Source organism: Paenibacillus sp. ATY16 (assembly GCF_003399985.2).
GTDB classification, from domain to species: Bacteria; Bacillota; Bacilli; order Paenibacillales; family Paenibacillaceae; genus Pristimantibacillus; species Pristimantibacillus glycanilyticus.
Genome location: NZ_NMOK02000014.1, coordinates 1 through 57,671, shown reverse-complemented (window position 1 = coordinate 57,671; position 57,671 = coordinate 1). Strand labels below are relative to the sequence as shown.

Genomic DNA, 57,671 nt, shown 5'->3' with positions numbered 1-57,671 from the left:
GAGAACCTCCGGAGAACCGTAGGCCTTATAGACCAGCGCTTTCATCTTGCGAACACTCATGTCCATCCTCCTTCAAATAGGAGATATATTAGCTACAGCTTATCGATCGCTCTGCTAATCTGCTTGATTAACAGCGGATTATCCTTGTTGTAAGACCAATAGTTAACGATCAGATTCTTCTTGCGTATGACATTCGGGTACAAATCATTCATCTTGATCGGAGTAGGCATTCCGTCTAAACTCTCCACACGAATACGTTCCTTCTCCGAAGTAAATACATAGACAAACACAAACTCGCGATGGGCCATATCTGCAGCAGGCAGCGTTAATTCAAAGGTTACGGGTTCAACTCCGTTGATATTAACCGGAGTGGATGCCAGCTGTTTAACCTCATCGGACGATAACTCGCGTACTTCAAGGCCTTGCTTCTGAAGAGCTTTGCTCACGCCATCGGCATTTAAGGCTCCCTTGCCCGAGCAACCAGACAGCATTAGGACAAGCGCAATCAACAAGATACCAGTTAATTTTCTCATTTCATTTACCTCTCTATATCCATCTAAAAAACAAACCGTAATCGACGTTTACGTCATTCCGCTTCGCCCAGTCGGCGATATTCGCGAAGCCTTGTTCCTCTTCGTTCACATATCTGAAGCACATACGAACAGGAACAACTCTCGCGCCATAAGGCTTAATCCCGATAATCGGATGAACCGAGTCCCGCCTGATCATGATGACCTTAATCTGCTCAGGCGTAATCGCAGCTCCGTTAAGCAAAAGCGCATCCCCCTGCAGGCAGAGATCAATCGGTTTCTGTAATGCCCGGTACAGGGACCAGAGCAATAAGGCAGCGCAGAAGCAAAAAACCGCTATGGCCGAAACGTACAGGACCGCATCATCGTCTTTTCCCCGCAGCGTACTAACAAGAAAGAGTGAACACAGAACCGTCATCGCAAAAATGTTCTTCAGGCCCGAAGGGTTTCTGACCGCATGCTTGCATGGCTGATTGTCCAATTCATCCAACCTCCCCTGATAAAGTAAGAGATTGTATATTACTATTCAATAAACGGTCAAATCATCCTGCCTATCAGCCCTAAAATGAAAGATTCCGCTTGAACGGCAGCTTGACAGCTTCCTTTTTCGAGTGTACTCTTTTGACAAGGAATTCCACTAGGGGCGCCCGCAAGGGCTGAGATAAGGCTTAGCCTTGGTCCCTTTGAACCTGATCTGGGTTATGCCAGCGTAGGAAAGTGGTCTTGTGCGCGTCAGCCATATGCGATAGAAACGGATGCTATTGTCATTCGTCCGTTTCGATTTGCACGGATTTCGACACCTCAAGCCGCTCCCGACGGGGCGGCTTTTTTTGTTGCCGGCGAATCGTCCGGCCGCATCGAAAGCTGCCTTTGGGGAGCGACCCGGGGTTGCGGGCTTTGCCCTTCCGGGGTCAGCTCTGCCTATTCGCCCGTGTCTAATTAACGGGCTGCTGAAGCTATGCCGCGTATAGTCTCATTACCCTAAACAACGGCCTCCTAGCGGACATTCCGAACCTATCGAATGCTCTTAGGAGGTTTTTTAATGCCGATTTTATCGACGCCGCTGCCTGGCAGCCGCAAAACGTATGTGAGAGGATCGAGGGAAGATATTCGTGTTCCCATGCGCGAAATCGTATTATCCGAAAGTCGGGGAAAAGACGGACTGCCGCAGCCAAACGAGCCCGTACGGGTGTATGACTCAAGCGGCCCGTACACGGATGAGTCCTACGAGGCCGATGTACGCAAAGGTCTCCCTATCTTGCGCAGCAAGTGGATCAGCGATCGCGGTCACGCCGAAGCTTACGACGGCCGGGTAATTAAGCCGGAAGATAACGGATTTTCAAACGAGGAACGTGCAAAGAAGAATGGCGCGGAAATTTTCTCGGGCCTGAATCTCCGGCCTCTACGGGCAAAGCCGGGAAGAAACGTCACGCAGCTTCACTATGCCCGCAAAGGCATCGTTACTCCGGAAATGGAGTTTATCGCGATCCGTGAAGGGGTCGATCCGGAGCTGGTCCGTTCGGAGGTGGCCCGCGGGCGTGCGGTTATACCGGCAAACATCAACCATCCCGAACTCGAACCGATGATTATCGGGAGCCGTTTCCATGTAAAGATTAACGCGAACATCGGCAATTCGGCCGTTGCCTCCTCTATCGAAGAGGAAGTCGAGAAAATGACGTGGGCAACCCGCTGGGGAGCGGATACGATCATGGACTTGTCCACGGGCAAAAACATCCATACCACACGCGAATGGATTATCCGTAACTCCCCCGTTCCCGTTGGTACCGTTCCGATCTACCAGGCGCTTGAAAAAGTGAACGGAAAAGCGGAGGACCTGAGCTGGGAAGTGTTTCGCGATACGTTAATCGAACAGGCTGAACAAGGCGTCGATTATTTCACTATTCATGCCGGCGTGCTGCTGCGTTACATCCCGCTTACGGCCAAACGCGTAACTGGCATCGTTTCCAGAGGCGGCTCCATCATGGCTGCCTGGTGTCTTGCTCACCATAAGGAAAACTTCCTCTACACCCATTTTGAAGAAATATGCGAGATTATGAAAGCCTACGACGTGTCGTTTTCGCTTGGAGACGGCCTGCGTCCAGGCTCCATTGCAGACGCCAACGATGAAGCTCAGTTTGCGGAGCTGAGGACACTTGGAGAGTTGACGGATATCGCTTGGAAGCATGATGTCCAGGTCATGATTGAAGGGCCGGGCCATGTCCCCATGCATCTGATCAAAGAAAACGTCGACCTTCAAATGGAGATCTGCAAGGAAGCGCCGTTTTATACCCTAGGGCCGCTTACCACGGACATTGCACCGGGTTACGACCATATCACATCGGCGATAGGAGCAGCGATGATCGGTTGGTTCGGAACGGCGATGTTATGCTATGTAACGCCTAAAGAGCATCTAGGCCTTCCAAATAAAGAAGACGTTAAAGACGGTGTCATCGCCTACAAAATAGCAGCGCACGCCGCCGACCTTGCCAAAGGACATCCCATGGCGAAACTCCGGGACGACGCCTTGTCGAAGGCAAGGTTCGAATTCCGATGGCGAGACCAGTTCCATTTGTCCCTTGATCCTGAACGAGCGATCGCCTACCATGACGAGACGCTGCCCGCCGAGGCGGCGAAAACGGCTCACTTCTGCTCGATGTGCGGACCAAAGTTCTGCAGCATGCGGATAACGCAGGACATTCGGGAATACGCAGAAGCGCGAGGACTGAATAACGAAGAGGCTTTCGAGGCCGGAATGAAGGAACAGGCGGATTCGTTCAAAATATCCGGAAGCAAGCTATACGGCTGAACTAGGACGGTGCGTTTCGAGAGCCAGTCGAAGCGATAGGATAACAGTAGGGCTGCGTTAGATTTCGTACAGCGTATCGGGCTATTTTTGACCGATTACTCGGCCCTGTATACTGGAGCGAATCCAACGCAGCCTCCGTGTTCTTCCTTTCCCCCTGATTTCATTGGAGTAATTCCAACGTATTGAGGCTGTACCAAGGTCATTAAAAATGACGATGGCACAGCCTCGTTTGAATTATTTAATTACCCTTTAACCGAGCCGGCCGCGATCCCTTCTACGATCCGGTCGCTGAGGAACAGGAACGTGATAAGGATAGGCAGGATGCTGATCATCAGCGTGGCGCCGATTGCGCCCCAGTCGGTGGTGTATTGGCCGATAAAGTTCTGAACGCCAACGGTCAGCGTTTTGAACTTGTCCGAGCTGATAAACGTGTTGACGAATATAAATTCGTTCCAGTTATAGATCATGTTGATAATGCCCGTTGTAGCCAGCACGGAGCTGGTCATCGGGAACACGATGCTGAAGAATACCTTATGAATGCTGGCCCCGTCAATGATGGCCGCCTCCTCGACTTCCTTCGGCAGAGCGACATAAAAGCCAAGCAGAATCATAATCGTGATCGGCATGTTAAACGCGACATAAGACAGAATGAGTGACAAAGGATTATCAATCAGATGCGCCTTGTTGAACATGCTGAACAGCGGAATCAGCGTCGAGTGAACCGGAATCATCATCGCGACCATAAAGAGGCCTAGGACAAGCGAGCTGAGCTTCCATTTCATGCGGGTAATCGCAAACGTCACCAGGCTGCCAAGCACAATCGTCGCGGCCGTTGCCGCTACCGTAATCCATACGCTGTTCAGGAAATACGTATCGATATTGCCCGCATTCCACACTTTGCTGTAGTTATTCCAATGCGGAGGCGACGGCAAAGCAAACGGCGATAGATTAAAAACTTCCTGGTTGTTTTTCAAAGAGAAGAACAAAAGCCAGATGAGCGGGTAAACCTGGAACACCGCTACGGCGATGAGAACAATGTACAGTACAGCGTAGCCGACCTTCATTCCTATTCTCGAACCGGATTTCGCTTCTCCGCCCAGTTTCATAGTTGTCGATGACATGAAGCGTACCTCCCGAAAAGAATTATCACCCAAACAGCCTTTATAGGGCTGTTTGTGATGATTCTTACCTCGTAAGCATTAGCTTAAAGAATGATCACCCCCAGCAGCCTAAGTAAGGCTGCTTGTGATGATTCTTACCTCGTAAGCATGAGCTTAAAGAATTTATTTTACTTAGGAATACTGGATCGTGTCTTTGCTGGCTGTTGCCTTGCGGATGATCCATGTTGCTACCAGACAGATAATAAGCAGGAAGAAGCCAACCGCGCTGCCGTAACCGAAGTCGTAAGCTTTAAAAGCTTTATGGTACATGTACGACGCCATTACCTCACTGGAGCCGTTCGGCCCGCCGTCCGTCATGACATAGATCAAGTCGAAGTATTTCAGGGAACCTACAACCGCCAGGACAACCGTTACTTTCACAACTTCCATAACAAGAGGGAATTTGATTCTCCAAGCGATTTGGAACGAATTCGCCCCGTCAATCTTAGCCGCTTCTTCCAAGGAAGAAGGGATGTTCTTCAATGCCGCATAGTAGATCAGAATATAGAAGCCCGCGTATTGCCACAGAATCGGAATAAACAAAGCGAACAAAACAAGATCCGTCTCTGCCAGCCAAGCGGGAGGATTTGCAACGCCAAGGGATTCCAGCAAGCTATTCATAATGCCGTTAGTAGGATGATAGATTTTGAGCCACAGCTGAGCGATGGCCACCGAGGACAGCAGCATCGGGATTAAGTAAATTTTGCGGAACAGGTTTGCTCCTTTGATTTTTGCCGCAAGCACCATGGCTACGACGAGATAAACGATAAGACTCAACATCGAAAATACGGCTAGCAGAAGCGAATGTCCCGCACTGCTCCAGAAAGCATGATCCTTAACCAGCGTTGCGTAATTGTCGAGGCCCACCCACTTCATTGCGCCAATGCCATTCCATTCGTTCAATCCATAGTAGCCCGTCAGAACGATTGGGATATACACGACGGCCAGAATGAGCAGAAGGGATGGCAGAACGTATAAAGCGATGACTTTCTTGTTAGATAGCACCTTATCCAATTTGGCCGACTCCTTTCTCTGTCAAAAATAAGGAGAGCCGCCTACCCGGTATTTCCGAACCCGTTCGTCCGGATAGGCCTCTCTTTATTTTTGGATGTCTGAACTAGTTGCCTTTCGCGATGGCCGCATCTTGCTCGGATGCAAATTTCTCTGGGTTAACGGCTTTGCCGAAGAGCGATTGGATCATGTTCAGATGAGTCTCAGCCGCGTTAGCCGGCAATTGAACGTCCGCGAACAAGGTAATGCTGCTTGCTTTGTTCAGTTCGTTGAACAGATCGATGTACAGCTGCGGCAGCTGGATCGAGGAAGTATCGATCTTCGTAGCCGGAATAACGCCTGCGCCGGTTACCGATTGCTCGCCCCACTTCGTTACGAAGTATTGCACAAATGCTTTCGCTTCTTCTTTTACTTTGGAGTTTTCCCCTACGAACAAGCCTACGCCAGGACCGCCAACCCAGCTGTCCGCGTTGCCTTTGCCGCCTTCAACCGTCGGGAATTTAAAGAATCCAACGCTGTCGCGGAACGATTGCGGAATGTCTTCGTTGGTGGTGAAGTTCGGCAGCTCCCAAGTACCCATCAGGTACATTGCGGCATTGCCGTTCAGGAATTCGGATTTCGCTTCTTCGTTCGACAGGCCGTTAAAGCCTTTGACGAATGCGTTTGCGTCAACCAGGGATTGCACTTCGGAAGCGGCTTGCTGCAAGCCCGGATCCGTAAATTTCGCCGTGCCTTTAATAGCGTTAGCTACCGTTTCTTGACCCGCAATACGGTCAGCCAGGTACATGTACCACAGGGAACCCGTCCAGCGGTCTTTGTTGCCAAGCGCGATTGGAGCTACGCCGTTATCGGACAGCGTTTTCACGACTTGCTTGAATTGCTCGTATGTCGTTGGAACTTCAAGATTGTACTTCTTGAAAATTTCTTTGTTGTAGTAGATTGGAGCGATGTTGAACTCCAGCGGAAGCGCATACGTTTTGCCGTCGATCGCGTAAGCTTCCGTTGTACCCGCTACGAATTTGCCGTTCAGCTCACCGCTGAGCAGATCGTCAACCGGCGTGAACAGCTTGCCGTCTACGTACGGCTTCAAGAAGCCGGCCGCCCAAGTTACGCCCACATCAGGAAGCTGATTCGATGCAGAGAGGACTTTTAATTTGTTTTTGTATTGCTCGTTATCCAGTACCTCTTGCTTAATCGTTACGTTAGGGTGTTCTTTTTGGTAATCGTTGATGATTTGGTTAACGATTTTGTTCTGGCCCGCGGATACGCCTTCCGGCCACAGGTGCATGAAGTTGATCGTTACCTTCTTGTCGGAACCGCTTTCAGACGAGCCCCCGTTAGAAGCCGTATTACCATTATTTGAGCTGCTGCCGCTGTTGTTGCCGCATGCTGCCGTTACGATGGCGAGACAGAGAATAAGTCCGAGTGTCATCCACTTCGATTTTTTGAACACGTTTACAACCCCTTTTTGACTGATGTGTTTGTGTTGCTAAACAAATTGTAACAGCGCTTTCACAGCAGCATAAGGTATGGCGAGTTGGGAAAAATACTACTTTTATTGGATTGTCTCCTCCGCGTGCGAGACGTTTTTCCGATATTGCCCAGGACTTACTCCTTCATGCGAACGGAACACTTTGACGAAATATTTGGCCGTCTGATAGCCCGCTTTTTCGGCAATTTCGTTGATCGACAGACGCGTATTGGTCAGCAATTCCTTGGCTCTTTGCACCCGTCGTCTTGTCAAATAATCGCTGAAGGTCAGCCCGGTCTGCTCCTTGAACAGGACGCTGAAATAGCTTGCGTTCATATGCAGATGATCGGCAATATCCCGCATCGTAACCGGCTCATGCATACGCTCGTCCAGATACTGAATCGCTTCCTTCACCGGCGCGCTGTATTGGGTCTCCTGTTCGCTCGTCTCCAGCAGCTTCGTATCGACAAGCCGCTCCATGCGTTCAATCCGGTTGAGCTCTTCCTCTTTGCGGAACGCAAGCTCCACGGCTTCCACCAGCTTCTTCTTGTCCAGCGGCTTGAGCAAATACTCGATAACGCCAAATTGCAGAGCCTTATGGGCATAGTCGAACTGCGGATGGCCGGAAATGACGATGACGACTGGCGGATGCTGCCTGTCCCTCAGCTTCTCCACAAGCTCCAACCCGTTAATCTCCGGCATCCGGATATCGGTAATAACCAGATTGGCTTCATTGGCCTCCAGCCATTCCAATGCTTCCACGGCACTGGACGATGTTGTGATCTCGTAGCGGCCTGCCGACCACGATTCCAGCACCTTCCGCACGCCCTCTCTTGTTCTTGGCTCATCGTCTACGATCAGAATCGTCTTCATTTGCTTCGCCCCCATGTTCAATCGGTATTTCAAAGGACATCCTTGTGCCCGCTCCCTGCTCGCTCTGAATCTGCAGGCCTTGCGTCTCTTCCCCGTAGTAAAGCCTGAGTCTTCGGTCGACGTTGGAGATGCCAACCCCATTTCCCTTCGCGTCATGGACATGTCCCAGCTTCATCGCCGCATAAAGCGACTGCACCTTGTCGAAGCTCATGCCCGGGCCGTTATCCGTAACGGAAATCCGGATATATCCCGGCCGTTCGGTTTTCTCTATGCCGATCACAACCGAGCCTTGTCCGATCCGCTGCTCTACCCCATGAGAGATGGCATTCTCGACAAGCGGCTGGATCAGCAGCTTCGGAATCGGAACGCCCCGAAGGCTCTCATCGCCTTCGATCGACCACTTCAGCCGGTCGATCAAGCGCATCTCCATGATTTTCAGATAACGCTCCGCATGCTCCAGTTCATCGGCTACCGTTACCCATTCGTCATCGTCCGCCCGGTTAATTACATACCGGAACAGCCCGGACATCGCCACGACGACCTGGGACAGCTCTTCTTCATCCTTGTCCTCAAGCGCCCAATATAAAGCCTCCAGCGTGTTGAAAAGAAAATGCGGATTGATCTGCGCCTGCAGCGCCTTCAGCTCCGTTCGGCTCTGAATAATCTCCTTCTCGTACACCACTTCGATCAGCTCGTTCAAATAAGCGACCATCTGGTTGTACGTATTGTTCAGCTCGTTAATCTCCAGCGTGGAGGACGTTACCGGAATAGGCTTCAGCGAACCGTATTTTGCGCCTCTCATCGCCTTGATCAGATTAAGAATCGGGCTCGTAATCATGGTCGACAGGATAAAGGTTAAGATCAGGAACAACAGGACCCCAACCATAACCGATACGAGTATGGCCGTACGCAGAACCGATACTCCTTCAGCGGCATATTCGGCCGGCGTCAGGATTAACACCTTCCAGCCTGTCGCTGCCTCAAGCTGCTTCTGAATGGGAATATACAATCGGCCATGCATGCTGATGGTCTTCCCGTCCGTCTTCTGAAGAACGTCCTGCGGAATGTCCGCCGAGAAGTTCGCCGCGATAATCTGGCCGGAGCCGTCGATCAGCCCCATTTCTTCTTTGCCGTCCGAGGATGTATTCGCATCGATTAGCTCAAAATATTTTTTGTCGATTCGGACCAATAAATACCCGGCATTGGAAAAAGACTGGTCAATCAGGCGTACGCGGCGGATCGCCGTAATCTGATTCGGATTGTTCTTATCGATGCCGAACCATACGAGCTGACCTGCGGCACGGTCCGCCTCCCGGATCCATTCATTGGGTACCCGGTTGTACAGGCTGATATCCGTCAGCGGGAACAATACCCGGAAGCCATTCGAATACAATTCAATGGACTGTACGCCGCTTACATACGCCTGCTGCTTCCGGATTTCATGCTGAAGCACCTGACGCTCCTCGAAAGTTAGGTTGGTGCCGCCCGCTTCCTTGGCCATCAGGCTCTGAATCGATGCGTTGGTGGCTACCTGCATCGTAAACGTCTCCATCTGATGGAGCAGAACGTCCATCTTGCCGGTCGCCTGCACCGCTGTCTGTTGAATATGATTTTCGGCATTATTGCGCAGCAGCTCCGAGACTTGTCCGTAAGTAAAAAAGCCTACCGAAGCAAGAACGAGCAGCATAACGAGCACGAATCCGAGAAAAATCTGATTCCGCAATGTGTTCATGCGATTAAACTGGAACAACCCGGACACCCCCGCCTAATATCTGTCGCCATTACTATACACAATATAAATAAAAAAAAGAAAGCCCCTTCATCGGGGCCTCGCTATTCGGTAGTCAAGATTATTCCAGCTTCAATTGGGGGCATCGAGATTGCCGAGAACGCCAGGATGCCTACCGTAACCCAGATCGTAACCGACAGCCATAAATCCCTTTTTGGAGCAAAACTCACGGCATTACCTCCCTGTCCAAAAGCTTCTCCAAACGTTCCTTCACCGGAAGCCATTCTTCCGAAATAATGCTAAATATAACATAATCCATGCCATTATATTTCTTGCGGAGCACGCCTTCGCGTGTTGCTCCAAGCCGTTGTATCGCCCGCTGGGAGCGATGATGCGAGGTTGTTGTGATAAGCTCGACCCGGACGGCCTCCCACTGCTCGAAAGCATGCTTCAGGAGCAAATATTTGCTTTCGGTATTAACGGCTGTCCGCCAAACTTCGGGCGAATACCAGGTCCAGCCGATATTCAGGTTGCGGTGGGACGGAGCGATACGGAGGTATCTCGTTGTCCCGACAATCCGGTTCAGCTGCTTATCAAAGACCGCGAACGGATACTCTTCACCCCGTTTTCTTCCCTGTATCGCCGTTTGTACAAAACGCTCCATCTCTTGCAGGGTATGGACTTTGACGGGCAGCTGTTCCCATAATTCGTCCGAGCGCGAGCAGGCAAATAACGGCTCGGCATGCTCCTCCGCTAGGGGAAGCAGCTTAATCCGCTTGCCTTCCAGCGCTGTAATATTCATCGCAGCAGCCCCTTTCCATAGCCAAATTATTTTATCCATTTTTTACTATTATTTTCATGGTCATCCTTGCTTGTCAAGACAAGAAAAACCGCAGGATAAGCATCCTGCGATGCCATAACCTGCGGTTACATTACTGTTGATTCCGAATACGTTCCATTGCGGAAGCGGCCCTAGGCCATCCCGCATAAAAAGCCAAGTGCGTGACCGCTTCATTCAGCTCTTCTTTCGATAAACCATTCTCCCTGGCAAGCTGCAGATGATAAGGGAGCTGCTCCATATGCCCGCCGGCCACCAAGGCCGCTACGGTAATCAAACTCCGCTCGCGCAGCGAAAGTTCTTCCCTCCGCCACAAGTCTCCGAACAGGATATCTTCTGTATAACGGGCAAACGAGGTATCCCCATAGGCAGGCGCGATATGAGCCGTATCGATTTTTCTATGCATCGCGTTGCACCTCCTCCCTCTTCCGTTCAAGCATCTGGGCTATTCCGTTCCCAAACGTCCAGTCCTCAAATTCCGTGCCAACAAGCATAACAAAGAGATCCTCCGCCCTCACTCCGCAAGCTGGCAACAGTTCTGCAAGTCTGGCATAAAAGCTCCTCTTCTGTTCCTCCGTCCGTCCGGACTTCAAGGTAATCTGGATATAGAGCAGCCGGTCCGTACGTGAGACCTTCAGATAGGCCGGATCATAGTAGAACTCCCCTGGTTTATGGCCATGAAACACCTGAAAATAATCATCCGCCGGCACGCGAAAATGCTCGGTTAGCGCCTGATGAATCGCATGGCTGATCGCCGGCAGCTCCTCTTGCTTATATTGATCTTCCCTATAACTGACCCGGATAAAAGGCATCTGTCATCACTCCCTGAATGAGATGACTTTATTGTATATCCAATGTTTTCATCTATATAATTGAATTAACCAAACAACTCATTCAAATTTGTAGATGGAGATGCTTCGAAATGGATCTGAAGGAACTAACCGCTTTTCAAACGATATTGCAGGAAGGCAGCTTCGCGAAGGCGGCAGCCAAGCTGAATTATGCCCAGTCCACCATAACGAACCAGATTCAGCGCCTGGAAAAAGAGCTCGGGTTCCAGCTGTTTGACCGGGGCTGGGAAGCCGAGCTGACTCCCGCCGGGCAGATCTACGCGTCGGAGGTAGAACGGCTTATTCAGCACTGGCATTATGCGTCGGATCAAGCAAAAGCGATTCTGCGGGAGGAGACCGGCACCCTTCGGATTGGCCTGCTGGAGATGCTTGCCCGGCAGATCATGCCGGAAGCGTTATGGCGGTTCCGGGAAGAAAAGCCGCAAATCGCCTGCCATTTCGTGATTGGTAACACCGACCTGGTGGCCGGCGAGCTTCGCCATAAACAGCTGGACTTTGCGATATGCGGCGAGCCTCCCGACCTCTCGGGGCTGCGCTTCGAACCTCTGCATGAGGAGAGGATTGTTTTTGCGGCGGCCAAGGACCATCCTCTTCACCAGCGCGGCGTAGGGCTTCTTCCTTTTCATGAGCTGCTGCCCTATCCGATGGTCGTTGGCGGGCCAACCTGTCTGTACTATCTGCACTTATCTAGGCAGCTCGCCAGATTCGACAGCATGCCGATGCTCCATTCGGTCAGCCAGATCTCTGCCATTCCGGGCTTTGCGGCACGTTCGCCGTTTATCGGCGTTGTCCTTGCTTCCACCCCTCTGCCAGATGGAGTATTGCCGCTTGCCGTTGACTGGGAGGAGCATAAAATCCCTATTGGCCTGCTTGAACGGCGGAACACCGCATATCCATCAGCTGCGCGCAAGCGGCTTATCGGGATCATCAAAGAGGTCTGGTTCAATGAGGCTTGACGAAAAAGACCGTTGACAGAACGAGCAATCCCCTATATTTTTCTTAATAAACAAATCGTAAAAAGAGGTGTATCCGCCATGCCAGTTGAATACCGCATTGGAGCTCCCGTTACAGCCGTGCAAGTCGCCGAAGTATTCCGAAGCTCCGGCATCAGACGACCCGTCGATGATCTAGCCCGCATTCAGAAAATGATCGACAACGCCGATCTCATTCTCTCGGCTTGGGATGGCGAAGAGCTTGTCGGCATTGCCCGGGCGGTTACCGACTTCTCCTATTGCTGCTATCTCTCCGATCTGGCTGTAAGCAAGACGCATCAACGGCTGGGCATCGGCACGGAGCTGGTAAACCGGCTGCGGGAGCACATAGGCGAAGAGGTTGCCCTTCTTCTGCTGTCCGCGCCATCCGCCATGGACTATTACCCTCAGATCGGCTTTAACAAAGCCGACAACGCGTTCCTGATTAAGCGGGTAAGATAATTCTCCGATCCTTTAGAATGAAAAAGTACAGCTCATCCGCGGCAAGATGCTCAATTGAGCATTGTTTCATCGGAATGAACTGTACTTTTTCTTTTTCCTTCTATTTGCAGACTTCAACCAGCCAATGAACCTGTACGATTGCAGGCCAAGCAGCCTTCTAATCGAGCCATCCGTTTTTCTCCGCGATTCCGATCGCATCAATCCGGTTCTTGGCGTCAAGCTTCTGAATGGCTTCGGACAAGTAATTGCGCACGGTACCCGCGGACAGAAACAGCCGGGACGCAATCTCGCCGGCAGGCAGACCTTCCCGCGCCAGTCGCAGCACCTCCCGCTCCCGCTCGGTAAGCGGATTCTCCGCTTCCCAGAACGACAAGGCAAGCTCCGGACTAACCGCCCGCTTCCCTCCATTGACGTTGCGAAGCGCCGCGGACAGCTCATCGATCGGGGAATCCTTGAGCAGGAAGCCCTTCACTCCTGCCTTCATCGCCCGCTGGAAGTACCCGGAGCGCGAAAATGTTGTCAGAATAACAACGAGGCAAGGATGTTTTTCCGCACGAAGGCGTTCCGCAACATCAAGTCCGGTCAGCTTGGGCATCTCGATATCCATCACGCAAATATCCGGTTTCAGGCTGCGAATCATCTCAAGTGCCTGTTCACCGTCTTCCGCTTGTCCAACGACCTCGATATCCTCTTCCAAATCCAATAGGGCGCTGAGCGCGCCTCGCAGCATTCCCTGATCCTCGGCTACAAGCACTCTCATTATGTGGAGTCTCCCTTCTTCGATGACGAGTGTACTCTAGGCACGGTAATCGTAATAACGCTGCCGCTGCCTTTCGTGGACTTGAATTCAAACTTGCCGTCCACCAGATTAAGTCGTTCCTGCATCCCTCTAAGTCCGTTATGCGCCGGTCCTTTATCCGCTAGATCACAGCCAACCCCGTTATCCCGGATAACCAAACGATACTGATCGGGTGTCATTGCCCAATCAATCACGCATTGCCTGGCTTCGCTATGCTTCACGACGTTGGTTACCGCTTCGCGCAGGCACATGCCCAGCATATTATCGATAAGCGGGCTTAAGGAAGCGGAAACGGGATCGCCCTGCACCTTGATGGTTATAAAAGCCGCTGCCAGTATCCGCTTCGCATTCGACAGCTCATCCTGCAGCGTTACCGTATTCATCCCCGTAACCAGCTCCCGGACCTGCTTCAGCGCAGCGCGGGAGGTAAGCTGAACATCCCGGATTTCCTGCTTCGCCCGGTCCGGATGATGGGCAATAAGCTTCTCGGCCAATTCGCTCTTGAGCGTAATCATCGTAAGGGTATGGCCAAGCGTATCATGAAGCTCGCGGGAAATCCGCTGCCGCTCTTCCTGAATGGATAAGCGCGAAATTTCATCATTGGCAAGCTCAAGCTGCGCACGAAGCACTCTGGACCGTCGCCCGATAAACATGACAAAAGGAACCAGCAGCACCGCAAGCATAGCAGGCAATAAATTATAGAGCCCTTCCAGGCCGTTCGTTTCTTCATAGTGCCAGACCTCCATCCCGTACAACAGCAGCACGCCGGACATGGCAATTCCGATCTGACGAAGGTTTGGCAGCATGCCGACAAGCGATGCCGTAAAAAAGCCCATATACATGAAGCTTTCATCATACCGCCAACTGAAATACCCGATCACGAGCAATTGAATAATAACCGCCCAAATGCGCCAGGCTTTGCTCAAATGCCCCGCGATGTAACTTGCGATAAACAAAACAATAAGCGGGAAGCCTATCCACTGCTCTTCGGGCGGCCGTTCGGCGAGTGCCATGACCGGAAATAAAATATAGATAAGCCATAACAGCATAAAGAAAATGGGCGGCCCTCCTTCGGGGGGCCGCTTCATTATAAATCGACGTAAATCATGCAAGTATTTTTGCATTACACCGCTTCCTGTTTTTTCATGATATAAGACGAAATCGCGAGAAATACCACGACATAAGCAACCAGGATTCCTACGCCGGTCCAGTTAATCGACACACCGGCAACCGCGTCCCAAGCCCCTTGGCCAAGACGATAGGTCGGCGTCAGGTGAGCAATGGTCTTCATCGTGCTGGACATCGTGTCCGTCGGGAACCACAGACCGCCCAGAATGGACAGTCCCATATAGCATATCATGGAAAGGACTTGAACAAAATCCGCATTTTTGATCGAGCCGATCAAGGTTCCAAGACCCATAAACGAGAAGCCGCCGATAAAGATAAACAGTCCGCAAGCGATCCAGGTGGAAGCGCTCAGGTTAACGTCTTTGAAGACTCCGCCAACTACGAACATAACGATAATGATGGCCAGGTTAATAACCGCTTGCGACAATACTTTGGACAATACGTAAGACCAGGAAGGAAGCGGCGTGATTTTGAGCAGGGACAGCCAGCCTTGGCTCCGTTCTCTCGACAGCCGCTGCGCATAGGAGGTCAAGCTCGCTCCAACCACGCCATACACCGTCATCGACATCAGGTAATAGGCTTTCCAATCGACATTGCCAACTTGCACATTATCACCAACGGTATTGGTAAAGATAAAGTAGAACACAACCGGCATAATAAACGAGAAAATAACGAATCGGCGGTTACGGACAGTACGCAGCAGCTCCGCTTTGCATTGCGCCAGCGTTGCCTTCATGCTTGTGGATTGACTCATTGATAATAGATCCCCCTTAGTTCGTAGAGTGGACAATCGCCTGGAATGCATCCTCAAGGCCGCCACTTTGAATTTCGATATCTTTCATCTCAAAACGCTGTTCGATCAACGTTATAATCAACCGGTCGGTATCCCGGCTATGAAGCTTCACGCGTCTTCCGTTCCATTCCACGTCGATAACTCCCGGCAGCGCCTGCAGCTGGTCGTTCGTTACGGAAGCACCCGCCGTAAAGGAAATGACGCGGCCCGTTGTTTCGGCTTTGATCTGGCTTGGCGAGCCGTCCGCCACGACCTTGCCCTGATTAATAACGACGATGCGGTCTGCGAGGCTATCCGCTTCTTCCAGGTAGTGCGTCGTCAGAACAACCGTGCGGCCTTTGTCCGCCATCGAACGGATCGTATCCCAGAACATTTGGCGGGAAGTGACGTCCATGCCTACCGTTGGCTCGTCGAGGAAAATAATTTCGGGATCGCCCGCCGCAGCAAGCGCGAAGCCTAGACGGCGCTGTTGTCCGCCGGAGAGGGAGGCGGCCATTTTATCCTTTTCCTTCTCCAAGCCGGAGATCCGGAGCAGCTCCTGCAAGGAGAGCGGATTGCTGTAGTAATTGCGGAACAGCTCAATGGTCTCCGCTACCTTCAAGTTATCGATGACGCTGACATCCTGAAGCATCGCGCCTATCCGGTTGCGAACCTTAATGTCCTTCGGGCTTCCGCCCAGCAGCTTGATCGTTCCGGAGGTTGGCTGCTTCAGCCCCAGTATCATGGAGATCGTTGTTGTTTTGCCGGCGCCGTTTGGCCCAAGCAACGCGATCACCGTGCCCTTTTCCACCTTCAGCGATAATTGGTCTACGGCTTTTTTCCCTTGGTAGATCTTCGAGACCCGATCCAATTCGATTGCGTAACTCATTGTCTGCTTCACTCCCGCTATCTATGATTTGTTGTGCTGTTTATTCTCTCAAGTTGTTGTCTTCCTTGTATACATATCTTACCTTTTCGAGCAACTTACTCCCACGCATGAACGTAATCTCTTTTGGATGACAAATGTCATATCATCGGCATGATAAGTTACAATAGGACAAACAGGCATTTCTTAAAGGAGTTTACCGACATGATTGATTCCATCTTCGAAACCCATTTACAGGTGACGGATTTAGACCGTTCCATCAAGTTCTATAAGAAGCTGGGGCTAACCCTTGCGCTGCATAAGCCCGAGCGGAGGTCTGCTTTTTTCTATGTAGGAGAACGCAGGGATCTGCTTGCGTTAAAGGAGCTGCCAAAAGGACAGAAGCTGCAGCCGCGTCATTTCGCTTTTGGCGTTCAGCTTGATCAGCTGCTTACCGCTTCGGACTGGCTGGTCGAACGGGGAATCCACCCGCTTCCGGGCTTTGGCAAAAAAGAGGCTCCTCAAGAGCCTTTCGTTCACGCGTGGATGCCGGCTGCAAGCGTCTATTTCAACGACCATGACGGCAATGAGCTCGAATTCATGGCTTGGCTGGACGACGAGCCGCAGAATCTTAACCATGTTCCTTACTTAAGCGAGTGGAATGAAATCAAGGCGAAAAAATAAGACCTTCAGGGGTCTTATTTTTTCTATATCGCGTGAGGGTCAGTTGAATAGATCCCACTGCACGAAATGCAGGATATGGACTGTGAGTGAGGACCTTTGGAGAGTTATGCTGTACAGAATGCAGCATAATTGATGAAATGTGGTTGAATGGAGCGGTTTAGCTGCCCATATCCTGCACTTCGTGCAGGATATTTCTATGTATAAGGCTTAATTAGGGGAATATACTGCAATTCGTGCAATGACGTCATTCGGCCACTACCTGCTCTACCGGTTCCCGTCCCATTCCTCGTAGAAGCGTTCTACGAATTGCTCCATATAGCGGTGACGTTCCTCGGCTATCCGTCTGGCAGCATCCGTATTAACCAGGTCTTTGAGCTTCAGAAGCTTCTCGTGAAAATGATTGATCGCCGAACTCTTCCCGTTCCGGTACTCCTCCGCGGTCATCTCGCCTCGGGGCGGAATAGCCGGATCATGGATCGGCGTGCCCTTCCAGCCCGCGTATACAAAAGCTCTCGCGATCGAGATAGCTCCAATGGCGTCAAGCCGGTCGGCATCCTGCACAACCTTCCCTTCCAGGGTGCGCATCGGGGGATTATTCCCGCCGTTGTAGGACATGTTCGAGATAATATCCATCACGTGTGCGCGATGTTCTTCTTCCGGCAGATTGGCTTCCAGCCAGTCCTGAACCTTCCGCAGTCCCGCTTCCTTCGAAGGATTCAGCTTCTCGTCCGCCACATCATGCAGCAGCGCCGCAATCGTGCAGACGAACGGATCCGCTCCTTCCTCTCCGGCGATCCGCTTCGCCATCTGCACGACCCGGTGAATATGCCACCAGTCGTGGCCGCTTGCATCGTTCTCCAATACGGATCGGCTGAACTTTTCCGCTTCGCGGATCATCTTCTCTTTATCGTCATGCGTGATTGTCATGGTTGTTTCACCTCAAGCGTTTAATAGATGTACGTTTTTCTTTATGTAGTTGTAACCGGATAATACGGTTAGAATGAATGCCGCGAACATGAGTAACTGATCAATCGGAATAAGAAAACCTACTGACCTGAAGTCTAACAGAACGACGGTAATCGCGATGACCTGAGCTACCATTTTTAGTTTGCCATAACGGTCTGCCTGCAAGGCGATTTGTTGGGCGGAAGCAACCAATCGGATGCCTGTCACTACCATTTCCCGTGCAATGATGCCAACTGCAATCCATGCGGGAATCATATGCTGGCTTACCATCAGAACCAATGCTGCCGAGATAAGCAGCTTATCAGCCAGAGGGTCAAGCAGCTTGCCCAGGTTAGAAATCTGGTTATACTTTCTGGCGATATGTCCATCAAGCTTGTCAGTCGCGGACGCCAATGCAAAGACAAGTGCCGCGTAATAAATGCCGTAATGATTCAAATGCTGGAGCAAACCGGAATGCGCTACTAGCCAGTCGGGATAAATCGGGAATAACAAAATAAATAGCGGAATCAGCCCGATTCGGGCGAGCGTAATTTGATTGGCCGTATTCATGCGTCTCGCGTCTCCTCCTTGCCTTTATGGAAGGCTTGAGCTGCATTTCTATCATTGGCAACCCTGCATAGCTTAGCGAACAGAACCCCGATTACGCTAAAAAGTAGGGTAACTCCAAACGTAAATGCGCCCGTATGACTTGTAGCCGTATACCACAGCGGCGTCGAGCCCGGGTTCCATGCATCGCTGGTGAATCGGTCATATCCGCCTTCTATGAACATCATCGCCCAGATCAGATAAATCTTCGCCATGGCGTAACCGGCGATACAGCCAACAAATCCGCCTAAATAGTAGTAAGGATTAACCTTCTCCAACGCTCCGCCAAACAGACCGTCATTCATATCCTCTGCAGCTCCCTTTTTAAAGGTCCGGGTTCCATTTGTCATTTTCTACCGATAATGTTAATCGAGAACCATCACTAGCCGCAAGCTAAAGCCGACAAAATAAAACTCCGCCTATAAGGACGGAGTTCATCTTCCATAAGTTACAGCACCTTCTCATAACAGAGGCTGGATTCGCAATCCGTATACTCGCCGAAGCGGTCGATCTCGTAATAGCCTTTGCTTGCGTAAAAACGAAGGGCCTCCGGCTGCGGCGCTCCCGCTTCCAGCCGCATAATCCGGCGGTTCATCGCGATTGCCCGATCCTCCAGAGCGGATAAAACGGCGCCCGCAATCCCCTGTCTCCGGCAGCTCGGGTCTACATAGAAGCGCTTCAGCTCAACGGTCGACTCGTCCAGCGGACGAATAGCGCCGCAGCCGACAGGCGTTCCATGGATATACGCAACCATAAAGATCATATCCTTCACCTTCGGATCCGAGAAATCCACCGCAAACACTTCGTCCGGATTGGAATAGCGCTCTGCCAAATCCTCGTCCAGCTTCCGGATTAATTCATGCAAATCTTTGTTGTCATGGGCAACCTGGACAATCTCTCTATCCATTGTCAGCTCCTCTTTCCCGGCATCCCAGCCTATACGTTATATTTTCTAACATTATAGCTTGCTAGACTCGAAGGAACAACTAAAAACAGGAGTCCCGAAAGAGACCCCTGTACAAAACCATGCTTACTTTTTGCCGTTCAAATTAAGCGTAGGCGTCTGGTCGAAGAAGTTCCACGGCTTCAGCATCGTATACACCCATTCCGTCGGCATAATCGGCCATTCCTCGGCGCGCGCCACATGGGTGGTGCCCGTCGTCATCCAGACCACGTTGTCCGTATTGACGATTGATTCATTATCCGAGGTAAACAATCCAAGCCCCGTATCCGACTTCGCCCTGTTCGGGTATTTGCCCTCCGGATAACGCTCGTTCTCGTAATAGCGCGTAACCCAAAGCTGCTTATCCATAAAGTTAACGCGGTTGAACAGCCATTCGTCCTTGCTGAAGTTGGCTCCTTTGGCAATCGGATGCGTGCCTCCGGCATACGGGATAATCTGATAGGAGACCGGATTTCCTACCTTGTTCTCTTTATTCGTGTTTGTGATTAGGCGAATAGTCGAAGCATCGAACTTTTGAGCCGCCTCCTGCTCCGTCCCCACAATACGCGTCTCGGTCTGCATCGTGCTCTCGCGCGGGCCGCCGGCCGTATTGTCCGCCACGACGGGATTAACCTCCATCAGGGAATTTTGCTCTCCGTCCACGTCCATATCGAGACGGAAATTATAAATATGCTGATGCGTTGTACCTACGATGTTATGGTCAATCAGCGTGCCGTATTTCGTATCGCCGGCAGCGGTCTCGTCATGCATAGTGCTGGACTCTACGCCTTTTACGGCTTCAATGCCGGTAGCGCCCGCGTTAATGCCGATCGTGCCGTTTTGCGCGAATACCCAGTCGAAAATATAATCGTAATTGCCAACCGTGCTGATCCAGCGGACCACAAGCTCGCGTCTTTCCGCGCTGACATTGTCCTGCCCCATCTCCTGATGCTTATATTCCGGACCCGCGTAACGTTCGAAGATCGCCATCGCGTTTGGAATGTTCATCGCCGCGCCCGTATAATCGGCAATCGTCGCATCCAGCAATACGGCGTTATCCGGCACATCCTTGCCGCGGGCAAGAGATGACGTCAGAGTCCCCATGCCATATTCGCCCGAATCGAGATAAGCCTTGAAGTACCAGCCTACATCCGGATCGCCATAAGGAACGATCATTCCGCCAAGCGAGCCCTCGTACATGATTTTGCGCTTTTTTCCTTGGTCGTTATAAGTGACCGTCGATAGAATCGGACCTACGCGGGAGTCCAGGCGAAGGTGGAAGTCCCAATTCTGCCAATGAATCGTATTGCCGGTAATCGTGTAGTTCTTGCCTTCCGGCTCCGTAATTTCAAGCGGCTTCGAAGGTATTGCGGCTGTCATATTGCTGCCGTCGTATGGGGTTGCCTTCATCGGAATCGGCACGACGCCGGCATCCTCAATCTTAATCACCTTCTTCTGCTCGAGATCGACCACGGCGACCAGATTCTCGATCGGATGCGCCCAGTAGTTGCCGTCCCCTGTATTCAAATAAGCGACTACCTTAAGCAGCCTCTTGTCCTGCTGCAGCTCGTCCTTGCCGTCGAAATAACCAACCGTCAGCGGCGTGGATACGACTTGCTTCACATCGTTAATGCCGCGTTTCTTCAGTGCAGCCGCATATTCCTCGCTTTCCTCGATGGCGGTCTGCACCGTGCCGAAATCATCGAGCAGCACCATGCCATGCGCGCCTTCGACCGGCTGCCATGCGGTTACTTTTTTTGTTGCCAGATCGACCGTCCCCTCAATGACATGCTTGCCGTCCAGAATAACGACCGCAGCCGAGCGGTGAGCCGATACATCCGTGCCGTCAAGCGCAAACTTCCACACCTGCTCCTTTGGCGGAGCCTTGAGCGTAATTTCGGTAAAGTGGTAGTTGTCCCCGAATTTCCCTTCCGCCTTCAAAATATTAACCGTCTCCGCAATCTCGGCGGAAGTAAGCGGGTTTAGCGGATTAGCCTTTTTCTCTACCTGGAACGTCTGGTCCAGACCAGATTGGAATACTTCGCTAATAAAATGATGGGATACGTACGCCAGGCTTTTCTTCATAATGACCGGGGCTTCCATCTCCAGGCGTTGGCCGTTCACCAAGGCGATATTCGAATTCGGTTTTACCTTGACCAGCGTGCTGTTCTTTGTAATTGTAATGGTACCCGCGAAGCTGTCCCATTTCACCTCAGCCCCAAACTCCTCCAAGGTTGTGCGAAGCGGAACAAAATCCTCCGAGCCTCCATGCGCTTCAGCTGTTGGTGTAGATAGCGGAGCGACTACCCCGCTGCCAAGCGCAACCGTTAAAGCCGTGCCTAGTACCGCCGATTTTTTAGCAAGCGAACCCTTTAATTTCTTCATCTTTGTGTGCCTCCCCATTCTCTTGCGTCTTTCCTTGACGTTAATTTACCTGACACAATAGAGCGAGTAATTGTAAAAAACGGAACTATCTCAAAAATTGTGTCAGAAAATATAACTTAAACTGATTGACGAAAGAACGATGCCTTTGTTATTGTTGTACGCATATTAAGGTTGCGAGAGATTAAGGTTGCGGGAGGAACGAACACAGATGATGGAGGAACTCGTTAGCGGCATCCAGTACGGTTTTGAATGGGAAACGACGGGTTATATCGAACGAAAAATCCATTATGGCGGCCAGCCCGTTATCTATTATCAGTTCAAGACGGATGCGTCCGGGCGGATGATCCATGTCGTGCCGGACGGCTGTGTCGACCTCCTCTTCTGCTGCCATCCCGGAAAGCCTTCCGCCAGGGTTTGCGGCACCGTGCTGCAGGGAAAAGCGCTTTATTTCGAGTCTGATACGACCTATTTCGGGGTTCGTCTGTCCGCGAGGCTAAGTCTTCTGCTGCCTAATCTGCCGTTGAAGGAAGTCATCGAGATCCAGGTCCCATTCGAGGATTCTTTATCTAAATACAAGAATACAGGCGCTATTATTGCGGAGCTTCAAGGTTTCACCGAGCGGATAACAGGCTTTGAAAAGCTATGTATGCCCATTCTTTCCGGCGATGTCCGTTCCATCCGGATGATTGATTACTGTCTGACCTCCATGCAGCGATCAAACGGCAGCGTTACGATCCGCGAGCTGGCAGAGGATACCGGCTACTCCGAACGTTATATCCGCACGAAATTCGAGCAGTCCCTCGGCATCTCCCCCAAGCTGTACAATCGGATTATCCGTTTCCAGCGTTCGCTCGGCAGCATCGTAAGAGGGGCATCCTCCTTGACGGATGTCGCGATGGAAGGCGGTTATTTTGACCAATCCCATTTCATGAAGGAATTTAAATCTTTCAGCCAGCACACTCCCATTCAGCTTCGGAAGCACCCGAAACCTTCCTCATCCTTCCTCTAGTAAATTCGACACAAATCTACAAATGTTCATCCCAATTCCAGAATAATCCGATATAATATTCATAGCTTTACACTTCTCCCAAGAGAGGAGACCGTCTATGAATACGGATATTCTCACGCGCAATAACGTAAAAGTGCTAGGCCAAGGTAAACAGGCTATCGTATTCGCCCACGGCTTTGGCTGTGACCAGAATATGTGGCGGCATATGGTCCCCCTTTTCGAACAGGACTACCGGATTGTTCTATTCGATTACGTCGGCTCCGGCGCATCCCAAATCAACGATTACAGCCCAGACAAATACAACAGCTTAAACGGCTATGCCGAAGATGTGCTTGATGTGATGGATACGCTTCGTTTGGAGGATGCCATATTCGTTGGCCACTCCGTTAGCGGTATGATTGGCATGCTTGCTTCCATTCGGGAAAAGAAATATTTTCGGCGGATTGTTATGCTTGGCGCATCTCCGAGGTACGTCAACGATCTCCCAAGCTATTATGGGGGCTTTGACCGCAACGAAATTGACGAGCTGCTGCAGATGATGCAGATGAATTTTATCGGCTGGGCAAGCTACCTCGCCCCTATCGTCATGCAGAATCAGGAGCGCCAGGAGCTGTCGACAGAGCTGGAGAAAAGCTTCTGCTCCAGAGATCCGCATATCGCGAGGCAGTTCGCGGAAGTAACCTTCTTATCCGATTGCCGGTCGGAGCTGGACTCCGCTTCAATTCCGACGCTTATTTTGCAATGCACGGATGACAGCATCTCGCCTCCGGAGGTCGGAGAGTACATGCATACGCGGCTGAAGGACAGCACGTTAAGGCATATGAAAGCAACAGGCCATTATCCGCATCTCAGTCATCCATTGGAGACAACGCAGTATATTAAGGATTATTTGGCTATCTCTTAAAAGAAAGGCAGTATTTGAATGGATACCCTGTTAAATGAGGCACCCTGCGGTTATTTCGCGATTACCGACAAGGGGCTAATTCAATCGGTCAATCAGACACTGTTAACGATGCTGGGTTACGACCGCGAGGAATTGCTGGAACGGCATATCGAGTCCACGATGTCGGTGGCGAATAAAATGTTTTTCCATACGTACTTCTACCCCTACATTCAGCTTTACGGCCAGGTGGACGAGATGTATTTCTCGTTTCGGACGAAGGACGGCAAGGATCTTCCCGTTCTTCTGAACGGCATCAAGAGGAACCGGGACGGCAACTCCGTGATCGACTGCGTGGCACTCGAGATGCGGAAACGGATTGAGCATGAGAAGGATATCATGAAGACCAAGCAGCAGCTGGAGGTCTTGTACCAGCAGACGAATGAAGCGAATCACAGGCTGGAGCTGCTGCATGCCCAATACGAGAAAAAGCAGCAAGAGCTACTGGAGCTCAATGAACGGCTCGAAGCCCTGGCGTCGACAGACCCGTTAACCGGATTAAAGAACCGACGGTATTTCCAAGAGAAGCTGCAGAAGTATACGGAGCTGTCCGAGCAGACGGAAGCCGCGCTCTCGCTTTGTATCGTAGATATCGACCGATTCAAAAGCATCAACGATACGTATGGCCATCCTGTTGGCGACCTTGTTCTTACACGGCTGGCCCAGCTGCTGCAGGAGCAGTCGCCGGCTGAGGCGGTCGTCGCCCGGTTCGGCGGAGAAGAGTTTGTCATTCTGCTGCCGGGACTGGATCAGGAGCAGGCACTTGCTGCCGCGGAGCGGTACCGTGCGGCCACGGAGACGACTCCGCTTGGCGATCTGCGTATTACCATCAGCATCGGCGCGGCAACCTTTGCTGCCGCGGACACCGAGCTTTCCCTGCTCCAGCAGGCCGATCAAGCGCTCTATCTCTCGAAAAACAACGGGCGCAACCGGGTTACGCATTACCGCGATTAATGATAAAGGCAGTCCATACCAGTGGTATGGACTGCCTCTATTCGCTTTCTCATTTACCCAGCCTCTGCATCCGTACGCTTTTGGGCGATATGCACCCAGTATCCACCCAAAACGGGCCGCCTTAACGATGCGCGGCATCGTTAAGGCGGCTAACTAGCTGCTTTTCCACGGCCTTAACGATACGGCGTATCGTTAAGCAATGCGTGGATGCACACTTTCGACCACATCCGCCCAAAACGGGCTGTCTTAACGATGCGCGACATCGTTAAGGCCGCTAACTTGCTGCTTTTCCACGGCCTTAACGAAACGTCTGGACCTCTGTCAAGAAAGTGGACACTGCTTAAGAGCAATTAGCCGATCTGTTGGTAGTACTGTGCTTCGAAACGTTCCGGAGACAGGTAGTTCAAAGCACTATGAATTCTTTTCCGGTTATAGAAAAACTCAATATACTCGAATAGTTCCGTGTAAGCCTGCTCCTTTGTGCGAAAACGAGTGCAGTAAATAAGTTCCTTCTTCAGCACGCTGTGGAAGGACTCTATGCATGCATTATCGTAACAGTTGCCTCTGCGACTCATACTTGCCCTCATTTGATATTGTTCGAGTCTTAAACGGTACTCCGATGAAGTGTACTGGCTACCACGATCTGAATGATGGAGGAGTTCTGGAAGTGGATTTTCAGCCTCATAAGCCTGATCTAAGGCAGCCAGGACAAGGTCAGTAGTCATGCGATCTGCCAGTTTCCAACCTACAATTTTACGCGTGTTTAGGTCCAGAATGCTGGCTAAGTACAGACGACCTTCACGGCATGGAATGTACGTAATATCGGCTACCCAAACCTTATTAGGTGCGGTTGTAACAAAGTTCTGATTCAGTACATTTGGTGCAACAGGATTTGTATGATTGGAATCGGTGGTTGCCACACGGAACTTACGCGATACACAGGAACGAAGGCCGTTTTCATGCATCAATAGGCCAACTAAGCGCTCCGAAACGATCCAGCCCTCACGTTTAAGCAACTTTGTGATCTTGGGGCTTCCATAACGCCTTTGTGAGTCGAGAAACAGGTAGGTAATGCGCGCCACCAGTGCTTTTCTGCGCTTCTGGTAACTGTTCTCGTTGGCCTTCTCTTTTATCCACTTGTAATAACCGCTCTTAGAAACGTTGAGTACGATGCACATCTTCGCCATTCGAAATTCAGAGCGATGATCTTCGATGAATTGGAACCTCAGTTCCTTTCTTTGCTGAAGATGTGCATGGCCTTTTTTAAGATTGCAATCTCTTCGTTTTGTTCCTCAATGATACGCTGCAATTCCTCGATGTCGCGCTCTTTTTTGCGTAACGTTTCTCGATCTACAAGGGGTTCATTTTCGAACTTCCGGTATTTCGCCTGCCACTGGCGCAGGGTTCCCTCCGGGATGTTCAGTTCCTCAGCCAACTGCGGCAACGATTTCTCTTGGCTTTGAAGGTATTTAACGGTGTTTTCTTTAAACTCTTCACTGTAATGCTGCCTGCTCTCTTTCATGTGGACGACACCTCGGTTTTTTTGTGTTTATTATCTACCTGCTCTTAGAGGGTGTCCACTTTTTATTCTAGTTGCAGGCGTATCGTTAAGCTACCCTAGTCAGCATCAACGATGACCTGGCCTCTCGTTAACTCCATTATTTTTAAACAATAAACCATAACAGAAAACAGCCGCAAAGAGTAAAGCAACGGAAACGAGAAGAATATAAGCTGCCCGGTTCTCAACAAACTCCCTGCGAAATACAACAAGCTCCAAACACGCAATCATGCTTAGACCAACATTCTCGCGATTGTACCTCGTTAATTTATAGCGGATTAACCGATAAATAAGCATAATAAAGATAAAGCCCAGAATAACGCTTCCTAAATAGATCATGCCAACTCCCCCTCCCCCAATACGCCCAATTCCCATTTATAACCAAATAGTACCATGCCGCAAAAACTTAATCTACCCGCAGCCATCTTCTGCTTTACATTAAGAAATTTACGAGTAAGATTGTTAAGACAGTCAAATCTTCATGCTCGAAAGGAACCGTCATTATGTCATCCACTCATACGCTTCAATCGCCGGCAGCACCGGCGGACAAAGCATCGCTTTCCAAGGGACTGCTGCTACTGATGGCTTTTACCGCCGGTATGACCGTCGCGAATTTGTATTACAACCAGCCGCTCCTCGCGGATATCGGCCGATCCTTTGGCGTAGCTCCCGATGAAGTTGGTTTTGTGTCCACCTGCACCCAGATCGGCTACGCCTTGGGCATGTTCCTGTTTGTGCCGCTGGGCGACATCAAGGAACGCAAGGGACTTATTACCGTTCTGCTCTCATTGGTCTGTCTTTCCCTGATTGGCGTAGCCACCGCGCAAAATCTCGCCTGGATGTTTATCGCAAGCTTTGCCGTTGGCCTGACAACCGTTGTCCCGCAAATCCTCATCCCGCTTGCCGCGACACTCGCGGCTCCCGGCGAGCAAGGTAAAGCCGTCGGCACCGTAACAAGCGGACTGCTGCTGGGCATCCTACTCACCCGGACCGTGTCCGGCTTAATCGGCGGAACCTGGGGCTGGCGCTTTATGTACGCCGTAGCCGCTGCAGCCATGCTGGCTTTGCTCCTTCTGCTCCGAATCAAGCTTCCCGTAGCCCGCGCAACCGCCGAACTGCGTTATACCGAGCTGCTGCTATCCATGGGAAGGCTCGTGAAAAAGTACTCCACGCTGCGGGAGTCCGCATTAATTGGGGCCGCCAACTTCGCCGCCTTCAGTATTTTCTGGACGGCGTTATCCTTCTACGTCGAAGGCGAGCCTTATCATTACAGCAGCCAGATCGCCGGCCTGTTCGGCTTAATCGGTGCGGCTGGAGCATTAGGCGCTCCCTTCGTCGGCAGACTCGCCGACCGAATCCCGACCAAGTGGATGATTGGCGCCTTAATCGCTCTAAATATCATTGCTTACCTGTTCTTCGGGCTGCTCGGCGGCCTGTTATGGGCGCTTATCGCAGGCGTTATTTTGCTCGATCTGGGCGTGCAAGGCACTCAGGTTGCCAATCAGACCCGTATCTACGCTCTCGAGCCACCGGCACGCAGCCGTCTGAATACGGTACAAATGGTCACCACCTTCCTTGGCGGTGCGATTGGATCGTCCGTAGGCAGCTTTGCCTGGCATGAATGGGGCTGGAGCGGCGTCTCGTTCGCCGGCGGAATGGTAGGACTTCTCAGTTTTTCCGTATGGCTGATCCACCGTTTAAAAAAGTAAAGCACAAGAAAAAACGCTGTAAAGCTGGTCTATGGCCAGTTTTACAGCGTTTTTCCCTTCGCAAGAACTACATCCGCTGGGCCGCTCTTTTCCCAGCCCGCTTGTAGCTTGCGGCAACCGGACCGGAGCAGATGCGTCCTGCATATTGATCAAAAACCTCCGCAAGCGCATCATGCTGGAATTGCAGCTTGGCGCGTTTATAGCCCTCGCGGACCAGTCTTTCGCGCAACGGCGTATCGCTTGCCAGCTTTACGACGGCATCCGTAATAGCCACAACGGACTCCGGCTCCACAAGAAGACCCGTTTTCCCGTCGAGCACCGCTTCCGAAGCACCGCCGGAGCGCCCGGCAATAACCGGCACGCGGGCGGAAGCCGCCTCCAGATAGACGATGCCGAATCCTTCAGCGTCACCCTTTTCAAGCTGCCGGCTTACCATAATGAATTGATTGGCCAGATTGTAATAATCGTTCAGCCGCTCCGTGCCGTTTATTCCCCCCACGAACCGAACCTTGCTCAACACGCCAACCGTTCCGGCCAATTGCTCTAGTCTGTCCCGCTCCGGCCCTTCTCCTACAATGACGTAAACGGCACCCGGAATATGGCGCAAAATCGCAGGCATCGCTTCGATCACCTTGTCATGTCCTTTCCGGGTAACAAGCCGCCCTACCGACAGCAGCACATATTTCCCTACCAACCCGTGCTCCCGCCTTAACTTCTCGTTAACCGCCTTTGGCTCGAACAGGCTTTCAACGCCGGGATGAACAATTCCGATTCTGCCCGGCTCTACTCCGTACTCCTCGACCAGGCGGCGGGTAAACTCGCTGTTCACCATCACGCCATCCGCCTTGCGCAGAATAAGCTTCACCACCTGATTAAGGCCGAAATAACGACGGAACATCAGCATATCCATGCCGTGAGCCGAGATGATATAACGGCGCCGGCCAAACACGCGGAATAACAAACCGATAAAGCCGATTAACACATAACCGTACACCGTGACATCCGGCTCTTCGCTGCGCAGCGTTTTTTTGACCTGCCGGAGCAGCCGCCCCCAGCTGAACACATCGGCACGCTCCCCACGCATAAACGCTCCTCTTATGGTCCGGTAAGGCTGATCTTCGTCAAAGGAAGCACAATCCGGATATTCCGGTGCGATAACGGTCATCTCATGCTTTGTATGTTTGGACAGATTGTAATAGTAGTTCTGCATACCTCCGACACCCGGCGGAAAAACCCCCGCGACCAGCACGATCTTCCTACGTTTCATATACCTTCTCCCCTCGCGTCAGATAGCATACAACCCGAATAACCGCCCAGAACAGCACCTCCGCCATAATGTTCCAAAGCCGGGCAATAACCGAAATTTGAAGCGCCGTCTCCGTCCCAAGCTTCATGGACAGGAAATAGACCAGGAAGCCCTCCCTTACGCCAAGCCCTCCGGGCAGCGGACTTACAAGCCCGAGAAGCCAGGAAGTCGCAAACGTTCCCGCAGCGTAAAACAAACCTACCTTCCCTTTGTCAAAGCTGTTGGTCAATAGCCAAAAAGCGATACCCATGACAAAGTGGCTGGCCAGAAAGCATGCCAAATAAGCAAAAAACTGATTCCGCGTCAGGCTGACCTCCGAGCCGGCCATCTGTGCGCCACCAAACGACTTGGTCATTTTTCCGATCATCTTCTGCAGGAATTTCCACTTCGAAGCTCTGATGAACAAGCTTTTGACCGTTACGGTCAGCGGGCTGTAGAACAAATATATAAGAGCAAACACGATAACTAGCAAAAGTCCCACCCAGACCGGGACAATATGCAGGCTGACAATCAGCATCATGGCATAGACCAGCGCCGCCGCAACGAGCAGAATATTCTCGTACACGATAGCGGCGAATTGGGCATCCAGCGGTACACCGGCTTTGGTCGCCATGACAATCCGTCCGGCAACGTTCCAGAAGCCTCCGGGAATATACTTGCCGAACTGGGTTTCAATAAAAATACGGAGACCGCCTAACATCGAGAGTCCTGAACTGCCGCTTAAGCGGCCGGTATCGGATAAGGAGGCATTGACGATTAACACCCAAATACCGGCTTGAAGCATCAGAAAGATCGAGAATAAGAGCAAGGACAAGTAAAACCGGTCGTTCGCATGTACCAGGAAGGAAGTAAGATCCTCCAGCTTAAGCGGAATGTTGCGAACGATAAATACGACGATGATGGCCAAGACAGCGACCTTGAGCACCGTTGGCGCCAGCTTGCGGTACAGCGGCAACCGGCAACACCTCCTGACTATAGTTAAGCCATCTTCTCATTATAGGAATGTTCTGTTATCCGTGATTTATCTAGAATGCCGAATTTGGTAAAATCCCATACCTTTTCCATTTAAAAATGGATAAACAAAAAGCCGGCCGCCGAAGCACCCAGCCTTGATAAGCTGCCTTTTCCGCTGCCGTTATCCCAGTTCCCTAAGCTGTTTTTTAAACCCTTGATTATCGCTGGAGTAGCCCAGCGCGCGGTAGAACTGATGAGCCTTTTCCCGGTAACCGCTGGATACAAAAATGATGTAGCTGCACACCCGTTCCTCTGCGAATTGCTCGAGCCGCTTCATCAGCATTTTTCCGACGCCTTGTCCTCTGTAATCGGGATTCACCACAACATTCTCCACGACCAGGAAAGGATGGCAGCTCCCGACAAGATCATAACATTCGATCCCCATTGCCGTTCCAATCACCTTATCGCCGTCGCAAGCCACCGCGAGAAAATAGTGCGGATCCTCCGTCACTTTTGCCAGCTGCCTGCCCATCGCTTCTCTATTAGAAGAAACCTCCATCAGCACCTCGAACAGCTCGGCCAGATCCTGAAGATCCCGTAGTGCCGCTTCCCGTATTTCAATCGTTGTCATATCGAGCATCCTCCACTTTTTCATTACCGTAAATTATTGTATCATTCCGTTAGGCCAAGGCCAAAAGCCGAATAACAAAAAAACCGCCGCCTTGTGGGCCAGCGGTTAAAGCTATCCTAGGAGCTAATCGGCTGCTCGCCAGTTGATCATTCTCGAAATAAAGGCAAACGACACAACGATAAAACCAATCAGAATGAACATGTCTACGGTTACTTCATGCGTCCAGCCTTTGGTCAGCATCTCCCGGAGCGCGGAAGCGGAATAGGTGGTCGGAAAAATAACCCCGATATACCGCAGAATCGGCGGCAGCTGGCTGGCTTCCATCATAACCGGCGACAGGAATCCGATAAACATCATCAGCCCCTGCACAAGCATATTCGTCATCTGGTGGTCCGGAGACCAGAACCCGATTCCCGCCCCAACGCCGACCATGCTTAATACGGCCAGAAGAAAGATCGGAATAAGCCCCCACTCGTAATGAAGCCTGATGCCATAAGCAAACTGCCCGATAAACGCCATGATGATAACCGAAGGCATTGCCGTCATCAATCCTCGCACCAGCTGAGTGACGACAAAGACGGCTTTGGAGATCGGAAGTGAAGAGTAGAAGGTAAAGTACCCGGCATGCTTCTGCCAGGAGATCTCCTGCCCGAGCGCGTTAAAGCCCATCATAATAATGGCGAATACGATATTGCCGACGATGACATTAACCATGATCTCCCCGGAGGAGATTCCGTACATAAACTTCATGAACAACAGCGTCGTAAGCGGAAAGATCGTCGCCATAATAAAGATCCATATCCATTGCTCCCGCACGATAGCAACCTGGATTCGCAATAGGATATACAGCTCGGTCCACATTCGTCCTTTGACAAAAGCAAGCGCGTTAGCCAATGAAGCTCCCCACCTTTTCCTCACGGATAACATACCCTGCAGCCTTCTCCTTCTGACTGTCAATATAGAGATAGACGTCCTCCAGATTGGGAGGAAGCATCGCGTATTCGTCAATAGGCAGATCGTTCGCATGAACCATCCAGTCCAGCATCGTACCCGCCCGGTTCTTATCGATCAGAAGCCGCAGCCGGTTCTCGGCAGTCTGCTGGATATCTCCCCACTCCTCCAGCCGTTTCTTCAGATTCCCCGCTTCGCCTTCCACTGCCGTCAGCTCCAGCTTCAGCCTGCCGTCCACCTTTTGTTTCAGGTGAGGAACGCTATCGATCTCAAGAAGTCTTCCGTAGTTGATAAAAGCAACCCGGTCTACAACCCTCTCCGCTTCCAGCACGTTATGGGTGACGAGAAGAATGGTAGCCCCTTGGCGGTTCCGCTCCACGATAATATCCCATACCAGCCGCCGGTTCAGAGGATCAAGCTCGTTAGTCGGCTCATCCAGCACTAGCACGCGGGAATCGCCAATAATGGTTGTTCCGATTCCGACCATCCGCTTCTGTCCGCCGGACAGCTTCTTGAGCGGCCGGCCCGCGAGCTCCGCCATGCCGAACCGCTCCAGCAGCTCCATCGTCTGCTTTTCGGCCTCCTTCTTGGCCATGCCTCGAAGGATTCCGGTAAAGAGCAGCGCCTCTCTGGCCGTCAGCGCGCCAAGGGCATGCGGCTCCTGCGCGTAATAACCGAATTGCGAGGCCACCTTCTTCGCCTGCTTGAGCACGTTAACGCCTGCGTACCGGACTTCGCCGGAGGTTGGAGCCAGCAGTCCGACGATCTGCTTGATTAACGTGCTTTTGCCCGCTCCGTTAGGCCCAAGCAGTCCAAGAATCTCGCCCTCCCGGATGGAAAAGCTGATATCGATGTTGGCTTGCTTTTTCCCCTTCTTATACACCTTGTTAACCTGGTCAATCTCGATTAGCTCCATCGGCAATCCACCTCTTGTTTCCAAGATTATTGGTTTGTTACAGGTGCAAACAGCTGCAATCCAACCCGGCGCATCCCATCCCATACGGGTGAAGAAGAATCATCGGTATTCACCAGTCCCACGCCTTGAATAAAACAAAAGTACCCCCATGCGACTTCATGCGCATCGTAGGACTGTAGCTGGCCCGCCGCTTGGCCTTCGGCGATAACCGTGGTAAGCCCAACCGTATAATCATTGGCGAACCGGTACATCGCTTCCGCTTCCTCCGGGAACCGTTGGTGCTGCCCCAGCACGTATTGCACCAGCCGCAGAAAGGACGAATTGCTGGCCGCAATCCGGATATGCACGTCAATCATGGACTTGATCCTCTCCAGAGGCGTTCCCTCCCCTTGCATGAACGCAAGAAATGGCTGGCGGAACCGCTCGAGCGGCTCCAGCACGGCGCATCGGAACAGCTCCTCCTTGCTTTCGAAGTAAAGCAGAATCGTTGCCGCGCTTATCCCCAAGCTCTTGGCCAGCAGTGCAAATGTAGTACCGGAGAAGCCATTCTCGGGAAAAGCAGTAACGGCTGCCTGTAAGATAAGCTCCCTTTTCTCTTGTCTGGCTTGCTCATTGACGGTCCTTGCCATGCTCGAGAGATCTCCTTTCGAATTAAATATATGAACGTTTATTTATATAATAAGCGTCATTCCTTAAATTGTAAATACACCCCGTTAAGAATTCGTGAAATTTGTTACTCTCTTTTATCCTTGCCTTCTTGGATTCTAGAAAAAAAAGTTCCCGGATGCCCTCATTTACTAGATATGTAAATCAAAAAAATACTATTTTTTATTCTATTATTCTTTGACGTACTTATCTGTTTTTCTATTATTTAAAGCTTCAGCAGTTAATAATTTCCGCCTAAAATAAGTTATTCTCGCTTATCTCTCCTTTAATAGCAATATTCCAGATTAAGGAATGTAATCTCTTGTCGAAAAAATGGATATTACTAGAAAATTTCGAGTTGACGCTGTCGCCTGCTGTCATTTATAGTTATTTAGAACTAGTTAGGTGTCGAATCTATCAGGGACTTTATTCCTAAAATTTGACACATTCAGAAAGACTATAAGAATAGGAAGGAAGTGAGTCTATGTTGGCTCGATCATCGGCCTTTACAAGAATTGCCCTATTGCTTCTTGTATTCGGCGTCATGCTCGCAGTCACGCATCCAACTGCCACCAAAGCAGCGGTAAATGTGGTTGACATTAAGAGTAATGCGATGAATTTGGGTACGCCTACCCTGGTTTCCGGCACTGCCGGACAAGTAGGGGCCGTCTACAAGTATACGAACGTCATTACAAGAGACGGCATTACGGTTGATGCCAAAGTAACGATTAAAGGGGCTAGCGGGGCATCCCTTGCAGGCAATGTATTAGATAATCCGGGAACCGGCTTTGATGAGCGGTTTAATCCATGGGTTACAACCAGTCCCGGAAGCGGCTCATTGACCTTCCACTTTGATTTCATTGATCAGGCAACCGGCAATCCGGTTCAAATCAAGAACTTCTTTGTGACGGTCATCGATATTGACGGCAGTAATTCCACCTCCAAGGAATATGTCGAATTATCCGGCTTTGCAAGTTATTCTGTGAACAAAAACACACAGCTTGTCATAAGCTCGCCAGCCTCCGGAAGAACGCAATTTGCAGGAAGAGGGTCCTCCCTTAATGGCACATCTTTTGAGGATACCGCTTCCGTAATCATCAATTACAACGCGCCAATTAACGGACTGGATCTTGTCGTTGGCAACACGAGCAATTTAAGCTCCCGTCAATTCTCGGTTAACTTCGGCGCTCCTGGCGGTACATTCAGCGATCCGAAGCAGGTAGACAACAGCGCTTCCCCAACCATTAACGTTTCTATTGACGACGGTGGTGACGGTAAACTGACCGCAGGACAAGATAATCTTAAACTGGTTAATATCTCCGGATCCACAAATGCAGGCGCTGGACAGCCTGTCACCCTTACGGTGAAGGATTCCTCGGGCACGGAACGAAATTATGCGGCAACCGTGGGACCCGACGGGAAATATGCCGTTCAGCTTGACTTCTCCGCTCTGAAATACGGAACCGTAACCGTATCGGCGGACACGGTCAGCTCAGACGGCAATCCGGCCAAGACGGCAACGGATACAACGGATAAAGTGAATACGGCCCCAGTTGCCGCAGATGCTTCTTTCTCGGGAGACGAAGATACGGTTATTAACAAATCCCTGAGCGATAAAGGCAGCGACATCGACGATGACTCTATCGTCTATTCGCTTGTCACCGCTCCTACTCACGGCACTTTAGTTTTAAATGCCGACGGATCTTTTACATATACACCTAATGCGAATTACAACGGGACAGATACATTTAACTATAGAGTAAACGACAGCTCGCTTACCTCGAATAGTGCAACGGTAACTCTTACCGTTAAACCGGTGAATGATGCTCCAATCGCACATGATTCCAGTACAAGCACCGTGGAAAATACGCCAGTTGACGGGTCAGTTACCGGGTCAGATATAGATGGAGATCTACTCTTTTTCATGAAACAAGACTTACCACAACATGGCACTCTGGTGTTGGATGAGTTTACAGGTACGTATTCCTACACACCTGACAACGGCTTTGTTGGTACAGACACCTTTACTTTTACAACTCATGACGGTACCGACGAATCTAATAAGGCAACTGTCACTATTACCGTTACAGCAGCTCCAAACGCTGCTCCTGTAGCGCAAGATGATAGTAAATCTACAGATGAAGATACTCCGGTTAACGGTGCATTAACTGCAACTGACGGAAACAATGACATTGTAACCTATTCGCTTGTCACAGCGCCGGTTAACGGTACGGTCGAACTGAATGCAGACGGTACTTACACGTATACGCCGAACCAAGACTACAACGGTTCCGACAGCTTTACCTTTAAGGCGAATGACGGCAAAGCGGACTCCACCGTGGCAACCGTTACTCTGACGATTAACGCCGTTAACGATGCGCCTACCGCAAACCATTCGAGCAAAACAACGGATGAGAACCAATCGGTAAATGGAGTGGTGACGGGACAGGATATCGATAGCAGCACATTGACTTATGTGCTTGTCACAGCGCCGGTTAACGGTACGGTCGTGCTGAATGCAGACGGTACTTACACATATACTCCGAACCATAATTACTCCGGCTCGGATAGCTTCACCTTCAAAGCTAACGATGGCAAGCTTGATTCCTTGCCTGCTGCCGTAAGCATCACGATTAATGAAGTAAATGAAGCTCCTGTTGCCCAAAACGATACTGTGCAGACTGAGGAAGATAAACCTCTTAACAGCAGCGTTCATGCAACAGACGGCGACGGCGATACGCTTCACTATTCGGTAGTCAACCAGCCTGCTCATGGCGCTTTGACTCTGAACCCGGACGGAACGTTCACCTATACGCCAGATCCTAATTACAATGGACCGGACAGCTTTACGTTTAAGGCGAATGACGGCTCGGAAGACTCGAATACGGCATCCGTGAACATCACCGTTACTCCGGTCAATGATGCGCCAACGGCAAACGCCGGAACGAAAACAACGGCCGAAGACACTCCTGTTAACGGATCGGTATCGGGAAGCGACGTGGAAGAAAGCACGCTGACTTACGCGATTGTAACCCCGCCGCAGCATGGCACGGTTGATTTGAAGCCTGACGGCACTTATACGTATACGCCGAATCCGAACTTTAACGGCGAGGACAGCTTTACGTTTAAAGCTAACGACGGCACGGATGACTCTGCTCCTGCTAAAGTGGACATCACCGTTACTCCGGAAAACGATGCACCGGCTTCGGAGAACAGCTCCGTCAGCACGGCAGAGGACACGGCGGTCAACGATAAGGTAAAAGCAAGCGACGTAGACGGCGATACGTTGACCTACACGCTTGTGAATGATACGGAACACGGAACCGTTAATCTGAAGCCGGACGGTACCTTTACTTACACGCCAGACCCGGATTACAACGGCCCGGACAGCTTCACGTTTAAGGTAAATGACGGACAGCTGGAATCCGCGGAAGCTACTGTCAGCATTACCGTAACTCCTGTAAACGACGCGCCGACGGCAAATGCAGGAACCAACACAACGGTTGAAGATCAGCCGGTAACCGGTACAGTAACCGGCAACGACGTAGACAGTACAACGCCTACCTACGTTCTTGTATACGAGCCTGAGCACGGCACGGTTATTCTGAATCCGAACGGCACTTACACGTATACGCCGGATCCTAATTACAATGGTCCGGACAGCTTCACCTTTAAAGCAACCGACGGAACGGCCGATTCAGCGCCGGCGACTGTAGAGATTACGGTTACTGCCGTGAATGACGCACCAACGGCATCGGATGATTCCAAAGCTGTTGAATCCGGCTCCAGCGTAACGGGCAGCTTTAAGGCGAGCGATGTAGACGGCGATACCCTTGCCTTCACGGTTGTAACTCCGCCAGCGCATGGTACGGTTGTTATCAACAACGACGGTACTTACACGTATACGCCAGCCGCAGGTTACGGCAGCACGGACAGCTTCACGTTTAAAGCCAATGACGGACAATTTGACTCCAATACGGCTACCATCGCTTTAACCGTTCGTCTGCTTGACGGCTGGGTTGGCGACCGTTCTGTTACGGATACATCCGAATGGACCGTAGCGCCTAACAAACCGCTCAAAATCTCGGCTATTACGGAAGTAACCGCAACGGCAGTTACGGCAACCTTTGATTTTGACGGTCCGGATAACGGAACGGACAACGATTCGGTTACGCTGACATTGGCTAACGGCGATACTTACCAGACAGACGGATTCAAGAAATGGGAAAACGTGCAATACCGTCTTCCTTCCGAAGTAACGAGCGGGGCTCATTCGTTACCCTTCACCTCTTCGAAGGGTAACGAGGTTTTACCGGCTGAAGCAGCTTCCAGGCTTCTAAACAATAATTTTACCGTGATGCGCACCGTTTCCGTTGACGGAACGGTTAAAGATCGCAACACCCAAGCTCCGATTGAAGGAGCAAAGGTAACCTTGTATGATCCAACAGGAACCAATAAAGTGGCTAATACAACTACGGATGCTTCCGGTTACTACAAATTCCCGAATGTCCGTACCGAGCATTACCTGATTGTCGTAGAGAAGCAAGGCTACGCAACACGCAATCAAGTGATTAATGCTTTGCCGGGCTTGGCGGCTGAAACAACGATTCATCAAAACTTCGAGCTTGTGAAATACATCTTGAAGCTTAGCGCTAACCCTAGCTCCATCGTAGGTGACGGCCATACGGTTTCGAAACTGACGGCCATTCTGACTGACATTGACGGCAAACCGCTCAAGGATGTCAATATCACCTTCTCCGCATCGCTCGGAACCTTCCTTGGCGGTTCCCCAACCGCGGTGACGGATGCAGCGGGCAAAGCCACGATAGATTACCAATCGTCCAAGATCGAAGGTATTTTATCGCAAAGCGTTCCGGTAACGGCTACGGCCAATGACGTAGAACGCAGCATTTACGCGCAAGAGCAGATTATCATTACCTTCGAGCCTGCTTCCGTAACGGGCGTTGTAGCAACAACGGATAACGGAACGCGTACGATTGTTGCAGGCGCAGTCGTTAAAATTACAAAAGACTTTGACGGCGACGGCATTATCGATTTCGCGGCCGAAGCCATTACCGACGCAGACGGCAAGTATAGCATCGCCGTTCCGCGCGGTGACGAAAGCTACGATATCGAAGTCATCAAGACCGTTCAAATAGGCGGCCAGACCAAAGAGGTTTCCTTCAAGCAAACCGTTGAAGTTGGTGCGGTAAGCGGTAATCCCGGCGAGGTTTTTGAATCGACGAAGACCATTACCGGCCTCCTTACGCAAAAGCTTCCAACCGGTCAAAATGACGTGCTTCAACAGGATTTCATGAACCAGGTAACCGTGAAGCTGATTGGTCCGGCACCGGATCATAAAGAATACACGGCACCTTTGAACGGCGGCGTATTTAATATTCCTGGCCTTGAACGGAATACGGAATATCAGATTGCAATCATCTTTAAGGTTCCGGATGCGGAACACGGCGGCTTCAAAGACATCATCATTAACGCATTAGACAACAACGGCACGCTTCCGACAATCAAGCTGGCAGCCAACGGCGAAATGAATATTCTTAACGAGCTCATTGACCCGTACGGCGACATTACCGACATCAACACCCATGCTGCGATTGATGGAGCAACCGTAAAGCTGTATTACGCAAACACGCCGCGCAATATTACAAACGGCAATACGCCTGGCACGGAAGTTAAGCTGCCTGCAATCGCAGGCTTTGCTCCAAGCGACAACGCGAACCCGCAGACGAGCAAAGACGGCGGTAAATACGCGTACATGGTTTATCCGACAACCGATTACTACATCGTTGCAACGGCTCCGGGCTATATCACTTATACGAGCCCAACGATCCCTGTCGAGTTTGCGATTGTCCGCCATGACATTCAGATGTCCAAAGCGTCTGTTGCTCCTGCCGGCAAGCCAAACGTCGTTGTTAACGTATCCGTAGACAAGGACAGACAGGAAGAAGGCACTGCAGGCAAGATTAAAGTCGAATACCTGAACAACGGTACGAAACAAGCTACCGGCGCAACCGTGACGTTGACCCTTCCTGAGGGCACAACGGTAACCAATGCCGACGGCGGCAAGGTAGAAGGCAACAAAGTGATTTGGAATGTGGGAGACGTGAACATCGGAGATAAGGGCGTACGCAATGTTGAAGTGAAGTATCCTTCCATTAAGGAAACAGAACTTCTTGTTACGATCTCCGCGGAAGGCAAAGCGAGCCAAGAGCTGTTGAACCCTGAAGCGGCAAAAGCATCCGTGAAAGTATTGCTGTTCAAGACCGGAGAAGAGACTGTGAAGCACCAGCGCTACATTCTCGGCTTCCCTGACGGCAAGTTCAAACCAAGCCAGAAGCTGACCCGCGCGGAGCTTGCAGCCATTATCGCACGCCTCCTGAACGGCGGTTCGACAACGCTGAAAGCCGAATTCAAGGATGTGCCTTCTACCCAATGGGCTAGCGGCTATATCCGGATCGTAACGGACAGCGGTATCTTTAAAGGCTTTGCGGACGGCACCTTCCGTCCGAACCAGCCTGTAACCCGCGAAGAATTGGCTATGGTTATGGTACGTTACCTGAAGCTGGAGACGTCTATGCCAATCACTCCGCAATTCGGAGACAGCGACGGACGCTGGTCCTCCTCGGCAATCGAGGCATTGTTCCGCAACGGCCTGACAACGGGTTATCCGAACGGTACGTTCCAACCGGGTAAAGACATCGTACGTCTTGAAGCCGTAACGCTGATCAACCGCCTTCTGTACAGAGGCCCGCTGACTGACGTGGAACCATCCTTCCCGGATGTTGCGAAGAGCAACTGGGCGTTTGGTCAAGTCGAAGAAGCAACAAGAAGCCACGAAGCTAAGCGCACTTCGGACGGCAACGAACATTTCGTTAAAGCAATCGACGATAATGTGAAGTAAATCGTTAAGGCCGGCAATCCTAGAGGGACTGCCGGCCTTTATTTACGGAACCGCTCAAAAGACAGAGACAAATAGGAGAGTGTTTTTTTGCAATGAACGCAACGTACTCAGAACTTCGAGCAAGAGCACGAGAGAGTCTGCAAGGCAACTGGGGCAAAGCTGTTGGGGCTGCAGCTATCTATGCCGCGTTGAGCCTTATTCTTAACCTATTGGACAAAATCCCTTTTATCGGTCCAATTGTGAATTTTTTAGTTTCCGGAGCGCTTACGCTTGGAATGGTCATTTTCTGTATTGGCATCGCTAGAAATAAGAAGCCTCAAGTCACTGAAATTTTCAGCGGTTTTTCACAATTTCTTAAAGCGTTCCAGGTTTATATTCTCATGATAATCTTCACGCTTTTGTGGATGCTTTTACTCATTGTCCCAGGCATAATCGCCATTTATCGCTATTCGCAAGCTTTTTATATTCTGCAGGATAATCCGGATATCAGCGCACTGGAAGCAATTCGCCGCAGCAAGGAATTAATGAATGGCCGTAAAATTGATTTGTTTGTTCTGCAGCTCACATTCATCGGATGGGGTATTCTCTCTATATTAACCTGTGGTATTGGCCTGCTATGGCTTTACCCTTACTTCCAAGTTGCTCAAGCCCACTTCTACGACGAAATTTCGGGCAGAACAACGCCTCCCCCGCATCCATCGTCCTTCTAACGAAACGTAGAATGCTTATTTGGCCAAAATCCAGCATTACGAGTTTCTAACGAAACGTAGACACGCTATTTTCACGAAACTGCCTCGCAAGGCAGCTTAAACAGGCAAATAACGATACCAGGTTTCGTTAGATTTCATAAGAGGACGAAATCGGCAAAATAAGAATATGACGTTTCGTTAGCTAATACGAAAAAGAGGCAGTTGCCTAAGCCAATGATATGGCTTTTGGTAACTGCCTCTTTGCCTATACGCACGGGAATACGGCATCCGCCATTTTCGAGCACGCTTATCCTTTTGTCCGGAACATCAAGTAGAGGAAATATGGAGCTCCAATAACCGCAACAACGATACCTGTCGGGATCTCCGACGGCTGCAGAATCCATCTGCCAAGCGTATCGGCTACAAGGACAAGCAGTCCTCCGGTAAGCGCCGTGGCGGGAAGCAGGATCTGATAGCGCTGCCCGACCAGCCTTCGGGCCAAATGCGGCGCGATCAGCCCAACAAAGCCGATACTGCCGCTGACCGCTACGCACGAGCTTGCCAGGCCAACGGCAGCGGCCAGAAGCCAGATCTGCTGCTTGGCAACGGCTGCCCCCAGACCCGTCGCGAGCGGCGCGCCAAAGTTAAGGACATTAATCGTTTGCGACTTGAAATAAACGAAAGGCAGCAATACTACGATAAATGGCAGCAATGCCGTTACGTAGCTCCAGTCCTTGCTCCAGATGCTCCCCGCTAGCCATGTCGATACGAATTGATACTGCTCCGGATTAATCCGCAAGGAGACCAGAATCGTCACCGCCGAGAAGCCAGAGCTTATCGCTACGCCGTTCAGCACAAGCCGGTTGGAGGACAGTCCCTTATGTTTGCGGTAAGAGATAATAAAGACCAGCAATGCGGCAACGCCGCCTCCCAACCAAGCGAGAATCGGCAGCAAATACGCCGGCGCTGCTGTCGGGGAAGAATAAAACGCGACATAGAGCAGAATAACCATGCCCGCGCCGGAGTTAATTCCGATAATGCCGGGATCAGCCAGCGCATTTCGGGTCAGCGCCTGAAGAACGGCGCCGGATACGGCCAGCCCCATGCCGATCAGAATGGAAATGATAATACGAGGCAGTCGGAAATCAAACAGCACCAGATGCTGACGGGCGGTTCCGAAGCCAAAGAGCGTCTTGACCACGTCAAGAGGCGACATCCGGATAACCCCGGTGTTCATGCTTATTAGAAAAGCTGCAAGAATACCGATTAACATGACGGAAATAACAAGAGTATTGCGCCGTTTTCTGCGTACTTCGGCTAAGGAAATCATCGTCCCTTTCATCGCTTACAGCTCCCTCCTTTCCTTGTTGGCAAGGTACAGGAAGAATGGAACGCCAATCAGCGCAATCATTGTGCCAATAGGTGTCTCATATGGAGGATGGACCGTTCTGGCAGCCAAATCCGCAAGCACAACAAGCAAAGCGCCAAGCACGGCCGAGGTTGGAATAATCCATTTGTAATCCACGCCTACAAGCTTGCGGGCCACATGAGGAACAAGAAGGCCGATAAAAGATACCGCCCCTGCCACCGATACCGCCGAACCCGCCAGCATGATCACGATGATAACGCCTGCCAGCTTAACGGGTCCCGTCCGCAGGCCAAGCCCCTTGGACACTTCTTCGCCTAGACTCAGCATCGTAACGGAACGGGACAGCATCATTGCCGCGAAAAGCGCAACGCCTACCCACGGAGACATAACTTTCAGCTGCTCCCAGCGGATACCTGCAACCCCTCCGGCATACCAGAAGGCAAGCTCCTGGCCAATGCGGAAGTACAGCGCAATCCCTTCGCTTAATGCGGTTAACAAGGCGGACAGCGTTACGCCCGCAAGCACCATTCGCATTGGCGTCAGCCCTCCGCGTACGGATGCCCCAAGAACAACGACAACAATAGTGCTGACTGCCGCGCCAAGGAAAGAGAACATCATAATGTAGGAATAAGAAAGACCCGGAGCAAAAGCAAAGCATAAAGCAAGCGCAAAGCCGGCGCCGGAGTTCAGGCCAAGCAGACCGGAATCGGCAAGCGGGTTACGCGTCATGCCTTGCATAATTGCGCCCGCAACCGCAAAAGCGCTGCCTACCAGCATACAACCTAGTACCCGCGGCAAGCGCAGCTCGTGAATAACCTGATGCTCCTTCAAATCCGGATTAAAATGAAAAACGGCATCCCATACCATCAAAAATTTGATGTCCATCGCGCCAAAGGAAACCGACAGAACCAGCGCCAGAATCAGCGCAACAAGACCGCCGAGAATGATGAGAATCGCAGTAATCGGCCTGGAATACAGCCGTTCAACCTCCGGGCCCGCCAACGCGGGTTCGGATTCCAATTGAGAGTTATGTAGCCTAGAGTTCTCAGCCATATCGTCTTATCTCCGCTCCAACTGAATTAATATAAGTACTGTATAGAGCAAATTATACTCTCTTTACTAACGCAAGGCGAAATACCGTTCAGAACGGCAAAAAAGGGAGCAGCAGCTCCCTCTAATCCCTACTACCCCGTATTTCATTATTTCACGAGATCTTTCAAAACATTATCAATCATTTGCGAGCTTGCCACCGGGCCATAGTACAGCCAGCTGGACGTCCTGTCATATTCATACACATGACCGTTCTTAACAGCCGGAATGGATTGCCAGATCGGATCTTTCAACGCTTCAGAGCCGGTTTCTTTGTCACTGTTGACCAGAATCAGATGGTCAGCGTCCAGATCGGCAAGCTTCTCAAGGGAGATTTCATTCCAGCTGCCCGTTCCGGAAGCGGAAATTTCTTTCACGACATTCGGAACTTTCAGGCCAAGGTCGTTATAAAGAACCGTGCCGCTCGAAAGTTTATCGCTAACCACATAGAATTTGTTTCCTACAAGCCAGATTGCCGCAACCGATTGGTCAGGAATAGCTGCCTGAAGCTTTGTTTTCGCATCTGCCGCTTTCGCATTGTAATCGTCAAGCACCTTTTGAGCTTGATCTTTCTTCTGCAGCACTTCACCGATTTTCAGAAGCGCTTTGCGCCAATCGTTATTCACTTCATCGCCCAGAACAAAGGTTGGGGCAATCTTCGCGTATTGATCGTATTTGCCGCCGTCAACCGTGCTGTTCGAGCCAAGGATCAGTAAATCCGGAGTAAAGCTTGTTACGGCTTCGAATGGAAGATCATAAGCAATTGTCGGAATATCCTTTAAATCGCCTTGCAGGTATTCTTGAATACCGTTTGCTACGCTCCATTGCGCAACCGGCTTCACGCCAAGAGCGACCAGGTAATCTTCCAGGTAGGAAGCGATAATCCGCTGCGGATTAGCCGGAATCGTAACCTCGTGGCCCATGCCGTCCGTCAGCTTCTGCTCCGTTGGTGCCGCTGCCGTCTCCGTCGCCGCAGGCGTCGGCGATGCGCTTTCCGTTACCGCGTTATTCGCATTACCGTTATTTTCTTTATTCCCTCCGCATGCCGCAAGGACAAGCGAAAGAGACATTACACTCAGAAGTACAATAACTAGCTTCTTCCCTTTACCGAACACAAATACGTCCCCCTATAAGCTGTTACGCTGTAATCTCGTTAATTGACTAAAGTGATGATAACAATTCTCATTATCAAAGTCAATCCTTAATTATAGGAAGAAACGCAAACACGATCCGTATTTGGTGCTCCTTTCATAAATGTTGCGTTTGTTGACAAAAAACCTCTAATCGGAGCCACTCGAGAAGAGCGGCCGCGTTCAGAGGTTGACTTTGTTGCGGTATGAAGTTCCGGTCTATTCCTTCACGGCGCCGATGACGACGCCTTTTACGAAGAAGCGCTGGAGAAACGGATATACAATCAGAATCGGCAAAGCGCCGATGAAGATCTGCGAAGCGCGGAGCGTCCGCTGCGACATGTTCGCGATAGCCGCTGCGTCGAATGACGTCATGTCCGACTGCACGATAAGCGTCTGCATAAAGCTCGCGAGCGGAAGCTTGGCCGCGTCCTTCATATAGATCAAGCCATCGAAGTATGCGTTCCAGTGACCCACCATGGTGAACAGCCCTACCGTCGCAAGCGAAGGCAGCGAGATCGGCAGATAGATGGAGAAGAAGCTCCGAAGATGGCCCGAGCCGTCCATAAACGCCGCTTCCTCCAGCTCCTTGGGCACCGTGCGGAAAAAGTTCAAGAGCAGAATCATATTGTAAGCCGCAACGAGACCTGGCAGGATAAGCGCCATGAGGTTATTGATCAGATGCAGCTTCAGGATAAGAATGTAGCTTGGAATGAGGCCGCCGCTGAACAGCATCGTAATGACGAAGTACCACAGGTACATGTTTCTCGCGCGGAATACCCTGGTGTCCTTGGACAGTGCATAAGCCGCAATCGCGTTTACGAACAGGCCAAGCGCCGTGCCGAGCAAGGTCCGCTCGATGGCTACCCATAGCGCGGTAAGAAAGTTCTTGTTGTCGAACGTCTTGGCATACGCCTCGAAGGTGAAGCCTTTCGGCCAGAACGTGACCAAGCCTCCGTTCGCGGCGGCGCTGGAGCTTAAGGAAACCATGAGCAAATGGAACATGGGCAGCAGGCACAGGATCCCGATGACGAGCAGAATGACGTTATTTAAAGCACTGAATACGCGGTAGGGTATCGTTTTGTGATACATGGGTTCCCCTCCCCTTTCCTAGAAAATCCGGTAACCGGCGAATTTGTAGGCAATCCGGTACGAGATCACGATCAGAACCAGACTGATGACCGACTTGAACAGACCAACCGCCGTCGCGAAGCTGAACTGACCGCTTAACAGGCCTTCACGGTAAACAAACGTGTCGATGATGTCGCCCTGCTGATAGATCATCGGACTGTACAGGTTAAACACCTGGTCAAAGTTGGCGTTCAGCACGTTGCCCATAGCCAGCGTTGCGACTACGATCAGCATTGGAAGGAGTGACGGAAGCGTAATGTGCATCGTCTGCTTCCAGCGGGTCGCCCCGTCCACCTCCGCCGCTTCGTAAAGGGCCGGATTAATCCCAGAGAGCGCAGCCAGGAAGACGATGGTGTTGAAGCCGAATTCCTTCCAGACGTCGCTTACGACGATCGTTATCCGGAACCAGCTGCCGTCCCCGAGAAAGAAGATCGGCTGAATGCCAAAAACGCTTGTCAGGAACTGATTGACGATACCGGTCTGTCCCAGCACGTCGATCAGTATGCCCGACAGCGTAACCCAGGACAGAAAGTGAGGCAGGTACACCAGTGTCTGAACGGAACGCTTTAGTCCCATGTTGCGGACTTCGTTGAGCAGAAGCGCGAAGGCGAACGGGATGATGAGGTTCAGGACGATTTTGGAACTGGCGAACAGCAGCGTATTCCCGATGATTTTCACAAAGTAATCGTTGGAGAACATGTAATGGAAATGCTTGAATCCCACCCATGGCGAATGAAGGAAGCCAAGCCGTGCCTTATAATCCTGAAAGGCCATCACGACACCCGACATCGGGATGTAGGAGAAGACAAACGACAGCAGAACGGCCGGCAGCACCATGAAGTGGAGAATCCATGGCTGCTTGTAGCGTCGTCTTTTGCCGGCTTTCGGCGGTGTCGATAATTCGAGATTGTTTGTTGTATTTTCCATGGCACTCTCTCCTATCTATTTTCTAAAAATCGTTAACTGGTATAATGGAGCAAATCCTTGCTTAGCTATCGTAGCAATCAAGCGCATCGTCCCACTATAGGACATTGTTAGGATCGATAGGGTTTTGTTAGGCATATCTCCGGGGGGAACGGAAACGATGAAAAAAACGAGACAGCCATTGCAGATCAGCCTGTTCGTCAAGTACTTGGGGCTTATTATTCTGCTGTTTATACCGATCGGCATTTTATTCGCTTATTCCAATAACGTCGCCACCGGCGTCATCGGCAAGGAGATCCGCAACTCGAACATTAAGCAGCTGAGCTTCCTGTCCAGCCAGATTGAATCCCGAATCAACCAGACGATGGATTTCGTGTTCACCTTCTCGAAGGATCCCAACGTACAGAAGTACAACGGGCTTAACATCTGGGACGATAACTATGATTGGATGCAGACGAGATATATGGTGCTGGAGAAAATGGCGCTTCAGTCCGGCGTCGTCAATATCTGGCCGGTCGAATTCACGGTATATTCGCAGCTGCATAAGGAAGCGCTCTCAAATTCCAGCACAAGCGTTGCGTACGACGAGGAATATTTAAAGCGCAATATTTCGAAGAATTGGACCTATGGCGAAGGAGCGACGGGTACCGAAGGAATGGCGTTCCGCTGGTATTACGCCGACTCGCTTGGCCAGCAGAAGCTTACGGGCAGCAATCTGGTCGTGGGAGCCAGCTTTGGCGCCTCGAACATCCAGAATATGCTGGATACGTACAAGGAAGGCGGGCAAGGCGATCCCCTCTTCTACGCCCCGGGCCAGAAGCCGATTCTGAACCGAAGCGCCTCCCCGGAGCTTGCGGAGGAGCTGACCCGTTACTTGGACGGCCAGAAGCTGGAGGATACGATGCAGAAGACGATCAAGCTGAACGGGCAAAGCTATCTCGTCAGCCTGGTGAAGTCGCCGCAGCTGGAGTGGTATCTCGTTGATCCCGTGCCTCTCGACCAAATTCTCGGCCCGATCTCGTCCAGCCGTAATCTGTTTTACCTGGCTATGGCCCTGTTGCTCGTTATCGGAGCTTTCTTCTCGATCGTGCTCTACCGGGACGTGCAGCGCCCGATCCTGAAGCTGATCCGCGGCCTCAAGAAGGTCCAGCTCGGCGATTTCTCGGCTCGCATCTTTGCCAAGGCGAACAGCGAATTCACCTTCCTGTTCTATCGGTTCAACGATATGTCGGCGCAGATCGAGACGTTGATCGACAACGTGCTGAAGGAGCGGCTGATCGCTCAGGAAGCAACGATGAAACAGCTTCAGGCGCAGATCAATCCCCATTTTTTATATAACTGTCTGGGATACATGATCAATATGGCGCAGATGAAGGACGAAGAGGCCGTCGTCAAGATGGGTTACAGCCTTAGCGCGTATTATCGTTACATCACCAGGATGGAGAAGCCGGTATCCAGCCTTCAGGACGAAATTCAGCTGATCGTCAACTACTTGGATATTCAAAAAATGCGAAACGGCCGGATTCATTATTCCATCGACATTCCGGAAGAAATGCGGGGACAACAGGTACCGAGACTGATGCTGCAGCCCTTGGTGGAGAACGCCGTTATTCACGGGGTAAGCAAATCCTACTCCTCGGGGGAGATCCGCGTTGCCGGACGGATCGACGGCGGCTTCTGGCGAATCTTCGTCGATGACGACGGACCCGGCCTGGATGAGGAGAAGCTGGAGCTCATGAATCAAAAAATGAGAGGTCCCATGCAGGACGATATGGGGTACGGGCTTTGGAACACCAATCAGCGGATTATCCATTGCTTTGGCCCCCGCTCCTCCCTGTCCTTCTCCTCATCCGAGCTTGGCGGCTTCCGGACCGAGATCGTATGGGAGATTCCTAAGGAAGCTTCATAATCCCCATTCGCAGCACACATACAAGGAGGCTCTTCCATGCAATTGTTAATCGTAGACGACGAAGCCCACTGGGTTGAGAACCTGTCCATGCACAAGCCTTGGCATACGCTTGGGATCGAGCAGGTCCACCGCGCCTACTCCGCCCGCGAAGCGCTGCAAATCATCGGCACGAATCCGATCGATATCGTCATCTCGGACGTGCTTATGCCGGAGATGACCGGAATCGAGCTTATCGAACAGATTCGGGAGCAGGACAAGCGAATCAAGTGCATCATCCTGTCCGGCCATGCCGACTTCGAATACGCCAAGGAGGCGCTTCGGCACCATGCCGTAGACTACTTGCTGAAGCCGCCGACCAACGAGGAGCTGCTTGGCGCCGCGCAAACCGCGATCGATCAGCTGAAGGCGGAATGGGAAAACATCAGCTCTCAGGAAAGAACGCAGTTCGCCCTGCGCGAGAACCTTCCGCTTCTTAGAGGGCAGCTGCTTCTAGGCGCCTTCCGGGGGGAACGCATAGCGGAAGAGGAATGGATCCGGAAGCTGGACATGTACGGCTTGCCCTTCCGGAGCGGTTCCTGCGCGCTGGCGCTCGTGCGTCTGGAGGACGAATTCGGCCAATACCGGGGCAACGGGCAGCATCTTGTGGAATACGCCATTATGAATATCGCGGAAGAGATTCTCCAGGAATTCATGGGCGTGTGGAGCGTTAAGGAAGAGCACGGATACCTGGCCTTTCTGCTGCAAGCCAAGGAGCATCCTGCGGTAGATCGGCCCGACATCCTGCTCGAGAAGCTCGCCATGCAGATACAGGCCAAGGTGAAGCAGTTCCTGAAGGGCGCCGTCTCCATCGTGGTGACGGATGCGTTCCTCTTCCCGGAAGAGCTGCCGGAGCAATACCGGCAAGCTGTCTCCTACTTCCGGCAAATCGTTGGGGATGAGCAGGAATTCGTCATGAAGGTGGACGGTACGAAGAAAACGGCTGCTTTCGGCGCGCTGGATGTCATTCACGGTCATCCCGGGCTCCTCAACCTTGCGGAGGCCGGCCGCTGGGATGCTGCGGCAGACAAGCTGGCCGCAGCGTTCGACGAGCTGGAGGACAAAGGCTCCGAGTCATGGGAGCACTGCCTCGAGATGGGCTATACGATCAGCTCCGCCTTCATGCATCTTGCCCATCGCAGCGGCCACACCTTGGCGGATTTGATCGGGCCGGACATGGAGCTGCTGCAAAGCGGAGAAGCCTTCGCTTCGATCGGCAAGCTGCGGAAGTGGTCGCTTAACGCTCTAACGAAGCTGCGCGAAGGAACGGCTCACGACGCAAAAAACGCCCGCTCCCAATACGTTCAGAAGATCAGGGATTACGTGGATAAGCATCTCCATCTCGACGTATCGCTGCGCGCGCTGGCGGATTACGTTAACCTGCACCCTACTCACCTGTCGAAAATTTATAAACTGGAGACCGGTGAAGGAATCAGCGACTACGTAGCCTCCGTTCGGATGGAACGCGCCTGCCACCTGCTGAAGGCGACCGACAAGAAGATTTACGAAATCAGCGCCGACATCGGCTACCTGGATCCCGCTTACTTTATCAAGGTGTTCAAGCGGCAATTCGATGTCACTCCGCAGGAATACCGGGATGGACGTTGATTTTGCTTGAGCAGCCTAAGAGATTCCTACGAAAACTAATATCGCCATATAGATGCCGTCCCCGAACTCTTGATAGAGTTACACATGAAGACACCAAACAACGTTGGGGGATAGATAAATGAGCAAATTCAACAAAAAATGGCTCGTACCTGCTGCCATGTCGCTCGTCGTTCTGGCTGGCTGCTCGAATAATAACGGCGGAAACAATGCAAGTCCTTCCGCTAACGACGGCGCAAGTCCTTCCGCATCGGCATCCGAGGAGCAATCCGCTGCCGACAAGGCTTTCGCGGCAGGCAAATACGACCCGCCAATCGAGATCAGTACGATTCTTATGCCGAAGAAGTATAGAGAGGGCGAGACCAAGGAAGACAACGTTCACACCCGCTTTATGGAGGAGAAGCTTGGCATCAAGCTGAGCAAGGATACCTGGTTCCCGGCAGGCAGCGACCAATACAAGCAGCAGCTTCAGCTTGCCCTGACTTCCGGAGAGAAGCTGCCCGACTTCCTTATGGTGCCAACCGATCCGGTTCTGACCAACCAGTTGATCGATTCCGGCGAATTTATGCCGATCGACGAGCTGTTCGACAAGTACGCGAACCAAACCTGGAAAGACCACGCCGCCAAGCATCCGGAGCTGTGGTACCCGTTCACCAAGGACGGCAAGAAGTGGAACCTGCCTATTATGGAATACACCGATAACGACGATACCGTGCTCTGGCTGCGCGAGGACTGGATGGAGAAGCTGAACCTGCAAGCTCCGAAAACGATCGCGGATCTCGAGAACATTTTGGATAAGTTCAAGAACGAGAACCCGGACGGCCTGGCTGCAAAGGATGTTTATCCTCTCGCCGTCTCGCTTAAGAACAACACGAATACATGGATGGGCGGCCTGGATTGGCTATTCGGCGCTTACGGCACGATTGAGGAGCAATGGAACAAGGATGCCAGCGGCAACCTGGAATATGGCTCCGTAAATCCGGGCGCAAAACAAGCGCTCGCGAAAATGCAGGAATGGATGCAAAAAGGCTACATTCATCCGGACGCTGCCCTCTGGGATGAAGGCAAGTCCGCCGAAATCTGGACCAAAGGCAACGCTGGCGTCCTGCCTGGCGCGAACTGGGTTCCGGACTGGCCGGCTCCCGACCTTCTGAAGAACGTAAAAGGCGCCAAATACAAAGCTTATCCGGTTCCGGCTGGACCGGACGGCAAGATCGGCACGAAATGGCAAAACTCCGGCGTTAACAGCAGCTTTATGATTAACAAAAACGCCGAGCATCCGGAAGCCATCATTCTTTATTACAACTACTTGCTGGATAATCTCGCGAACCCGGCCGTTGGCAGCGAATACGAATACGGCTTCGCCAAAGGCTACGACTGGGATGTCGTCGACGGGGAACCAACAAGCGACCAATCGAAGATCAAGGACTTCAACAACGACTTCCAGTTCATCACTGGCCCTGCCCGTATTCCGGACTTGTACATGAAGACGCTGGTGAAGCTGGCGGAAGGCAATAAGCCGGAAACACCTTACGAGAAGCAGCTGTTCGAATTCCGCAAACCGGAGAACTGGTACGCCGCGAAGGTGGTTATGTCGCAGATTGACGTCCGCAAGCAGAACTACTTCACGGGCGCGGCTACGCCAACGATGATCTCCAAATGGAACCTCCTCCGTCAGTCCGAGCTGGAGACGTTCAACAAGATCATTTACAACAAGCTTCCGATCGACGCGTTCGATACCTTCGTCTCCAGCTGGAAATCCAACGGCGGCGATCAGATCACGAAGGAAGTTAACGACTGGTTCAAGTCGGTATCGCAATCGCAATAACAATAGCAAGCGCAAAAAAGGACGGCTCGAGAATGATCTCGAAGCCGTCCTTCTTCTTTTATTATTGGTTCAATGCCGCAACCGATGCCCGGAAATCCGGTCTTCCGTCTTCGGTCCACTTCAGCTCCGTCACAAAGGTGTGACGGTTGGGATCGTACAGTGGATCGCCAACGATCTCTTTGTAGGTTCTGGCGTGGAAGACAAACAGCGCGGTTGTGCCGTCCTCCGCTACGGTAAAGTTATTATGGCCGGGTCCATACAGGCCAAGCAGCTCATCGGTTGTCAGCACCGGTACCGGCGATTTGTCCCACGATGCCGCATCAAGCAAATCCGCATCGGCGGATGCTTCCAGAATTCCCATGCAATAGTTGAAGTCCGTTGCGCTTGCGGAATAGGACAGGAAGACGCGGTCTCCTTTGCGAATAAAGGCTGCCCCCTCATTCACTTTAAAGCCGATTCTTTCCCAGTCCAGATCCGGAATAGAAATCATCGTTTGCTTGCCGGTGAGCGTCCACGGATTGCTCATTTTCGAAATGTACAGATTGGAGTTGCCTTCAATAGCCGGATCCTTCTGCGCCCAGACGTAGTACCTTTCCCCGTTATGCTCGAAGGTTGTGGCATCCAGCGAGAAGCTCTCCCAAGCCGCGCGCACCTGCCCCTTTTCCACCCATTCGCCTTCCAGCGGGTCGGCATCGCCGCACTCAAGAACAAACATCCGGTGGTCGAAGAGGCCTTCATTCGTCTCCGAAGTATGCGCCGCGGCGAAGTAGACATACCAATTGCCATCGATAAAATGCAGCTCCGGCGCCCAAATATTCGCGCTTAGCAGCCCTGTCTCGTGCTTTCTCCAAACAACGGCAGGCACGGCATCCGCCAATCCTTGAACCGTATCCGCCTTGCGGATTTCAATGCGGTCATATTCCGGGACGGAAGCAACGAAATAATAACAGCCGTCCGTATGCCTATAAATGAATGGATCCGCTCTTTGTTCGATTAATGGTTTAACTCCGTTCATTTCCGATTGGTGGACTCCCATCCTGTCACCTGCTTCTATTCGTATTTGTCATTAGCCTTTAACGCCGCCCACGGTTAAGCCGGAGACGAAGTAGCGCTGGAAGAAAATAAAGACGATCATAATCGGCACAATCGCCAGCACGGAACCGGCAATAAGAATATCGTAGTTGTTGCCGTACGGCGTTACGAGACTGGACAGGCCGATCGGCAGCGTCAGCTTCTCTCCCGAGTTCAGGACGATCAGCGGCCAGACGAAGCTGTTCCAGCTGGCGAGCGCCTGCACGATAATCATTGCTCCAAACGCGGGGGTCATAAGCGGTACAAAGATTTTGAAGAAAATGCCGTATTCCGAGCAGCCGTCGATTCTACCCGCATCCATGAAATCCTTCGGAAGCCCCGCCGCGTATTGGCGGAAGAAGAAGATCGGCAGCGGCGATACGACAAACGGAAGGATTACCCCGCTGAACGTATTGATCAGGTTCATCGCGATCATCTGCTTGTACAGCGGCAGCATGATAATCTCTATCGGCACCATCATAACCAGAAGGACAAACAGGAAGATGATATTGCGTCCTCTGAAACGGTACATCGCCAGCCCGTACCCCACCATGGAGGAAAGCAGCATGCAGAAGACGGTATAGATGACGGTAACGACCAAGCTGTTTTTATACCAGACCAGGTATTTCTCCGCCCCGCTCGAGAAGATAAACGAATAGTTATGGAAGGATAGCAGCTCCGGCTGCAGGCGAATGTTCAGACCGAAGCGAAGCAATTCCTTTGACGGCTTGAACGAAGCTAACAACAGACTGTAGAAAGGAAAGACCGACAAGGCCGCAAATAGAACGAATAAGGCCAGCAAAAGCCACGTTTGAGGACGATTCCATTTGGTACTCACGTTCAATCCTCCTTCCTAAACAAGCCGAATAAACGAAGCTGAATGACATTAAGGACCATCGTAAGGAGCAGCAGGATCATCCCGATTGCCGAACCAAGCCCAAGCTCGTTCTTCTCAATCCCGCTGCGGTATAGCAATCCAATCATGGTCAGGCCAATATCGTTTGGCGAGTGGTTGCCGCTCCACAGAATGAAGCTTTCCGTAAACATGGAGTACCCGCCGTAAATGCTGATCGTAATGACGTAGATCGAAATCGGTTTGAGCAGCGGCAGCGTAATACGCCAGAATTTGTTCCAGGTATTCGCCCCGTCGATGCTTGCCGATTCGTAAAGCTCGCTTGGAATAGACTGCAAGGCCGACATAAAGTAAATGATGTTAATGCCCAGATAACGCCAGGTCGCCAAGACGACCAACACGAGCATGCCCGACGCGCTGCTGCCAAGCCAGTTAATGGTCTCGAAGCCAAAGGCATGGCGGAACGTATTCATAACGGAATTATCCAGCGAGCCAAATACGAGCCGGAATACGATGCCTGCTACAACAACGGAAGTCAAAGCCGGCAGGAACAGGGTCGAGCGGAAGAACGCGCTCCACTTCATAAGCTTGGAGTTAAGGAACACGGCAAGCACGAGAGGCAGCGGAATGAGGACTAGTATTGTCCAGAACGTATATTTCGAGCTGTTCCAAAGCGCGGTATAAAAGGAATCATCCCAGAGATTCCTGTAGTTGTCTAAGCCAATGAAATGGGTCTGGCCGGGCAGTACTTCCTGAAAGCTCATAATGAAGGTCGATATAACGGGATAGACGAAAAAGATCGCAAGCGAAAGCACAAACGGCAGCACAAAAACATAAGGGGCGACTCGCTGATTGTATAGTATCTTTTTCATTCGGACGCTCACTCGCTCCTTCCTGATCAGGATCACTTCGCTGAAGGACCGCCATGCATGGCATTGGGTCCTCCAACGAAGCGGTTAAGCTTGTTTTTTCAGCTAGACTGTCAGCTTCCTCCTACTTAATGCTCGCCGCTGCATCGTCCAATACTTGCTTCGGATCCTTCAGATCGTTAAGCGCTTGGAACATCGCTTTCGTCTTGATCACATCGGATACGGCAGGCGTTTTCTCTTTGATATTCGTAGGCGCGATTTCGTCCTTGAGGCTGCTGAGGAACGTGAAAATATCTTTGCCGAAGTAATCGGTGTATTTATTCGACTCGGTCATAGCCGGGTCCGTCCAGGCATCCGTGCGGATCGGGTCAAAGCCAAGCTGCTTCCAGATTTCGATATTTCCCTCTTTGGATATTTTCGCGAAATCGAGGAACTTCTTAACGAGCTCTTGGTTCTTCGATTGATTGGTAATAACCGTACCCGTGCCGCCCATACCGGAGGAACGCATTTCGCCTTGTTTGAATACAGGCATTGGTTTGATGATAATTTTGCCTTTCAGGTCAGGCATGTAGTCCGTGAAACGGCCCATGTACCACATTGGCATCCAGATGGAAGCGGCGCCGCCGCCGTTCATAAATCCGTAGTATTCTTCCGCGTGATGGAAGCCGCCCGGCGCTACAACGGCTACCTTTTCTTTTACAAGCTTCTGCAGATAAGTCAGCACATCCACATTCGCTTGGTCGTTAAGCGTGACATTGCCGTCTTTATCGAGGAAGTCCGAACCGTGCTGCACGACCAGCGGCCAGAACGACCATTGATCCGTTGTTTCAACGGTAGTCATCGGCTTGCCGGTTTTCTCGAGCACCTGCTTGCCTGCTGCTTCGTAATCATCCCAGGTGATGATCTTGTCGGCATCTACGCCTGCTTGATCGAGAATTTCTTTATTGTAGTAAATAACTTCCGCGCCTACGTGGTAGTCGATCCCGTAGTATTGTCCGTCCTTGGCGTAGTTGTCGAGGCGGGACATAACGAGATTGTCTTTATTCGGTTCTACGATATCGTTGAGCGGTACGAGCTGAGGCTCGCCTTTGAGGAAGTTGCCGATTTTGCTGATCTCGATGTCGGCCATGTCCGGCGCGCCTTTTCCGGATTGCAGCGCAACCTGCAGTTTATTGTGGTTATCGTCGTACGGGAATGTCGTAGCTACCAGCTTAATCTTCTCGTCCGGATGCGCTGTATTCCATTTGTCTGCCATACTCTCGAAAAATTGCTGATGAAGTTCATTAAAAGTCCAAAAGACAACCTTGGTTGCTTTACCCGAGGACCCCCCGGAACTGCTGCAAGCGGATAAGACCAACATGAGTGCCAATGCCAAGGTTGCTGTTAACGTAATCCCTTTTTTCATTTGACGTTTCCCCCTCACATATTGGTTAAGCTTTTGTTACCTGACCATTGTAAGCGCTTCACAATTAGATTATAATAGGCGTAAAGTATTATTTATATATCCAATTGGTTATAAAAACATATTTATTTATTGAGAGTAGGTGCCTTCATGAAAAAGACAGCTTTGTACAAGCAAATCCAGCTTGAGATTAAAGAACGAATTGCCTCCGGGCAGCTCCGGCCGCTCGACCGCATTCCTTCCGAGCAGGAATTAATGGATGAATTCAAGGTCAGTAAGATTACCGTTAAGAATGCATTGACGGAGTTAGCGGATGAAGGACTCGTCACGCGTATTCAAGGCAAAGGAACGTTTGTTGCGGCGGATTTGAAGCCTGTCGAAGTGAAGGCGCCTGCTCCCGAGCCTGAACCTGAACCTGTCCAAGTCCCTCTTGTTGGCTTCGTTATCCCTACCATGAAAACAACCGTTATCCAGAAGCTCGTTGATTATATAGAGTTCTATTTGAAGGAAGCAGGCTTCCAAATGATTCTGAGCATTACCCGTGAGCACGCGGCAGAGGAATCCAGAGCGATTACCGCTTTGGTCGATGCCGGCGTTCAGGGGCTTATTGTGTTTCCGACCGAAGACGAGAAATATAACGAATCCCTTCTGAGGCTGTCTCTCGATAAGTTCCCCTTTGTGTTTATTGACCGGTTCCTTCGCAATATCGAGACGTATACTATAACTTCGGATAATGATGGCGGCGCCTACCGGACCGTCACGCATTTGTTATCCAAGGGGCATCGGCAGATCGCGCTGATCTCGCCGGAGAACGCCAATACGACCATCGAAGACCGGACAACAGGCTTCGAGAAAGCCTATATCGATCAAGGCGAATCCATCGACAAAAGCCTCTGGTGCCATGTTCCGCTGGATGTGCTGCGCAGCGAGAGGGCTCTGGATTATGTAACGGACTTCCTGAAGTCGCATCCGACTATCACGGCTGCCTTCACCCTTACCGAGGAAATTGCCGGCCTGACCTGGCAGTCGCTCCAGCTGATCAAGCGGCGCACCGAGGTCGAGCTCTTCTCCTTCGACAATCCGGACATCCCGAATGTCCCTTACGTCCAGCAGGACGAGCAGGAGCTCGCCCGCTCCGCGGTTATGCTGCTGCAGGACCAAATCGGGCATACCTACGACCCGCGGCATATCGTTGTGCCGGTGCAGCTGGTGTATCCGTGAGAGGCGTGGGTGGCGCTGGCTAGGCGGCGGCTTAACGATGCCGCGTATCGTTAAGAGGCTGGCAGAGTGCCTATTCGGGAGCTTAACGATGCGGCGCATCGTTAAGGATGCTAACTTTGCCCGTTTCGGGCCCATTATTGGCATTTGTGGCTGGCTTAACGATGTGCGACATCGTTAAGATGCTGGTAGAGGGTAGCGTCAAGAAGTTTGTGTAGTAGGGA

At 51.4% G+C, this 57,671-nt stretch carries 53 protein-coding genes and 1 riboswitch (1 of these 54 running past the window's edge); of the genes, 14 read left to right on the top strand and 39 right to left on the bottom strand.

The annotated features are described in order from the left end of the window. The 3 genes in view from CFI03_RS07310 to CFI03_RS07300 are tightly spaced (at most 32 nt apart) and all read right to left on the bottom strand, a layout consistent with a single transcriptional unit that may run on beyond the window. Positions 1 to 60, bottom strand: partial view of an NAD(P)-dependent alcohol dehydrogenase gene (locus CFI03_RS07310; RefSeq protein WP_116394023.1) — the start only. It extends 942 nt beyond the left edge of the window; 60 of the gene's 1,002 nt are visible here — the first part of the coding sequence; it begins with the start codon at positions 58 to 60; its stop codon lies off the left edge, out of view. Between the two features lie 32 nt (positions 61 to 92). Further along, positions 93 to 533 (bottom strand): hypothetical protein, encoded by a 441-nt coding sequence (locus CFI03_RS07305; protein ID WP_116394022.1) that lies wholly within the window; start codon positions 531 to 533, stop codon positions 93 to 95. A gap of 13 nt (positions 534 to 546) precedes the next feature. Next, positions 547 to 1,011 (bottom strand): hypothetical protein, encoded by a 465-nt coding sequence (locus tag CFI03_RS07300; protein WP_116394021.1) that lies wholly within the window; start codon positions 1,009 to 1,011, stop codon positions 547 to 549. 148 nt (positions 1,012 to 1,159) lie between these two features. Beyond that, a riboswitch (TPP riboswitch) is annotated at positions 1,160 to 1,263 on the top strand. Between the two features lie 309 nt (positions 1,264 to 1,572). On the opposite strand from CFI03_RS07300, the gene thiC reads away from it, so the two are divergent. Beyond that, positions 1,573 to 3,336 carry a phosphomethylpyrimidine synthase ThiC gene (gene thiC, locus CFI03_RS07295; RefSeq protein WP_116394020.1) on the top strand — a complete coding sequence of 588 codons (1,764 nt, stop codon included), beginning with the start codon at positions 1,573 to 1,575 and terminating at the stop codon, positions 3,334 to 3,336. Between the two features lie 242 nt (positions 3,337 to 3,578). Here the strand turns inward: thiC and CFI03_RS07290 are convergent, their stop codons facing one another. The 9 genes from CFI03_RS07290 to CFI03_RS07255 form a co-directional block, all read right to left on the bottom strand. Then, entirely contained in the window at positions 3,579 to 4,457 is an 879-nt protein-coding gene (locus CFI03_RS07290; protein WP_116394019.1) for a carbohydrate ABC transporter permease, read from the bottom strand. Positions 4,458 to 4,628: 171 nt separating this feature from the next. Then, positions 4,629 to 5,510 carry a carbohydrate ABC transporter permease gene (locus CFI03_RS07285; RefSeq protein ID WP_116394018.1) on the bottom strand — a complete coding sequence of 294 codons (882 nt, stop codon included), beginning with the start codon at positions 5,508 to 5,510 and terminating at the stop codon, positions 4,629 to 4,631. A 103-nt stretch (positions 5,511 to 5,613) separates the two neighbouring features. Continuing rightward, complete coding sequence (locus tag CFI03_RS07280) at positions 5,614 to 6,960, bottom strand: extracellular solute-binding protein (protein ID WP_116394017.1); 1,347 nt, start codon at positions 6,958 to 6,960, stop codon at positions 5,614 to 5,616. 102 nt (positions 6,961 to 7,062) lie between these two features. Next, the gene (locus CFI03_RS07275) at positions 7,063 to 7,851 is read right to left on the bottom strand and encodes a response regulator transcription factor (RefSeq protein ID WP_116394016.1); all 789 of its coding nucleotides are present in this window, start codon (positions 7,849 to 7,851) and stop codon (positions 7,063 to 7,065) included. Then, complete coding sequence (locus tag CFI03_RS07270) at positions 7,823 to 9,601, bottom strand: cache domain-containing sensor histidine kinase (protein ID WP_116394015.1); 1,779 nt, start codon at positions 9,599 to 9,601, stop codon at positions 7,823 to 7,825. The genes CFI03_RS07275 and CFI03_RS07270 overlap by 29 nt, the downstream gene beginning before the upstream one ends. An 83-nt stretch (positions 9,602 to 9,684) precedes the next feature. Further along, positions 9,685 to 9,810 (bottom strand): hypothetical protein, encoded by a 126-nt coding sequence (locus CFI03_RS30995; RefSeq protein ID WP_283094451.1) that lies wholly within the window; start codon positions 9,808 to 9,810, stop codon positions 9,685 to 9,687. After that, positions 9,807 to 10,382: a GNAT family N-acetyltransferase gene (locus tag CFI03_RS07265; protein WP_116394014.1), complete on the bottom strand. Its 576-nt coding sequence runs from the start codon at positions 10,380 to 10,382 to the stop codon at positions 9,807 to 9,809. Before CFI03_RS07265 ends, CFI03_RS30995 begins: the two co-directional genes overlap by 4 nt. Positions 10,383 to 10,512: 130 nt before the next feature. After that, complete coding sequence (locus tag CFI03_RS07260) at positions 10,513 to 10,824, bottom strand: carboxymuconolactone decarboxylase family protein (protein WP_116394013.1); 312 nt, start codon at positions 10,822 to 10,824, stop codon at positions 10,513 to 10,515. Continuing rightward, complete coding sequence (locus CFI03_RS07255; protein WP_116394012.1) at positions 10,817 to 11,230, bottom strand: tautomerase family protein; 414 nt, start codon at positions 11,228 to 11,230, stop codon at positions 10,817 to 10,819. Before CFI03_RS07255 ends, CFI03_RS07260 begins: the two co-directional genes overlap by 8 nt. Positions 11,231 to 11,340: 110 nt before the next feature. Between CFI03_RS07255 and CFI03_RS07250 the strand changes: the two genes are divergently transcribed. Beyond that, the gene (locus tag CFI03_RS07250) at positions 11,341 to 12,225 is read left to right on the top strand and encodes a LysR family transcriptional regulator (protein WP_116394011.1); all 885 of its coding nucleotides are present in this window, start codon (positions 11,341 to 11,343) and stop codon (positions 12,223 to 12,225) included. A 78-nt stretch (positions 12,226 to 12,303) separates the two neighbouring features. Beyond that, entirely contained in the window at positions 12,304 to 12,702 is a 399-nt protein-coding gene (locus tag CFI03_RS07245; protein ID WP_116394010.1) for a GNAT family N-acetyltransferase, read from the top strand. Positions 12,703 to 12,859: 157 nt separating this feature from the next. Here CFI03_RS07245 and CFI03_RS07240 read toward each other — a convergent pair whose 3' ends face one another. The 4 genes from CFI03_RS07240 to CFI03_RS07225 all read right to left on the bottom strand — a co-directional run bounded on the left by CFI03_RS07240 (position 12,860) and on the right by CFI03_RS07225 (position 16,290). Continuing rightward, entirely contained in the window at positions 12,860 to 13,462 is a 603-nt protein-coding gene (locus tag CFI03_RS07240) for a response regulator transcription factor (RefSeq protein WP_283094450.1), read from the bottom strand. Further along, a complete protein-coding gene (locus tag CFI03_RS07235; RefSeq protein WP_236013403.1) occupies positions 13,462 to 14,550 on the bottom strand; it encodes a sensor histidine kinase in 1,089 nt (362 codons plus the stop codon). Before CFI03_RS07235 ends, CFI03_RS07240 begins: the two co-directional genes overlap by 1 nt. 74 nt (positions 14,551 to 14,624) lie before the next feature. Further along, complete coding sequence (locus CFI03_RS07230; RefSeq protein ID WP_116394007.1) at positions 14,625 to 15,383, bottom strand: ABC transporter permease; 759 nt, start codon at positions 15,381 to 15,383, stop codon at positions 14,625 to 14,627. A gap of 16 nt (positions 15,384 to 15,399) precedes the next feature. Beyond that, positions 15,400 to 16,290: an ABC transporter ATP-binding protein gene (locus CFI03_RS07225; RefSeq protein WP_116394006.1), complete on the bottom strand. Its 891-nt coding sequence runs from the start codon at positions 16,288 to 16,290 to the stop codon at positions 15,400 to 15,402. A 201-nt stretch (positions 16,291 to 16,491) separates the two neighbouring features. Between CFI03_RS07225 and CFI03_RS07220 the strand changes: the two genes are divergently transcribed. After that, positions 16,492 to 16,950, top strand: a complete 459-nt coding sequence (locus CFI03_RS07220; RefSeq protein WP_116394005.1) for a VOC family protein — start codon at positions 16,492 to 16,494, stop codon at positions 16,948 to 16,950. A gap of 264 nt (positions 16,951 to 17,214) precedes the next feature. Here CFI03_RS07220 and CFI03_RS07215 read toward each other — a convergent pair whose 3' ends face one another. The 5 genes from CFI03_RS07215 to tynA all read right to left on the bottom strand — a co-directional run bounded on the left by CFI03_RS07215 (position 17,215) and on the right by tynA (position 21,829). Beyond that, positions 17,215 to 17,877, bottom strand: coding sequence for an HD domain-containing protein (locus CFI03_RS07215; protein ID WP_116394004.1), 663 nt, complete (start codon positions 17,875 to 17,877; stop codon positions 17,215 to 17,217). Between the two features lie 12 nt (positions 17,878 to 17,889). Then, positions 17,890 to 18,465 carry a CDP-diacylglycerol--glycerol-3-phosphate 3-phosphatidyltransferase gene (pgsA, locus tag CFI03_RS07210; RefSeq protein WP_116394003.1) on the bottom strand — a complete coding sequence of 192 codons (576 nt, stop codon included), beginning with the start codon at positions 18,463 to 18,465 and terminating at the stop codon, positions 17,890 to 17,892. Beyond that, a complete protein-coding gene (locus tag CFI03_RS07205; RefSeq protein ID WP_116394002.1) occupies positions 18,462 to 18,806 on the bottom strand; it encodes a hypothetical protein in 345 nt (114 codons plus the stop codon). Before CFI03_RS07205 ends, pgsA begins: the two co-directional genes overlap by 4 nt. Positions 18,807 to 18,949: 143 nt before the next feature. Then, positions 18,950 to 19,408, bottom strand: a complete 459-nt coding sequence (locus CFI03_RS07200; RefSeq protein WP_116394001.1) for a GNAT family N-acetyltransferase — start codon at positions 19,406 to 19,408, stop codon at positions 18,950 to 18,952. 123 nt (positions 19,409 to 19,531) lie between these two features. Next, a complete protein-coding gene (gene tynA / locus CFI03_RS07195; RefSeq protein ID WP_116394000.1) occupies positions 19,532 to 21,829 on the bottom strand; it encodes a primary-amine oxidase in 2,298 nt (765 codons plus the stop codon). 208 nt (positions 21,830 to 22,037) lie between these two features. Between tynA and CFI03_RS07190 the strand changes: the two genes are divergently transcribed. From CFI03_RS07190 to CFI03_RS07180, 3 genes are all read left to right on the top strand, one after another. Further along, positions 22,038 to 22,838: a helix-turn-helix transcriptional regulator gene (locus CFI03_RS07190; protein ID WP_116393999.1), complete on the top strand. Its 801-nt coding sequence runs from the start codon at positions 22,038 to 22,040 to the stop codon at positions 22,836 to 22,838. A 97-nt stretch (positions 22,839 to 22,935) separates the two neighbouring features. Further along, a complete protein-coding gene (locus CFI03_RS07185; protein ID WP_116393998.1) occupies positions 22,936 to 23,742 on the top strand; it encodes an alpha/beta fold hydrolase in 807 nt (268 codons plus the stop codon). Between the two features lie 18 nt (positions 23,743 to 23,760). Next, a complete protein-coding gene (locus CFI03_RS07180) occupies positions 23,761 to 24,732 on the top strand; it encodes a sensor domain-containing diguanylate cyclase (RefSeq protein ID WP_116393997.1) in 972 nt (323 codons plus the stop codon). 350 nt (positions 24,733 to 25,082) lie between these two features. Here the strand turns inward: CFI03_RS07180 and CFI03_RS07175 are convergent, their stop codons facing one another. From CFI03_RS07175 to CFI03_RS07165, 3 genes are all read right to left on the bottom strand, one after another. After that, positions 25,083 to 25,946, bottom strand: a complete 864-nt coding sequence (locus CFI03_RS07175; RefSeq protein WP_248756982.1) for an IS3 family transposase — start codon at positions 25,944 to 25,946, stop codon at positions 25,083 to 25,085. Between the two features lie 11 nt (positions 25,947 to 25,957). Next, positions 25,958 to 26,254: a transposase gene (locus tag CFI03_RS07170; protein WP_205411930.1), complete on the bottom strand. Its 297-nt coding sequence runs from the start codon at positions 26,252 to 26,254 to the stop codon at positions 25,958 to 25,960. A gap of 105 nt (positions 26,255 to 26,359) precedes the next feature. After that, positions 26,360 to 26,629, bottom strand: a complete 270-nt coding sequence (locus tag CFI03_RS07165) for a hypothetical protein (protein ID WP_116393996.1) — start codon at positions 26,627 to 26,629, stop codon at positions 26,360 to 26,362. Positions 26,630 to 26,793: 164 nt separating this feature from the next. Between CFI03_RS07165 and CFI03_RS07160 the strand changes: the two genes are divergently transcribed. Next, complete coding sequence (locus CFI03_RS07160) at positions 26,794 to 27,999, top strand: MFS transporter (RefSeq protein WP_116393995.1); 1,206 nt, start codon at positions 26,794 to 26,796, stop codon at positions 27,997 to 27,999. 67 nt (positions 28,000 to 28,066) lie between these two features. Here CFI03_RS07160 and CFI03_RS07155 read toward each other — a convergent pair whose 3' ends face one another. From CFI03_RS07155 to CFI03_RS07130, 6 genes are all read right to left on the bottom strand, one after another. Then, on the bottom strand, positions 28,067 to 29,266 hold the full coding sequence (locus CFI03_RS07155; protein ID WP_116393994.1) for a glycosyltransferase family 4 protein: 1,200 nt from the start codon (positions 29,264 to 29,266) through the stop codon (positions 28,067 to 28,069). Further along, positions 29,256 to 30,260, bottom strand: a complete 1,005-nt coding sequence (locus CFI03_RS07150; protein ID WP_116393993.1) for a lysylphosphatidylglycerol synthase domain-containing protein — start codon at positions 30,258 to 30,260, stop codon at positions 29,256 to 29,258. Before CFI03_RS07150 ends, CFI03_RS07155 begins: the two co-directional genes overlap by 11 nt. Positions 30,261 to 30,440: 180 nt before the next feature. Next, positions 30,441 to 30,890: a GNAT family N-acetyltransferase gene (locus CFI03_RS07145; RefSeq protein ID WP_116393992.1), complete on the bottom strand. Its 450-nt coding sequence runs from the start codon at positions 30,888 to 30,890 to the stop codon at positions 30,441 to 30,443. Positions 30,891 to 31,013: 123 nt separating this feature from the next. Beyond that, positions 31,014 to 31,784, bottom strand: coding sequence for an ABC transporter permease (locus CFI03_RS07140; RefSeq protein WP_116393991.1), 771 nt, complete (start codon positions 31,782 to 31,784; stop codon positions 31,014 to 31,016). Further along, positions 31,777 to 32,757 carry an ABC transporter ATP-binding protein gene (locus tag CFI03_RS07135; RefSeq protein WP_116393990.1) on the bottom strand — a complete coding sequence of 327 codons (981 nt, stop codon included), beginning with the start codon at positions 32,755 to 32,757 and terminating at the stop codon, positions 31,777 to 31,779. The genes CFI03_RS07140 and CFI03_RS07135 overlap by 8 nt, the downstream gene beginning before the upstream one ends. Positions 32,758 to 32,783: 26 nt before the next feature. After that, positions 32,784 to 33,386 (bottom strand): TetR/AcrR family transcriptional regulator, encoded by a 603-nt coding sequence (locus CFI03_RS07130; protein ID WP_116393989.1) that lies wholly within the window; start codon positions 33,384 to 33,386, stop codon positions 32,784 to 32,786. 500 nt (positions 33,387 to 33,886) lie between these two features. Between CFI03_RS07130 and CFI03_RS07125 the strand changes: the two genes are divergently transcribed. Together CFI03_RS07125 and CFI03_RS07120 are read left to right on the top strand one after the other, a co-directional pair. Then, positions 33,887 to 40,324 carry an Ig-like domain-containing protein gene (locus CFI03_RS07125; RefSeq protein ID WP_116393988.1) on the top strand — a complete coding sequence of 2,146 codons (6,438 nt, stop codon included), beginning with the start codon at positions 33,887 to 33,889 and terminating at the stop codon, positions 40,322 to 40,324. A 92-nt stretch (positions 40,325 to 40,416) separates the two neighbouring features. After that, positions 40,417 to 41,034 (top strand): DUF975 family protein, encoded by a 618-nt coding sequence (locus tag CFI03_RS07120; RefSeq protein WP_116393987.1) that lies wholly within the window; start codon positions 40,417 to 40,419, stop codon positions 41,032 to 41,034. Between the two features lie 286 nt (positions 41,035 to 41,320). Here the strand turns inward: CFI03_RS07120 and CFI03_RS07115 are convergent, their stop codons facing one another. From CFI03_RS07115 to CFI03_RS07095, 5 genes are all read right to left on the bottom strand, one after another. Then, complete coding sequence (locus CFI03_RS07115) at positions 41,321 to 42,355, bottom strand: FecCD family ABC transporter permease (protein ID WP_116393986.1); 1,035 nt, start codon at positions 42,353 to 42,355, stop codon at positions 41,321 to 41,323. A 3-nt stretch (positions 42,356 to 42,358) separates the two neighbouring features. Beyond that, positions 42,359 to 43,435: a FecCD family ABC transporter permease gene (locus CFI03_RS07110; RefSeq protein WP_248756971.1), complete on the bottom strand. Its 1,077-nt coding sequence runs from the start codon at positions 43,433 to 43,435 to the stop codon at positions 42,359 to 42,361. A 146-nt stretch (positions 43,436 to 43,581) separates the two neighbouring features. After that, on the bottom strand, positions 43,582 to 44,586 hold the full coding sequence (locus CFI03_RS07105; RefSeq protein WP_248756969.1) for an iron-hydroxamate ABC transporter substrate-binding protein: 1,005 nt from the start codon (positions 44,584 to 44,586) through the stop codon (positions 43,582 to 43,584). A gap of 234 nt (positions 44,587 to 44,820) precedes the next feature. Continuing rightward, the gene (locus tag CFI03_RS07100; RefSeq protein ID WP_116393985.1) at positions 44,821 to 45,693 is read right to left on the bottom strand and encodes a carbohydrate ABC transporter permease; all 873 of its coding nucleotides are present in this window, start codon (positions 45,691 to 45,693) and stop codon (positions 44,821 to 44,823) included. Between the two features lie 18 nt (positions 45,694 to 45,711). Beyond that, entirely contained in the window at positions 45,712 to 46,659 is a 948-nt protein-coding gene (locus CFI03_RS07095; RefSeq protein ID WP_116393984.1) for an ABC transporter permease, read from the bottom strand. Positions 46,660 to 46,816: 157 nt separating this feature from the next. Between CFI03_RS07095 and CFI03_RS07090 the strand changes: the two genes are divergently transcribed. The 3 genes from CFI03_RS07090 (at position 46,817) to CFI03_RS07080 (ending at position 52,034) form a co-directional block, all read left to right on the top strand. Then, positions 46,817 to 48,565, top strand: a complete 1,749-nt coding sequence (locus CFI03_RS07090) for a histidine kinase (RefSeq protein WP_116393983.1) — start codon at positions 46,817 to 46,819, stop codon at positions 48,563 to 48,565. 36 nt (positions 48,566 to 48,601) lie between these two features. Further along, positions 48,602 to 50,209: a response regulator transcription factor gene (locus tag CFI03_RS07085; RefSeq protein ID WP_116393982.1), complete on the top strand. Its 1,608-nt coding sequence runs from the start codon at positions 48,602 to 48,604 to the stop codon at positions 50,207 to 50,209. 118 nt (positions 50,210 to 50,327) lie between these two features. Beyond that, positions 50,328 to 52,034, top strand: a complete 1,707-nt coding sequence (locus CFI03_RS07080; protein WP_116393981.1) for a type 2 periplasmic-binding domain-containing protein — start codon at positions 50,328 to 50,330, stop codon at positions 52,032 to 52,034. 61 nt (positions 52,035 to 52,095) lie between these two features. Here the strand turns inward: CFI03_RS07080 and CFI03_RS07075 are convergent, their stop codons facing one another. The 4 genes from CFI03_RS07075 to CFI03_RS07060 all read right to left on the bottom strand — a co-directional run bounded on the left by CFI03_RS07075 (position 52,096) and on the right by CFI03_RS07060 (position 56,232). Then, entirely contained in the window at positions 52,096 to 53,070 is a 975-nt protein-coding gene (locus CFI03_RS07075) for a glycoside hydrolase family 43 protein (protein WP_205411929.1), read from the bottom strand. Between the two features lie 30 nt (positions 53,071 to 53,100). Continuing rightward, a complete protein-coding gene (locus CFI03_RS07070) occupies positions 53,101 to 53,943 on the bottom strand; it encodes a carbohydrate ABC transporter permease (RefSeq protein ID WP_116393980.1) in 843 nt (280 codons plus the stop codon). 2 nt (positions 53,944 to 53,945) lie between these two features. Then, positions 53,946 to 54,830 carry a carbohydrate ABC transporter permease gene (locus CFI03_RS07065; protein ID WP_116393979.1) on the bottom strand — a complete coding sequence of 295 codons (885 nt, stop codon included), beginning with the start codon at positions 54,828 to 54,830 and terminating at the stop codon, positions 53,946 to 53,948. A 121-nt stretch (positions 54,831 to 54,951) separates the two neighbouring features. Beyond that, positions 54,952 to 56,232, bottom strand: coding sequence for an extracellular solute-binding protein (locus CFI03_RS07060; RefSeq protein WP_116393978.1), 1,281 nt, complete (start codon positions 56,230 to 56,232; stop codon positions 54,952 to 54,954). Positions 56,233 to 56,379: 147 nt separating this feature from the next. Between CFI03_RS07060 and CFI03_RS07055 the strand changes: the two genes are divergently transcribed. Then, the gene (locus CFI03_RS07055; protein ID WP_116393977.1) at positions 56,380 to 57,450 is read left to right on the top strand and encodes a GntR family transcriptional regulator; all 1,071 of its coding nucleotides are present in this window, start codon (positions 56,380 to 56,382) and stop codon (positions 57,448 to 57,450) included. Positions 57,451 to 57,671: the final 221 nt, after the last annotated feature.

Coding starts and splice junctions, on each gene's coding strand:
- CFI03_RS07160 (WP_116393995.1), top strand. CDS start 26,794: ATGTCATCCACTCATACGCTTCAATCGCCGGCAGCACCGGCGGACAAA.
- CFI03_RS07305 (WP_116394022.1), bottom strand. CDS start 533: ATGAGAAAATTAACTGGTATCTTGTTGATTGCGCTTGTCCTAATGCTG.
- CFI03_RS07080 (WP_116393981.1), top strand. CDS start 50,328: ATGAGCAAATTCAACAAAAAATGGCTCGTACCTGCTGCCATGTCGCTC.
- CFI03_RS07110 (WP_248756971.1), bottom strand. CDS start 43,435: ATGGCTGAGAACTCTAGGCTACATAACTCTCAATTGGAATCCGAACCC.
- CFI03_RS07290 (WP_116394019.1), bottom strand. CDS start 4,457: ATGTCATCGACAACTATGAAACTGGGCGGAGAAGCGAAATCCGGTTCG.
- tynA (WP_116394000.1), bottom strand. CDS start 21,829: ATGAAGAAATTAAAGGGTTCGCTTGCTAAAAAATCGGCGGTACTAGGC.
- CFI03_RS07200 (WP_116394001.1), bottom strand. CDS start 19,408: ATGGATAGAGAGATTGTCCAGGTTGCCCATGACAACAAAGATTTGCAT.
- CFI03_RS07055 (WP_116393977.1), top strand. CDS start 56,380: ATGAAAAAGACAGCTTTGTACAAGCAAATCCAGCTTGAGATTAAAGAA.
- CFI03_RS07215 (WP_116394004.1), bottom strand. CDS start 17,877: ATGACAATCACGCATGACGATAAAGAGAAGATGATCCGCGAAGCGGAA.
- CFI03_RS07240 (WP_283094450.1), bottom strand. CDS start 13,462: ATGAGAGTGCTTGTAGCCGAGGATCAGGGAATGCTGCGAGGCGCGCTC.
- CFI03_RS07115 (WP_116393986.1), bottom strand. CDS start 42,355: ATGAAAGGGACGATGATTTCCTTAGCCGAAGTACGCAGAAAACGGCGC.
- CFI03_RS07180 (WP_116393997.1), top strand. CDS start 23,761: ATGGATACCCTGTTAAATGAGGCACCCTGCGGTTATTTCGCGATTACC.
- CFI03_RS07205 (WP_116394002.1), bottom strand. CDS start 18,806: ATGAATGACGGTCTGTTTGGCGGAGCGTTGGAGAAGGTTAATCCTTAC.
- CFI03_RS07190 (WP_116393999.1), top strand. CDS start 22,038: ATGATGGAGGAACTCGTTAGCGGCATCCAGTACGGTTTTGAATGGGAA.
- CFI03_RS07275 (WP_116394016.1), bottom strand. CDS start 7,851: ATGAAGACGATTCTGATCGTAGACGATGAGCCAAGAACAAGAGAGGGC.
- thiC (WP_116394020.1), top strand. CDS start 1,573: ATGCCGATTTTATCGACGCCGCTGCCTGGCAGCCGCAAAACGTATGTG.
- CFI03_RS07075 (WP_205411929.1), bottom strand. CDS start 53,070: ATGGGAGTCCACCAATCGGAAATGAACGGAGTTAAACCATTAATCGAA.
- CFI03_RS07220 (WP_116394005.1), top strand. CDS start 16,492: ATGATTGATTCCATCTTCGAAACCCATTTACAGGTGACGGATTTAGAC.
- CFI03_RS07165 (WP_116393996.1), bottom strand. CDS start 26,629: ATGATCTATTTAGGAAGCGTTATTCTGGGCTTTATCTTTATTATGCTT.
- CFI03_RS07085 (WP_116393982.1), top strand. CDS start 48,602: ATGCAATTGTTAATCGTAGACGACGAAGCCCACTGGGTTGAGAACCTG.
- CFI03_RS07130 (WP_116393989.1), bottom strand. CDS start 33,386: ATGGCAAGGACCGTCAATGAGCAAGCCAGACAAGAGAAAAGGGAGCTT.
- CFI03_RS07265 (WP_116394014.1), bottom strand. CDS start 10,382: ATGAATATTACAGCGCTGGAAGGCAAGCGGATTAAGCTGCTTCCCCTA.
- CFI03_RS07235 (WP_236013403.1), bottom strand. CDS start 14,550: ATGCTGTTATGGCTTATCTATATTTTATTTCCGGTCATGGCACTCGCC.
- CFI03_RS07225 (WP_116394006.1), bottom strand. CDS start 16,290: ATGAGTTACGCAATCGAATTGGATCGGGTCTCGAAGATCTACCAAGGG.
- CFI03_RS07250 (WP_116394011.1), top strand. CDS start 11,341: ATGGATCTGAAGGAACTAACCGCTTTTCAAACGATATTGCAGGAAGGC.
- CFI03_RS07185 (WP_116393998.1), top strand. CDS start 22,936: ATGAATACGGATATTCTCACGCGCAATAACGTAAAAGTGCTAGGCCAA.
- CFI03_RS07260 (WP_116394013.1), bottom strand. CDS start 10,824: ATGCATAGAAAAATCGATACGGCTCATATCGCGCCTGCCTATGGGGAT.
- CFI03_RS07145 (WP_116393992.1), bottom strand. CDS start 30,890: ATGACAACGATTGAAATACGGGAAGCGGCACTACGGGATCTTCAGGAT.
- CFI03_RS07120 (WP_116393987.1), top strand. CDS start 40,417: ATGAACGCAACGTACTCAGAACTTCGAGCAAGAGCACGAGAGAGTCTG.
- CFI03_RS07155 (WP_116393994.1), bottom strand. CDS start 29,266: ATGAAACGTAGGAAGATCGTGCTGGTCGCGGGGGTTTTTCCGCCGGGT.
- CFI03_RS07065 (WP_116393979.1), bottom strand. CDS start 54,830: ATGAAAAAGATACTATACAATCAGCGAGTCGCCCCTTATGTTTTTGTG.
- CFI03_RS07135 (WP_116393990.1), bottom strand. CDS start 32,757: ATGGAGCTAATCGAGATTGACCAGGTTAACAAGGTGTATAAGAAGGGG.
- pgsA (WP_116394003.1), bottom strand. CDS start 18,465: ATGAATACGGCCAATCAAATTACGCTCGCCCGAATCGGGCTGATTCCG.
- CFI03_RS07100 (WP_116393985.1), bottom strand. CDS start 45,693: ATGTATCACAAAACGATACCCTACCGCGTATTCAGTGCTTTAAATAAC.
- CFI03_RS07245 (WP_116394010.1), top strand. CDS start 12,304: ATGCCAGTTGAATACCGCATTGGAGCTCCCGTTACAGCCGTGCAAGTC.
- CFI03_RS07060 (WP_116393978.1), bottom strand. CDS start 56,232: ATGAAAAAAGGGATTACGTTAACAGCAACCTTGGCATTGGCACTCATG.
- CFI03_RS07170 (WP_205411930.1), bottom strand. CDS start 26,254: ATGAAAGAGAGCAGGCAGCATTACAGTGAAGAGTTTAAAGAAAACACC.
- CFI03_RS07090 (WP_116393983.1), top strand. CDS start 46,817: ATGAAAAAAACGAGACAGCCATTGCAGATCAGCCTGTTCGTCAAGTAC.
- CFI03_RS07095 (WP_116393984.1), bottom strand. CDS start 46,659: ATGGAAAATACAACAAACAATCTCGAATTATCGACACCGCCGAAAGCC.
- CFI03_RS07230 (WP_116394007.1), bottom strand. CDS start 15,383: ATGAGTCAATCCACAAGCATGAAGGCAACGCTGGCGCAATGCAAAGCG.
- CFI03_RS07125 (WP_116393988.1), top strand. CDS start 33,887: ATGTTGGCTCGATCATCGGCCTTTACAAGAATTGCCCTATTGCTTCTT.
- CFI03_RS07255 (WP_116394012.1), bottom strand. CDS start 11,230: ATGCCTTTTATCCGGGTCAGTTATAGGGAAGATCAATATAAGCAAGAG.